The following is a 56504-nucleotide window of genomic DNA, read 5'->3' on the forward strand; positions in this document are numbered from 1 at the left end:
AAAGCAGCGAGACTTTCCCACATTTCCCACAGGCCCTACTGGTCTTTCTTTTTCTGATGTCAAGACAAAAACACCCGGTAGCGAAAGCACCTTAAGAAGATCGATTTTCTGTCTAGACAATGGGGTACACCTTAGCTCGCGGACTCCGTGGATCCTTCGGTTCGGGGTAAGGCATTCGGATTTCACCGTTTTGGAGACACGCTTGGCGCAATAGTCGGCCCGCTGCTCGGAGTCTGGCTCCTTGAGATCTGGCAGCCGCATGCGCTGCTCGATCCGTCCGCGCCGTTCCGCAACATCTTTCTGATTACTCTCATCCCCGGCATTCTCTCCGCATTAGTGTTTGCCGTGATGACGGTTGAGAAGCGCCGCGCTGCCAACCATCAATTAGAGTTCTGGGGAACCGTCCGATCCCTGCCGAGCAATTTCAGACGTTTCCTTCTCGGTGTGGGGATGTTTGGTCTTGGCGACTTCGCACCGACACTCCTCATCCTTGCCGCAACGCAGTTGCTGAAGCCTGAGTTTGGAATTGCGCGCGCCGCACAGCTTGCCGGTCTGATGTACGTGGCGCGAAACCTTACCTACGCGCTGGCTTCGTTCCCCATTGGAGCCATGAGCGATCGGATGAGCCGGATCGTGTTGCTTGCTCTGGGATACTTTCTTGCCGTGCTGACGATCGGCGGGTTTGCGCTTGCATTTCTGCTAGGTTGGACAAGCTTGCCCTACCTCTTCTTGCTTTTCGCTCTCGCCGGCGTCTTCATCGCGGCAGAAGATACGCTCGAAAGCGCAATCACCGCGGATTTCATTCCGACGGAAACCCGTGGCATCGGCATGGGGGTGTTGGGGACGGTCAACGGCATAGGTGATTTCGGCGCCAGCGTCATCGTGGGGTTGTTGTGGACTGCCATGTCACCGGCTGCCGCATTTGGATTTGCGGCTGTGGTGATGCTTGTTGGCTCGGTGGTCCTTGTCGGTGTGCATAGGGAAAACTGAGAATATTGGCGAACAAATAGATCTTCCGATATTTCTCACGACCTCACGCCGACCTTGGTGCGCCACCGTTTGACATACCGGCTGGGCTCAGCATACCTTTGTTTCATGCGTTACTTAATCTTAACCGACATTCACGCGAATATTGATGCCATCGAAGCAATTGACGAATCCTACGACCGGTTGCTCGTGCTCGGCGATCTCGTCGATTACGGCACCGCGCCTGAAGAGGTTGTTCGTTGGGTGAAGGACCGGGATCCACGTGCCGTCAGCGGCAATCATGATTTTGCGATGGCAACCGGCGCGGATTGCCGCAGTTCGCCGATCTCCTACGAACTCTCCGTGGCCACCCGCGCTCACTTCCGCCCCTTGCTCAGCCAGGATTCCATAGATTTCCTGCGCAATCTGGAGATGTATCTCACTCTCGACGTGGAAGGAAGCCGCATTCATCTCGTACACGCCACGCCGCGCAATCCTCTTTATGCATACCTCAGCGGCGACGCTGCCGAATCAGAGTGGCGCGCGGCCGTCGGGGATTTAGCCGACAAGGAAGAGTGGCTTTTCCTCGGGCACACGCATAAGCCATTCCGTCGCCGCATCGGTCGCCTCACGATTGTCAATCCTGGAAGCTTGGGAATGCCCGTGGACGGTGACCCGCGCGGGTGTTATGCGGTTTGGCAGGATGGCGACGTGCAGCTCAAGCGCATGCCTTATGATGTCGAGCGCGCTGTCGAGCGTCTGCGCCTGAGCGGCCTTCCCGAGGACGTCGCAACAAAGATGTCCGCGGTGCTGCGCTTCGCCGGCCGTGTGGGTTGATGGTTGCGAATCTCGCGGAGGGAAAGCTGCGATCCGCGCGGGCTACTTGACCACGAGGACGCTGCATGGAGCCAGCCGGGTAAGATTCTGGGAGGTGCCGCCCCAGATATGGTCGTAGATCTTCGAGTGTCCTGTATAGCCGACCACAAGAAGGTCGTAACCACCCTGACGGACGAATTCGACGATGGCCTTCACCCCGTGACCTGCAATGATATTGGTGTGCAGCGTCTTGCCCTTGAGAGCGGCACGACCCTTACAGTGCTCTGCAAGGGGCTTGAAATATTCGTCCGCTCTTTCTTTTTCACCCCTGACCTCTTCCACATCCTCGGCGAATCGCGGCAGGTTTTCTTCAACACTAACCATGTGGAGATCGACTTCGAATTGCACCGCAATCTGCAGAGCGGCATCAAACGCATTCTGCGCCCCTTCCGAACCATCGTGGGCGATGAGTATCTTGTCAAACATCGCTTCCTCCTTTGGCCTTTTGGATTCGGATGACCTCGACATCGGACATGGCGATGAGCCCGGTGTCCACGATCCCTTCCAGAGCCGAGAGAAGGCGCCGGGTGTTTTCCTCCGAATCCACGATCGTCACAACCACCGGAAGGTTTTTCGCGATCAGATGCGCCCGATGGATTTCGGCCGATTCCCCGAAACCCTCCAAACCGCGGAACACCGTGGCGCCCGCGATTCCGAGTGCCCGGCACTTCTCCACGATCACCTCATAGAGTGCCTTGCGCTGGTATTGGTCCTGTTCACAAAGGTGAAACCGCAGGAGCTTAGCTGGCCGGCCGGCTTGCATCGGGCACCTCCGCCAGGGACTGGCTATGGACAAAGCGGATGACATCCACATCGGAGACAACGATCAGTCCGTCCTCGATCATGGCCCCAAGCACCTCAACAGCTTGATTCAGTTTTTCTTCCGTGTCGACAATGGCGATCATGATGGGAAGATCGCGTGAAAGATGCCAGAAACTCTGCTTGTGGGCATGGCCCTTGGCGCCGTAACCCAGGATGCCACGATGGACCGTGGCGCCGGAGATCTCCAGCATGCGTAATTGCTTGACGATGGCCTGGTAGAGGGGCTCACCCTTCCACTGATCGGCCTCTCCCAGATAAATGCGCATCAATTTGGCTTTGCCTTGCTGCTTCGCATGCGGATGTTTCGGCTCCGTTCTCCTCTCCTTCATGGCGGCTTTCACCACAATGGTGTCGTGCACCTCAATCAGGCCGTCGCTGACCATGTCATAGAGCGTGGGGAGGATCTCGTCGACTTTGGCAGCAGCCTCGACAAACTCGATGCGAATCGGAAGGTGCTGTGTGAGCTCCTCGATTTCGGCCGTGTGAACGAGCTGCTGGGCGCCAAAGCCCGCAATCGCTCGCGTGGCGGTGGCGCCTGCTACCCCTTTGTGCAGCAAAAGGGTCAGAATGGCTTCGTAGAGCGGGCCGGTCTGATATCGAGTTTCTTCGTTGACGTAGATCGTTACCTTCTTCGCGGGACCTTTAGCAAGCATTACACCACCTCCTCCGAGGTCTGCTCATCCATGCGCGCACTGGAATCCGCCGCTTTATTTGCCTGCGGCAGCAGATGTGTGGGCATGAAATAGGCATTGGCAATTGCTGTTGGGATGACGGCGCTCCCGATGACCGCAGCGACCAGATGAGAGTATTGGCCCTGGTTGATGATGCCGTGGTTCAGGCCAAACAAAGCGGAAATGGTTCCAAACGTCAGGCCAGTTGACATCATAAGAGAATAATACAGACCTTCGTGCCCGAGATAGTTGAACGCGCGCACGGTTGGCACCAGGGCAGCCATCTTGGAAATCATCTTCGCCAGAAGCAAGACGAAAAATACCATGGGCGCCGCAATCAGGGCGGGGATCGAAACCAGGGAGCCTGCCCTGATGAAGTAAAACGGAGTCAGCAGCCCGAACGTCATCGTGCGCAGGCGACGGACCAGCATATGGTCTTTTCCAATGGTACTGGCAAGCACAATTCCGAGGATATAGGCAGGGAGCACGGCCTCGCTTCCTGCCCAAGCGGCAAGGCCGCCAAGCCCGAACAGGAGAAGCAAGATCCACTTTGCCTCCAGTTCCGAAACCCTCCCGCCAAAGCGGTCAAACAACCAGGGGGTCACGAATGGCAACAGGATGAAAACGACCAGGCTCATCCCGATAAAAATCAACGTGCGCATCGTGAAGGGTGAGAAAATCAATCCCAGCCCGATCACCGTTCCCAGGTCGTTGATAAAGCAGGCGGCCAGAATGCCCTTGCCAAGACTGGTCTGGTTGAAACCGAGCTCGAGCATCACGGCATAGACAACCGCCACGGACGTTGTCGACAAGGCGATGCCACCGAGCCAGCTCGATCGTACAGACCATCCCAGCACGAAGTGAGCAACGGCTGTCGCCCCTAGAAACGGCGCAAAAAAGCCGACCAAACCAACGGCAGAGGCTTCTTTCCACTTGGTGCGAAAAATCGAAGGGTCAAGTTCCGCTCCCGCAAGGAACGTCAATACGATCGCGCCGGCGCCGGCCAAGAAGGCGATCCAGGGGGCGTTGGCGCCGAGTACTGCGGCTCCTATGAAGGTGCCCAGGATCAACTGCGCGGCCGTCCCGATAACGATCTCGGTAAGAGCGGTGGAGATACGGAATCGGATTGAAAAAAATGTCGCTACCAAAGCCAGGCTAAGCCAGAGCGCCGCGAGAAACCACACATCTCCCATCGCAAAGTCTCCCAAAAATCCGCAATCTTCAGGAAATCACCGAGGAGAAGCCAAATGTGAGAAACCCCTACAGTGATCCTACTGTAGGAGTTATTGGCCGCGTAGCGACGTTAAGCGAACTCCACCGCTCGGAAAAATTTACATGGTGCCATTCGATTTATCAAGGGGGAAGCGCCGGTAGGGGTGCATCCGTGATTATCCCAATTCCATAGGGTGGACAACATGTCCTGTTTTCGATAACATCGGCGTCCATGTTGATGCCCATCCTCAAATACGGAGCCCCGGAGTTGAAAGCCCTCAACAAGCCGGTGGACAGTTTTAACGGCGAACTGGAGAAAATCGCTATAAGCATGATTGAGACGATGTACGCCGCGTCAGGCGTTGGTCTTGCCGCGCCACAGGTGGGCATCAATATCTGCCTTACCACGGTGGACACTTCCGTTGGAGAGGAAGCCGGCCGGTTGATCGTGATTTGCAATCCGGAAATCGTATCGGCCGAAGGCGAACAAAAAAACGAGGAAGGTTGCCTCAGCATTCCCGATTTCACCAGTTACATCGTGCGTCCCAGCAAGATTACTCTGCGGGGGCAGGATACCCACGGTGCCGAAATCAGGATTGAGGCGGTTGGCCTGATGGCGCGGTGCTTAAGTCATGAGATTGATCACTTACATGGGGTTCTTTTCATCGATCATTTGAGCGCACTGAAAAGAAGCCTGATCAAAAACAAAATCAAGAAGCTGGCAAAGTCGGGCGAGTGGTAATACCTACGCATGAGCGCTCATAGCCCCATGGAAATTGCACGTCTACTCCCTCGCCGCTAATCTCCAGTCATTCCAAATCCTCAGGTATGGCCATTGATTGCGTCTCGGCTGAGTGAGTGCCTGCCGAAGTAGTTGTCAAAACGGTCGGGAAAACCCCGTAGAAGGCTGTTCTTTCGAGGTGCCGAGGCCGGTGTACCCAGGCAAGAAATCCGAGGGGTCGCCGGCATCCGGTTTGGATGGGTGCCAGACAGCCAGCTTATGTGCGCCACGGCGAGACTTTGCCCTCCTTAGGCATAGATCCGCTGGGAGGCAAGAAACTAGACTAAACTTCGCCGGATTTTGCGAGGGTCTTGGTCCGAATCCGGAAGACCTTGTGCACCGGCAATACCGCTACAAGTCCGTCGCCGACTGAGCCGGTGTGCGCCGCGTCCATGATCACGCCGGCGATCTGTTCCGCGCGATTTTCTTCGGTGAAGATTTCTATCTTGCAATGTGTGGATGGTCCGGCAAAGAAGGAGAATTTCTTTTCCCACTCCCCCACGCCTTTCACGTTGGTAACTGTGAACCCGCTGACACCCGCCTTCTCCAGTGCCACTTCTACATTCTCGACCATTTCATTGCGTATAATTGCAGTCACTTTCGCGAACTCCATGCGACCTCCTCGATTAATGTAGCGGATCTTTCGGAATCCTTTCAGAGTGTGCTAAAGCTCGGACAGAGAACTCTCTGATGGAATCTGTTGCGGGCCGAAGCCAGCAGTCACCGCTTTGGTCGCTGACCAAAGCACAATCTCACCTGGAGCGGTATACTAATTATTGATGATGCTAAGATGGTTCGTCAAGATCCCGGATTGCATGTTGACCGGGCGGGTGCCTGCCGGAACCCCAAACGCCTATGCCATGATGATCGAGATCAACGTCCCCCCCAAGACTACCCAGAGGATATCGACATCCAAGAGTAAAGCAATGAAGGCAGCGGCACTGAGGAGAATGTGAATGAGACTCCAGTGAACGTTCAAGGCAAAGCGGAAAGTGACCGTTAGCAGAAGTCCCACGAAAGAACATAGGACGCCGCCGAATGCCCTGCTGAGATAGAACGAAGCGAAAATTCTGCTGCTGTAAGGCGCGATCCCAACAACCAGCAGGAAAGAAGGCAGAAATACACCGATCGTGGCCAGCAGTCCTCCCCAAAAACCGTATAAAGCATAGCCCACGAAGGTTGCAGTGATCACGATTGGACCCGGGGTAATCTGTCCCAGCACAATTCCATTCAGAAATGTCGGACCGTCCAGCCAGCCCCGCACATGGACGATCTGATGGAACATAAGGGGAACAGATGCAAAACCACCCCCGAAGGCGAACAGGTCGATGGTAGACATCAGCGCAGCGAGGTCGAAAAACTTCCGTTGAAATAGAAACAGCAGGGTGAATCCCGTGGCGCCGGCGGTGAGGAGGACCAAAAATGCAAAGGGCAAGCGCAACCTGTCGGCCGAACAGTCAGTCGGGGGCGGTGGTGGCGGATTCACATTGCGTGCGAGTCCCAGGATTGCAGCGATCGGGAGTATAATAATTGGATTGACTCCAAGCCCAAATATGAGCGCAGCCACCACGGCAATGATGACGTCTCGCCCGTTCTTCAGCGAATTCCTGCCAAACATCAAAGTAGCATTTGCGACAATGGCAACGATTATCGCCCGAAGCCCCTGGAACGTTGACACCACGACAGGCAGGTTGTGTGCGTGCACATAAACAGCAGAAAACGCCATCATGAGCAGAAAAGCCGGGAAACCGAATCCAACGAAGCTCGCGGCTGCACCCATCACTCCATGTGCTTTCAAACCCACATAGGCCGATGTTTGCATTGCAGTCGCGCCGGGTATCAGTTGGCAGAGAGCTACGCCATCCATAAAAGCGCGCCTGCTCATCCAGCATTTTTTCTCCACCGCCATCTTGCCAATATAGGCAACCATGGACGGGCCGCCGAACGCGCTGGCGCCCAACCGCAGGAACGCCAGCAAAAGGCAAATCAGTGACGGTTTTGTTAAGACCTCAACCGTCTCACTTTGTCCTGGCACCGATTCGACTTGTCGAGGTTTTAGAGTGTGCGAAAGCACGCAGTAGCCCCCTGGTTTGCGCGGCTATTATGCAGTAGCCGACGGTGGAGAGCAATCGTCAGGGTAGCCAGGGAGATCCGCCTTTCCGTGCGATGCTTTGCCGTAGAGTGGCGCACGCCGACCGGGAAGCGGATCCCGGAATGTTGATCGAATGCCGTCTCTGAGACGCCGAGAGAATCGTCAGGAAGAGTACAGATGAGATCGCTCCTCTTCATGCTGCGCGAACCAAGCTACAACCTGGAGCCCACGCTCCCGCGACGTCCTAGAGTTGCATCCGGAGCGCACCAATAGGACAAAATTGCATACTGGGCCAAGCCGCGAGGCCGCGGAGAATCTCCTCACTTGTATGGAATCAGATCGCGGGTCATGTATTTCCGCAAGTCAGGATGGATCCACGCAACTCCGAGGTCCAGTCTCCGCGATCTTGGAGTGTGCTGAGCCACAAACGGTGCCATGTGGCAGATGCACAATAGGTCTTTGCATCCGCTTCCACAAAAAAAGCGGACTGCGACCGACTCTGTCGTAATGTCAGACAGTGATGTGACCATTGGGCGCAGGTGCCGCAAACGTGAAGTTTGTCATACAACCTCCCTTGGAATGCTCACCTGCCTCAGCGCCCCCAACCGAGGCACACCTCCGGTCACCATTGAAGAAGATGCTCGTCAAGGAGCGGTCTTGAGCTATGGTTTTCCATAAAACCGTTGCACAACCATTACACTCCTTCTGATTGGAGTCCGCATGGCATCTTCAAACCCTCTCTTGACAAGAGTTTATGCCCAATCCGCAATGGCCGCCAATTTCGAACGTTTGGGATTTTCAACCCCAATGGCAGTCCCTCCGCTCCAGACTTTTGGCCTCTCGGATTGCGCGTGTCCAGAAGTGTAATAATTGCCATTGGTTAGGCAAGGAATCTCGAAGGAACGAATCTCGATCGCCCTTTCTCGACCGTGGGATTTTGGCTGCAAAAGTGGTCGAAAAACAGCGGGGACCTGTCGCCGGATTGCTTTCCAATTATCGCTTGATATTATTGATAAATAAATGTTTGCAGGTTTTGGTAGCGACGGGTGGAATCGAACCACCGACCTTGGGGTTATGAATGGGTTCCCTGGGTTATTCAATGATTGAACAATCACACGAAACCCAATAAACATGCGGGTCCCAGCGATATTCCGTCCGGTTGAGACAGCGCGTTTTTCGGTAGCTTTTAGCACAGTTTTAGCACAGTTGTAGCACAGGCCTGAGACTCTGCTCCCCCTTTGTTTTCGCTGAATTTTTCTCCGCATGTGGTCTACCTTTTTCGATTCTTTAGCACACTCTGCTCAGTCAGAATCTTCCTCTGCTGTTTCATCTGGAGCAGGTGAACTTCCTTCGAACAATGCAAGGTAAGGCGAAAATTTGTATCTTCGGTTTCGCTGCCAGCCGGTGGTTTCCTTTAGCAGTCCATAGGCTTCAACCTGAACTACAAGCTGATTCGCCTTTGCAAAGGAACATTCCAAATGCTTCTCCACCATCCGGACGTTGAACATCGGTTGTTCAAATAGAAAATCAAAGAAGCGCTGAGCCAGCGTGGAATTCCGGAAATGCTTTAAGAAGATCTTACGGCCATCTTCGCGAAGACCGAGAATCTTGCGCGCCGTGTCGGCGGCCGACACGCTGACTTCCGCAACGCCGCGAAGGAAGAATTTCAGCCAGCCTTCCCAATCTCCATCGGCGCGCACTGCCATGAGCCGGTCGTAGTACTGCGCGCGATGCTGCTTCAAGTACAGGCTCAGGTACAGCAGCGGACGAGACAGAATTCGTCGTTGGCAAAGCAAAAACGTAATTAAGAGGCGCCCCACTCTGCCGTTGCCATCGAGAAATGGGTGAATGGTTTCAAACTGGGCATGAGCAAGTCCACAGTGAATCAATGCCGGCATCTCGCCTTCAAGATGCAGAAACTTCTCTAAATCGCCGAGCGCTTCCTTCATCTCCGGGACCGGAGGCGGGACAAAGGAGGCGGTCGTCAGATTGCAGCCCGCTGGCCCAATCCAATTTTGGGTTTTGCGAAATTCACCAGGCTGCCGGGTGCTCCCCCGAGCGCCACGAAGCAATTCGGCATGGATCTCCCGGATCAGACGGAGACTGAGCGGCAACTTGTCGAGCCGATCCAATCCGTGATTCATGGCTCGAACGTAGTTGACCACATCCGAGACATCCTTCGGCACAGCCTCGCCACTTGCGTCGATCTCAAACTGAAGAACATCCTCCAGCGTGCTCTGAGTCCCCTCGATCTGCGAGCTGAGCACGGCCTCCTGTCGAACGTACATGCCAACAAAGAGATCCGGATTTGGGAGCGTGGAGGTGATCCCATCCAAACGTCCCATGGCCAGGTCAGCTTCAGAGAGGAGGTGCACCATCTCCGAGTCCACCTGAACGGGTGGATCCGGGGGCAACGGCTTCGGAATGAAGGCGCGGTAGCCGCTAGCTTGTTTTACAAAAACGCCAGATCTCATAATAAGAACCCATCATTGAAGCGCTTATTTCATTCTCGGTTAGTATGGAAGCAATTCACTTTATTTTACAATTCTCAACAATTGTAAAATAAGAATCGACAACAATCCATCTTATTTAACAATCGGAGAATAAGATCCGGAGCCGCACCCTGGAATCTTGCCGCCTCGTCCCGCCGCTTCGCATCCTTTTCAGCCAGTTTCGAGACATGCGCGCTGACCTTCTCGACGGCGTCGATCAGGTCATCGTCGGATGTAATGTTGTATCGATCGAAAACCGAGCGCGACCGATGCCCAGTGATCAGCATCGCTACCTTCTCACTGACGCCGGCACGCACGAGGTTCCGCGCTGCCGTTCGCCTGAAATCATGGAAGATCTTGTCGGGAACTTTTGCATCCTGGCAGGCACGCTTCCATGCTTTTCTGAACTCGCCAATCTTAAACCACGCCCCCGGAATGCCGCGGCCATGTTTCCGATAAAAAACATATGGGACAAGGAATGTTTCTCCGCTCGGCATCTGAAGCTTGCGCTGCTGCCACCGCCTCTTGATGATTTCCCACAGCTCACCCCGCAACGGAATCTTCCTCGGCTTGCCGTTCTTGGAAAAGCATCCCGGCAGTTTCAATAACCTCGCGTCGTAATCGATCATCGTCCACTGCAGATTGCTGACCTCGCCTTTGCGCCAGCCGCACAGGTAATCGAAGTGCGTGTAATCTCTGAGCTCTTCCGGCAGGAACCGAAGCACGTCGAGAAACTCGCCATATTCAAAGAAACCCTGTCGTGCGTTGTCCACTTTCAGCTTGGTGATCTTTGGCACTTCTCCGATCTTTCTGCGGCCGTGAGTCAGTGCCTGCCCGAGTAGCTGCGTGTATTGGTTGATCGTGGCCGGCGCGAGTCTCTTGCATTTTTCATTGCAGTGATGGAGCGGCCTTCTCTCTTCCGGGATGTGATGGAGCCGGTTGCAGGTATTTTTCAACCGTTCAATCCACCTGTCGATATCCCGTTCCGTAAGGCTCTTCGCCTGGAGCTCTCCTATGTCGCCGCGCATAAATTTGAAACGAGACTTAACCTGTGGCCGGAACTTATCCCGGATCTTAAAATTTGCCTCCAGGTCGTCGAGCAACTCGTTTACCGTCACCTTCTCGGCAGAGGGCCCGACAAACTTCCGGGCGCCGATCTCGTCGGCGTGCACCTGCTTGAGGCGATCGCGCAGATACTTTTTCGCCTTGTTTTCCTCCGCTTCATTCGTCGTTTCGCGCTCCTGCACACCATGCAGCATATAGGCGCACCACCAAAACCGGCTTCCAGGACGCTGGTATATGAATCCGTCGCCTCGTTCACCGACTTTGATGACTTTCACGATCACTTGTCATTGCCAAAATCCCGTCCGCGTTGAAACGCTTGACTTTCCAAGCCTCCAAGACCGACGCTTCCGTCCATGATTTTGATAATTCTTCGCCTGCTTTCTCTGGTTTGTGCTGCCTTTCGGCTCCGCTCCAATCTGGCTCTCGAAAACCTCGCCCTTCGCCAGCAACTCGCGATCATGAAGCGACGGCATCCACGACCGAGGCTTCGAAGGTCAGATCGAGTCTTCTGGCTGCTCTTGTCGCGCACCTGGTCTCGCTGGAGGGAGACGTTGGTCATCGTGAAGCCCGAAACCGTCGTCCGCTGGCATCGAAAGAGATTCGCGTCGTACTGGACCCGCTTGTCGCGGAGCAGCCGTCCCGGTCGGCCAGGGAAGGATCGTGAGATCCGGGAACTGATTCGGAGGATCGCGAATGCCAACATCCTGTGGGGTGCGCCGCGGGTGCACGGCGAACTCCTGAAACTCGGAATCGACATCTCAGAGCGAACGGTCTCGCGGTGGATGCCGAGACGGAGAAAACCGCCCTCGCAGACCTGGAGAACATTCCTGGACAACCATATCGGTGAACTGGTCTCGATCGATTTCTTAACCGTCCCTACGGCCACGTTCCGCGTACTGTTCGTCCTCGTCGTACTCGCGCATGATCGACGCAGGATCGTCCACTTCAACGTGACCGAGCACCCGACGGCCGAGTGGACATCGCAGCAGATGGTGGAAGCGTTCGGCGACGGAAAGGTGCCGCGCTTCATGATTCGTGACCGGGATGCGGTCTACGGCTTGACGTTCCGGGAACGAGTGAAGTCTCTCGGTATTGAGGAGGTGGTCATTGCGCCGCACAGTCCCTGGCAGAGTCCGTACGTGGAGCGCGTAATCGAAACCCTGCGCAGGGAGTGCCTCGATCATGTCGTCGTGCTCGGAGAAGCGCATCTGCGACGAATTGTGCGATCCTACGTGGGCTACTACCACGGGGTGAGAACGCATTTGGCCCTGAAAAAGGATGCACCCGAGCCGCGGACGGCACAGCCGCCGGAGAAAGGGAAGGTGGTCGAATTTCCGGAAGTCGGCGGTCTCCATCACCGTTACGAGAGAAGCGCGGCATAGTCCCGCCCGGCCCGCGCTGGGCTCTCAACATCCTCACCTGACCCAACACCTCTGCGCCTCTGCGCCTTTGCGCCTTCCACTCCCACAGAGAACCTGCCTGGCAGGCGCCGCCCGCAGACGCCGCTTTTAAGAACTCGTCGATCTGGGTGCCCCGCCGTGTCGCCAGAAACCTCGGGATCCCGACACGCACCAGATCCGCTGACACGGCCGGACTTTTGGCGGGGGGCAGAGCCTTGGGAGCTCGTCCAGAGACGGTGGAAGGTCCGGCCTTACAAGGGTGAGAATCGTGAGACAATTCTTTCACCGCTGGTCTTCTTCCGCCTGAAAGGTCGCGGAGAACCGAAGCCGGGTGGCCCGGTGAAGCAATTCCGGAAGGCCTGAAAGGCGGCCTGTGAAGCTGCCGGGAAGCCTGAAGCTCTGTTCCATGACTTTCGCAGGACGGCGGTCCGGAACATGATCCGGGCCGGTGTGGACCGCATGGTTGCGATGATGATCTCCGGGCATAAGACGGAATCCGTCTTCAACCGCTATAACATCACCGATGACCGGGATCTGGAAGAGGCGATCCGCAAGACGGACGCCTACGTTTCCCAACTCCCAAAGGAACGCCAGAATCCTTTCGGGAGCGCCGTTCAGGACAAGCGGCGAAAGCAACCAAAATGACAAATTTTTTGAGAACAGCCCCACAAAAGCCCCACTCGGCATTTTGGGGGCAGTTTTTGCGTGATTTCGAGGCGTTCAGGCTGTACAATCTAAGTGGATTAACCTTAGTGGAATCTGCTATTTATTGGCGTGGGAGGTTTGGTAGCGACGGGTGGAATCGAACCACCGACCTTGGGGTTATGAAGTATGAAACCAGGTTTCTTAACCAACGCTCAAACCAAAGAAAGCCAATAAAACTACAGTTTTCATCCTCTGAAGCGCGGCGACGCCCACGCGAATTGACACTGGCCGTGTCATACCCGTGTCATACTGTTCCGCCATCCTTCTGTTCTCCGAATTTGGCCTTTTCCTCGCGCTTCGTCGCATCCTTCTCTGCCAGCGCCGCAATGTATTTTGCTTCCTTCTCGATGGCATCGATAAGGTCGTCGTCAGAGGTGATGTTGTACCGCTGAAACATCGATGTCGACAGATGGCCTGTGATCATCATGGCCACTTTCTCACTGACGCCGGCACGCACAAGGTTCCTCGCTGCCGTGCGCCTGAAATCATGGAAGATCTTGTCCGGAACGCCGGCGAGTTTGCAGGCCCGCTTCCAGGTTTTGCGGAACTCTCCGATTTTTCGCCATGCCCACGGAAGTCCTCGGCCCTTCCGCCGGAAGAAAACGTATGGACAGAGGAACACGGATCCATCAGGCATTTGAATACTACGCTCCTTCCTCCGGCGCTGGATGATCTCCCAGAGTTCCCCTTGAAGCGGCACCTTCTTCGGCCGCCGATTCTTCGAGAAATGGGCCGGCAGCCTGAGCGTCCGTCCTTCGTAGTCGATCATCGTCCACTGGAGGTTGCTGACTTCGCCTTTGCGCCAACCACACAGGAAGTCGAAGTGCGTGTAGTCTCTGAGGTCCTCAGGCAAAAACTGCAGCACGTCGAGGAACTCTCCGTACTCAAAGAAACCCTGCCGCACGTTGTTTTCTTCGAGCTTCGTTATCCGTGGCGGGTTACCTATCTTGTCAGCCATCCTCCTTAGGGCCTGACCGAGGATCTGGGAGTATTTGTTGATCGTGGACGGCGAAAGCTTCCTGCACTGCTCGTCGCATTCATGCACCTGGCTCTGCTCTTCCGGCATGCGCGACAAGCGATTGCAGGTCACTTTCAGCTTCGCGATCCACCTGTCTATGTCGTCCTCTGAAAGCATTTTCAACCTGACGAGGCCGATGCTCGTCTTTATTGCCTTGAAGCGCGATTTGACTTGCGGCGAGAACTTCTCTCGGATTTTGTAGTTGGCTTCGAGACTGTCCAGAGCATCCTTGACCGTCAGCTTCTCGGCCGACGGCCCAACAAACTTCCGGGCGCCGATCTCGTCCGCATGGACCTCCTTCAGTTTGTCCCGAAGAAATTTGATTGCCTGCTTTTCATCTTTCTTCTCGGTCGATTGCCGGATGCGCTCCCGCCTTCCTGGCAGATTATAGGAACACCACCAGTATGGGCTTTTCGGCTGCCGATAGATGAATCCATCACCCCTCGGTCCGACCCTGACGCTCCTCTTTCCGTTATCCTCTTTGGAGTTCTTTGACATATTTTTCAATCCCACGAAGAGAGAACCGGACTTTTCGGCCAAGTCTCACAACAAACGGCAGAGTACTCGTTCGAGTATAAAGCCAGTCCTTGGAGACTCCAAGTTTCTCAGCGGCCTGGGCAGCATCGAGCAACTCATCGTTGAGTTCCGCCTTATTCTCTGCGCTCAGAAGCCTGGCTGCCAGCGTGGACTGCGCGGCTGCCATCTGGGCCATGAGCGCCGGAACTGTTTCCAGCGGTAGTTTGAGCAATCGTTCAACATCCAATGCATTTGCAGCCATATGTCTCCCTTGTGTTAGGTTCGGTGTTCTCTCCATGTACGCGGTTGTGCGCTGTACGGCAGGTACAGCGGATGACAGGGTTGGCCGGTTTTGGCCAGCCTCAAAACGTGCAGGGGCTTGCCGAGGCGCCGGAGCATCCCTCCCACGAAAGTTGACCTGCCGGCTTGAGTGCCATGATTGCCCCAGGCACAGATGATCAGGTCTGCATCAGACGCGCAGCTGACCAGAAACGCATCATTCTGCGGACCGACAGGATCGCCTACGGTTTTGAGGGCGCGCGGATCGGTTGCTCTCAGAGCAAATAGATTCGTGACGATCAGGCGATCAAAATCCCAGGCAGCCGCTCGCCTCTGGCATCGCTCAACGGTCGGATCGTTTGCATATTCATCTGCGGTGCTTGGATTCAACATCACAAAATTCACGGTCCGGCCGGTCTCGCCCCACTGCCGAATCAGCGTGTATCGGTAGATCCTGTCCTTACTGAAATCCGCCGTAGACCGGCAAAACAGGGTTGAGGGTTTCATTTGCCGCTCTTTCTCGGAAAAGGGATCACCTCTGCCGGGGTCGAGATCTTGCGCCGGTGCTGCTCCATCATTTCGCAGGTGAGTTCAAAGATGTACTCGGCGAGCGAAGACGCACTGAACAGGTTTGCACCACCGCCGCCGTTCATGGCGAGCACGGCGGCATTCCGCGCTTCTGCAAAATACTTGTCCCAGCGCTCGGGATTTTCCGCTATGTACCGCTTCAACTCTTCGTCCACGTGCGTTCCTCTTGGGCAAAGCCCGTCCGGGGCTTGCGGAGCTGGTCAGTATGAGCCGTCATGTTCGGATGAGCCCGTTCTCGGCGAATCGCCGTTGCGTCTGGGCATCATTAGTGGAGCCTCCTGTGGCACATCATGCAATTCGAAATCGTCTTCGTCCGTCACGGGATCGCCACCACCAAATTCGGCCTCCATGGCGGCTGCAATCACTGGCGGCGGCTCGACGTCTTCTGCCTGAGGATCAGTGACGTCCATTGCCGGCGGCAGTTCTTTTGGCGCTGGTCTGACGGGCACCTCCCCACGAAAGTTCCGGACATGCTCCAACAAATTCTTGCGGAGTGTAGCGGCGTCCTTATCCGGAAACTCCAGGTGGACACCGTACTGTGTCGCCGGCTTGCCATTGTGCGACGTTCTGTAAGGTCTGACGATCATTTTGAGCGGGATCCCGGCTATATGACCGTCTGTCAATCCTCGGAACATCTCGAGGTTCGAATGAAGCTGGGAAACCGACCTGAACCCTGTCGTATCGAAATACGCGCTGCCTCCGAAGCTAACCCTGGAAAGAAGTTGGAATAGCAGACGGCCATGCGGTTTGCACGGCGGCGCATCGTCCCCGCTCGTCTGTGCATACGGACAGCCCATCACGCGGCACTGGTTAATGACAGGGAAGTGTCTCTCGCCTGCCCTCTTCGCCTCCTCGGCCAGCCGTTTCTCTTCCTCCGTCCGCGCCATCGACAGAACGCGCATTCCGTTCATGCCGTCCCCGAAGCACTTGCGCTCGGCCGCCGTCCACATTTCGTAGGCGTATTCAAACGGCTCTTCCCGGAAGAAGACAATGTCGATTTCCGTGGGCGTCGGACCGTGCGCTTCGATGGCGTCAAAGTCGGGCTCGAACATCCCCTGAGGGCTGACCTTGGTAAAGATGAAATATGGAAGCTTTTGTGGATACCGGCGCTCGGGAGCCTTGTCCCTGGCGGTCTTGTAGAACGCCCTGGCTTCTTCCTTGGAAGCAAAGCGTGCGATCTTGTCCTTCTCGTGCTGGACGCACCAGTTGCCCTTGGCGTCGATCCAGACTAGAACGCTCCGCCCTTTCGGGACTCCGATGCCGACTTTGATGACACGTGGCTCGCGAATGATGGGCGTGCCGTCGAGCTCGTGGGTGAGCCCATACATCCGGTTTTTGGCGGGTCTTGCTGAGAGATTGGTTGCCATCGTACTCCTCGCTGATCAATGGTTGTAAGCGGGATTACTGAGCCTTCTTAAACCCGATACTGGTTTCCCTAATGGCCTTCACTCCAGGTATGTTGAATGCTGATTTAGATCGCGTGGCCAGCGTGTTCAGAAGCGTCATATTCGGCTGGACCAGTTCTGCCATGACTTTACCGTCCGCCACCGCGCGGCACAGAGCGCGGATGTCAGTCACCTCCGCCTTCCAACGGCCGGATGACGTAACACCCTCAACTTTGGGTACGGCCGGAAGGACGGGCGCCGGCAGGTTCAGTTCCATGTTGAGGGTCGCCTCGACCTCCTCCACGGAGGCTCCGGCTCTTTCTGCTTGGATGGCCAGCTGGAGCTTGGCTTCCTCGGATGCCTTTTTAGCAGCCTCCTCGGCCTGGCGCTGACGCTCGGCCACGATCCGATCCTGCTCGTCCTTCCATGTGCGGGCCGCCTTGCGCAGATAGTCGAGACCGCGCTGCACTGGCTCAAGGAAGCTCTTTTCCATGTCGCACAGTTTCTTGTGCAACGCATATGCATCGGACTTCAGGGGGCCGAAGGTCTTTTTGATCCGGTCCTCAATCGTTACTCCCGCCTGCCCGAGTTCGACGGCTCTCTGGTAGCTCTCGTGATCGATGATCACAAGGGCGGTTGCGCGTCCGGACCAATCCGTCGCCTCCCGTTTCACCAACTCCTTCACGTCTTCCTTCTTGACCGTTTCCTGCACGCCCTCTGTGCCAGGCGCAGGGAACTGAACGATGTTGCTCATGCTGCCCTCCCGTGTTTAGCCTTCCAACGCAACACGTTCATCAAGCTGACGAACGTGCTCCAGTCTTCCGCCGCCTCGCTGTGCGGCAACTCCCGAAGGTCGTACTTGCCGTCTCTCTTCAACCGCAGAACTGCCCTGCGATAGCACTCGGGCTGGTCCAGGAGATGCGCGTAAGCTGCCAGCTGTATGCCCCAGCATGCTTCCGGCACGCCGCTTTTCAGATCGAGCACCACCGGGACTAGGTCCCCGCCCAAATGCATCAGGCCCCATCGGTCGATCGTCCCTGCGTACCGGAAGGTCCGATGCCAGCGCCTGTCTTCCACTCCCTCCCAGGCAAATTCGATTTCAGCCTTGAAGCGCCTGTAGGCGTCCACGTAGGGCAGGATGCGCGAATCGATGCTCGATTCATCCAGGCAGCCCTGATCGTCATACTCGCAAGCCATGTGAACCGCCTGCCCTCGCAACCGGTGAAACTCGGTGAAGTGAGAGGTGTCCACCAGCCCGGACCGATCGATCACCTGGGTGACCGAGACGAGCACTTCTCCGGTTGGCAGCGAGTACTCGTGTTTTTCCGGGTTGAAGTTGAGCACTTATACCTCCTGATCTGGGCACATTCTATATCTAAAGACAATGCATTGTCAATCAATAAAGCACACAACTCCAACTAGTTACGCACGCAACGCGAGCGCACGTACGATTCATTTATTGTTGATGCCGCACATAATAAATATTTAAATATTAAAGTCAAGAACATTCACGAAAAAATCACGCAAAACTTAAAGAATTCTTCCCATCCATCCGATCTTAGGTTAAATTGTGACATATGAAGACATTAGCGGAATTTCTAGACGAACAAGTTCAAGCTGGCGGGTGGGGCGCCCAGGTAGCCCTGGCAGAAAAACTCAACCTTTCGTCCTCGGCGATCAGCGGCTGGAAACGAGGCAAGAAACCCGGATTTGGCGATTGCCTTCGCATTGCCCGCGCCTTCGAGAATGATCCCTTGATCAAGGGCGATCCTCTCGTTGTGTTTGAGATGACCGACCAGCCGGAATCTGCAGAACTCTACCGCAGTTTCTTTCCTTCAGCCGGGCACACGAAGACCGATCGGGATACAGAATGCGTTTGCAGCAAGAACAGCCAGCGCCACACCCTGCATACCAAGTTGGAAGCGATTCTGGACGGCCGGCTTGGCTACGCCATTGCGTCCAATGTTGAGGCCCTCCACAGACTACATTCCATGCCACCCGCGAATGATGAGCCCGCGGGTCACGGTCCCTATTACCCGGGAACTAGAGTCCGAAAACGAAAAAAGCAGCACTAAGTTGAAGCAGCACTGTTTTTCGGGGAATGCTCGATTGTGCGGGTCCTGCGCAAGCCTGGCCGTTTTTCCTCTCGAAGCCGTATGACGGCGCCGCACCAGCAGCAGACGTAAAGGTGCGGTGCCAGTTTATGAGGACAGTGTTTCGTGCAACCATCAACAGGAGGAAGGCGATCCATGATATAAAAATCCTTTCGATTCCTTTCTTGTTAATAAAGTCTTGGCCTTACATATATCAAGAACGCAAAATAGAGCCGATCGCCCACCGGAAATCTTCACAACCCAACACCTGGTTATTGAAAAGCTGCGCGAGGCCACGTAGCAACAGCCCTATATAATTGGCATTTTGGCAGTTAGGCTTGTGGACCATCCTGCCTGGAATGCAGATGATTCCAGAATCTTTGGCCAATTATTCGATGCAATCGTACAATTTCTTCTATGTGGATCTTGAGGTACGTGGAAGAGCATCTGCGCCGGTCGGCACGAACACGCCCGGTCCTGGTTCTCACCGGCGCACGCCAGACCGGAAAGACCTCGACCCTTCGGCGGCTTTTCCCGGATTACGGCTTTATCTCGCTCGAATTGCCGACTGAGGCTGAGCAAGCCGAAAAGGAACCGGAGGCGTTCTTAGCCAGACATCCCGCGCCCGGGATCATTGACGAGGTACAGTATGCCCCGGCTTTATTCCGTCACCTCAAAATAGCCGTGGCGCAGAACCGGAACCGTCACGGACAATTCCTTCTTGCGAGTTCGCAAAAGTTCACGCTTATGAAAGGCGTGTCTGAATCACTTGCCGGGCGCGCGGACGTGGTCGAGATGGAGACACTGTCTCTGGCTGAAATCCTGCGGGCACAACCGGGAATCGGGCAGGAAACCGCCCTTGCCGTACGCGGCGGCTTCCCGGAATTGCACGCCAACTCGGAAATCGACCCGGTCGCCTTTTACAATTCCTATTTGGCCACGTACCTGGAGCGCGATGTGCGATCGCTCTCGAACGTAACCAGTCTCCGCGACTTCGAACGCTTTTTGCGCGCTTGCGCCTTGCGTTCCGCCAATCTGCTCAACAAGGCCGATCTGGCGCGTGACGTTGGAATTGCGCCCTCCACTGCCAATCTGTGGCTGTCCGCGCTCGAGGCATCTGGACAGGTGGTACTGCTGGAACCGTGGTTTTCAAGCCACGCCAAGTCGCTTGTAAAGCGCCCGAAGCTCTACCTAGCAGACACGGGTCTCCTCTGCGCACTGCTAAACATCCGCTCGGCGAAAGCCCTGGCACAGTCACCGTGGGCCGGCCTGGTATGGGAGACGTTTGTTTTTGCGCAGTTGCGGCATCGAGAACGCCGCGCCGGGCGTTTCGGCAGCCTGTTCTTCTGGCGCGATCGCACGCGCGAGGTAGACTTCGTCATCGAAACCAACGGCCGCCTGGAACTTTTCGAGGCAAAATGGACCGAGCTGCCTGCTCAATCCGACACCGTGAACCTTGTTTTCATGCGTGATGCCATAGGCAAGGCGCATGTAGCGGAGGCATCCATTGTCTGTCGCGCGCCGAATAGCTATCCCGTCTCCCATGGATTCAAGGCACTACCCATTATGGAACTCAACTAGCCGATTCGCGCGCGCATCCTGCAGCCAACAGGTCGGGTTAGGACACGGAGAAGAGCATTCCTGAGCTCATTAAGACATTCTTCTGAACGGCACTATTCCTGGAAAATAGCCAATCGACGAGCCCCAACAATTCGAATTCTCTTCCTTTTTCCTTCAGGTAGATAATCTTTTGGAGTATGCTATTTTCACCATGCCAAAGAAGGGAACACCCCCGATACAGGGGGAAATGCTGCAAGGCACTCTGGATCTCTTAGTGCTGCAAACGCTCGTGATGGGTCCGGCTCACGGCCACACCATTGCCTATGCAATCGAGCATCGATCGGAGAACGTGCTTCAGGTCGAGCACGGATCACTTTATCCAGCACTGCACCGCCTGGAGGACCGGGGATGGATCGCCTCTTTCTGGGGTACGTCAGAAAACAACCGCAAGGCTAGGTACTACCGGCTAACGCCTGCGGGCCATAAACAACTGGCGGAACAAACCAGTCGCTGGGATCAGTTGGTGCAGGCCATCAATCGGATTCTCCGGCCGGCCACGGAGTAGAGCCATGGGTTGGAGTCGCTTTTTCCGACGTAGTTTTTGGGACGACGAACGCGCGAGAGAGATCCAATCGTACATTGAAATCGAAACCGACGAGAACATCGCCAGGGGTATGCATCCGCACGAGGCTCGGTGCGCTGCATGCCGAAAATTCGGAAACCCGGTTTTTATCCGTGAGGAGATCTTTCGCATGAACACAATCGGGTTCATCGAAATGCTTTGGCAGGACATGCGTCATGCCTTCCGCTCCTTGTGCCGAAACCGCGGTTTTGCCACGACCGCAGTCCTGACGCTGGCTCTCGGCATCGGCGCCAACACTACCGTGTTCAGCGTCGTGGATGCGGCATGGTTCCGGCCCTTGCCCTACGGGGATCCGAACCGGCTGGTCACAATAGCCTGGGTGGCGGCACGCGGTTCGGCAGAGCAGGTGACCTTCGTCGGGGGCGAGTCGCTGCAGGAAATGGAAGACTGGCGCGCGCAGAAGCAAATCTTCGCTGCCGTCGAGCCATATTCCATGCCCCGGGTGTCTGTGGGGCCTTCGGGACTGCCGGATCCGATTGCGGTGGTATGGATCTCGACCGGCATGCTGGATCTCCTGGGGGCGAAGCCGAAGCTGGGACGCGGTTTCCTACCGGAAGAAGGGCAGGCGGGCAGAGATCAGGTCGCACTGCTCAGTTACGGTTACTGGACACGTGAGTTCGGAGCCGACCCTGCAGTTTTGGGAAAGACGATTGTGCTCGACAATCATCACTGCACGGTGATCGGCATTATGCCTGAGGCATTCCAGTTCGGCTCGAAGCCGAATGCGTGGGTGCCCTGGACGCCGAAGTCCGGCGGCGACCTGTCCTTCATCGGGCGTCTTCGTCCCGGACTCGGCATTGAACAGGCCGAGCGCGAAGCTGCGCTGGTTTCGGATCGGATTGGCTACGACGGGCGAGTGTCTTGGGCAAGAATGACGCCCGAATTCCGATCGTTTGGCGAGCGCATGAGCGCGCGGTACAACAAGGAGACCCGGACGGCACTGCTCATCATGATGGGCTCCGTCGGCTTCGTGCTGTTGATCGCCTGCGCCAATGTCGCCAACTTGATGCTGTCCCGCGGCGCCACGCTCCGGCACGAAATTGCGATACGCGCTGCCATTGGTGCAACCCGGGGCCGCCTCGTGTGCCATTTCCTGATCGAGAGCATGGTCATTTCGGCAGTCGGCGCGCTGGCGGCCCTTCTCCTGGCCTGGTGGATGACCCACCTCATTCCCGCGCTTCTGCCCGCGGGCTTGCGCCGCTTTTTCCAGGTGTACGAGGTGGCGTTGAGCGCGCGCGTGTTTGCATTCACGGCCGCTGTGACGGTGCTGGTGTGTATCCTGAGCGGCCTTACTCCTGCCTTACGGGCCGCTCACGGCGGCGTTATCGCAGGACTGACAGGAACGAATCGCGTTGCGGGTGTTACCCGCGCCACCCGGAGGCTCCATGCTGCATTCCAGATCCTACAGGTGAGCCTTGCACTGGTTCTGCTTTGCGGTGGAGGCCTCCTAGCCAACAGCTTCGTGCGCATTGTGTCCGCGGGAAACGGCTTCGACACAAACAACCTGTGCCTGGTAAGGATTTCTCTGCCTTCGGATTATCTCAAGGGGGCTGATCTACAGGCGTTCTACGATCAACTCCCAGCGCTCGTAAAAAAAATCCAGGGAGTGTTGGCTGCCACTATCTCAGGCGGCACCCCCGCCACAACGCCAGGATTCGGCAGCGGCAGGCTGTTTCCTGAGGAATCTGGGGGCGCCGGACCCGAACCTCGGGGCGGTGATCTCTTTTATGTCAGGCCGGATTTCTTTTCCACCCTCCGGCTCCCTCTGATCGCCGGCCGCAGCATTGGCCCTGTGGACGGCCCCTCATCTCCGCCGGTGGCAATCATAGATCAACGTACCGCCGAATATCTTTGGCCGGGGCAAAGCGCGGTGGGCCGACGCTACCGTACCAGCTCGCGAGCGCCATGGGTAACCGTCGTCGGCGTTGCCGCACCGGTGAAGACGTCCTCATTTACCGATCCAAAGGCCGGCCAGATCTATAAGCCGCTCTCCCAGAGCGGATCCGCGCTCGGCAATTGCCTAGTCATCCGCACGGCAGGAAACCCGGGACCGGTGATGTCCCAGGTGCGTGCGATGGCTGCCGCACTTGATCCAAAGGCCACGATTAGGACTGCGGCCACTTTTGAGGAGCTCTACGCGGCCATGGATGCAAGAAACGCTGCCACCCCGCGCTTTTACCTGATCCTCATGATGATCTTCGCAGGAGTGGCATTGGCAACCGCAGCCGTAGGCATCTACGGCGTACTCTCCTATTCGGTGGCCCAGCGCACCGCTGAGATCGGCGTTCGCATGGCCCTTGGGGCGACGACGCGCGACATCCGCCGCCTGGTGACACGCACGATGCTGGCGCCCGTATGTATAGGCGCGGGCACAGGAGTCATCGCATCCTTCTGGCTCACCCGATTCCTTCAGTCATTGCTTTACCAAATCTCACCCCATGATCCAGTCACGATCATCTCGGTGGTTGGTTTCCTGCTGTTTGTGGCTCTGGTGGCCGGCTGGCTGCCAACGCGGCGCGCCAGCCGCGTCGATCCCATGACCGCGTTGCGGGTCGAGTGATCATGGAGAATTCTGAGGACTGACTGGACGCACTATCGCTGATGCCCGAGCGGTACTGCGGTTCGGAATCTCAGTCACGAATTGAGTAGCCGACCTGTCATGCCAACTAAGTCTTTTTGATAACGATTCGATAGCGCTCCAGGCGGATGGCGATTTCTCGACGAGGTAACCGGCATCGTGGATGCGCGGCAAGGATCGTCAGTCCATCATGGAGGAGTTGGATGCCGGGAATGTCGCACTTCTCCATGATATCCAGCAGCCAAAGCACGCCATGGCATTGCACCTTCTCGCTGGCGGCCAATTCTCGCAGGTGGGCATCTCCGGTTAACAGCAGCCATTCTCGCTCCTTCGCCAGTGCCAGGGCAAAACAGTCAGGTACGGAAAGTGCCGAACGTTGCTGGCGATAGCGGAGGGCGTTGCCAACGCCCTCGGCCGATACCTCGACGACTCGAATCCCGAGGTGCACCAAATGTTCGCCCCATTCGCCTTGCATCTCTCGATCATAAAGAACGTCGGGGATCGCGAACTCGTGCGGGAGAGAAAAGACGGCCTCCAGGAGCGCTCCTCGCTCCATGTCGATCAGAACGGAGGTATCGGAGACGAGAATCATTGGCGACCAGCCGCTGCAGGTTCCTCCATGCGGCGATTAAGTTCACGCACCGTAATATTCAGCAACTCAGCCGTCTTTGGTTCAGAGATAGCGCCTTCGGCGAGCGCCCGATAGCAAAGGCGATCAAAACGCCCCGGTTCCTCCTCGGGTAGTTGGTTCGGCTCGTACCTCGGGGCGGTACGATATCCCAGACGAGAAAAATCACGGAACAACTTTCGGGACAATGGTTGAGGAAATATCCCCAGATCGGCGCAGCGGTACGTGATCGCCTGAACGCTCGCACCGAATAACCGTTTCAAAGCGAACAGTTCACTCCAGCCGATCGAACTCCGATGTCTGCCTACGTTGGACCACACCGCCTCGGCCGGCATCAATAAGGCGCCAGCGAAGCGATGGGCGGCCTTCTCGCGGAATTTTTCGTCTGCTTGTACCTCCATGAGCATATGTCCCAGTTCATGGGCAAGGTTGAAACGCTGCCGTTCGCCATGGACACCGTGGCGAATCAGGATGATGGGGACCGGTTCGCCGCGTGAACGGCGGACCCGCGCGGCCAGCCCATCAATATTCTCTTCTGACTGAACGATCAGAACCTTGATGCCGTGCTCTTCAAGAAGCTCCACGAGATTGGGAATCGGATCTATTCCGAGATTCCAGTGCTCGCGCAAATACTGTGCAGCGCTGTCGGCCTCTGCGATCTGGCGCACGGGGAACGGCGCCCCCCTGGGCTTGTCCCATTCGGCACTCGGTAGCCCTAGGATTTCCTCCACCGCCAGGTAGCGTTCCATCAGATGGAGTGCCTGAGCCTGGATTTGGGCCTGTTCCTTCTTGCTCGTAATTTGTTTCTTGCGGAACTCCACGCTCTCCAGAACCATCTCCTGGTCACCGACTAGGTAGTCGAGGGACACACCCAGGGCATGGCTCAGAGCCACGAGTACCCCGGAGCTGGGTACATCCTCGTCCCTTTCATACTTGCCGATCTGCTGGGCCGAGACACGGTTTTCAATTTTGACCGCGAGCTGTCGTAGGGAGAGACCGGCAGCGGCCCGAGCGAGCTTAAGTCGTTTACCGATCATTGGCATCCTCCTCCTGCGTCTGGTTTACAATTATATTGTAATCTCATTGATTTGTAAACCACAAACAGGAGTCCTGCAGCAACAATCAGGTTGAATCGGCCAAACGCCTCCTGCATAAATCCCCAGAAATGATGCTCTGGGAGATTGCAGCGCCAGGATGGCCGTGTAACGCTATCCGTTGATTTAACCTGCCTGAAAGAGCGCCGGTAATGAGATCTGGTCGGAAACGCCTTCGAATACCTCAAGCGCCAGCGGCAGGGCAAGCGGCAGTTTGTGGATTATCCCACCTCCCCACAATTGGCAGGAGAAAGTGCGGACAAATGAAGGTCGCGTTTTTTGACCACGAACTCGCATGCATGTCCACGAGGACGGATTTTTTTCCTGCGGCGGACAAGTGAGCACGGCGATGTGAACATTATAGGTTACGCTTTTGCGTCAATTCGAACCTAGTGCATCATCGATGTCCCGCACAAGCTCACTGCTCAGCGCATTCTGTGCAACAGCGTCTTCGAACCGCTCTTTGAAGACGGTAAGCACACGAGCATCGTTGCTGCCACCCTGAAAACGCAGGTGGTACATGCCTGACTGAGGAATAAACGTGATGTCCAGCAAGCGATACGGGTATTTGGGCCCTGCATAATTCTGTACAAGGTTGAAGAATCTTACTTCCTCTGGTGTCATGTTCATCGTCCCTTGAAAAATCGTGCTTATGCCAACCGTAGGAAATCAAAGCTACCCAACGCGTCGCGGCTGATGATTTTGTCAATGATTTCAGGCACCCTCGTCGGTGGAGTGACATACAGGCGTGCCTTGCTCTCAAGTGGCCGTCGCGGGGAGTGCTTGCACCCAGGAAGACTCTCGACAAAGCTGAAATGCTGCTGCTTTAGAAAATCCTTAAATCCCTCCTTTGCATACGGCCGGGAGCGCTGGCCAAAGACAAAGGCACTATACAGCTGGCTTTTGAGATGGGCGAGAGGCAGTGATACGCCGGGAAAACAACGACGGCACAGAGCATCCAATTCTTGTCCTACCGCATCCTCGAGAGGATCATCCGATGCGGGGAAAGCCTGGTCGATGAGCGAGCAAAAAGAGCGCCGATGCGAAACCCCTCTTTTGAGGCCAAACAGTTGCCATGCCCGCGCCATCACTTCCACGATCGGTGCCTTACGTTCAAAAGGCACCGTCGCCATGATCGTGAAAACTTTTGGCTCCAGTTTCTGCCATGCTGCCTGGCAGGACTGCCGTTCTGCTTTGCTCACCTGCTTGAACAAAAACTCCTCGTTTTCCGCCACCGAATATCGTTCCGCCCCTTCGCTGACAAACTCCTCAACAAGCGGCAAGAGCTCTTCCCGCAGCCGCTTGATTTGCAATAGCGGTGTCTTAAACGGGTAGTACGTCGTCAGCTCTCCAAGGGTCTGCAGCTTGCGCCGATCCCTGATGACCTTCTCATCAAGCAAGTCCAAGGCTCGGTTAAAGCTGGCATAAAAGGGCTTGGCCATGTCCTTGCCGTCGTTACCAGCAGTCCAGAGGCGCCAGCGCAGGGCGTTCGCCTGTACAGGTCCCTCGCCGAGATTCTCAAGGATCGAACGCTGCAGCTTACCGAGACCACGCGACATGATATGTGTTGTATCCTCTTGACAGCAAAGAAAAATACTTTGGGGCTTTTTTTAAAATGAACCATCGCCACAAATCGCGAAGGGACCTGCAAATCGAAATGATCTGAACAATGAGCGTAGCAGCATCAAGGCATATCATGACGCAATTATAATCCCGTTTGAAATCTCAACGCAACAATAATAAGTGTTGTTTTTACAAAGACTGCTCGCTGTTTCTGATTGCGTACAACAGCCGTGAGTTGCGGTCCCGCAAGAATCGGTGGTGAGAACGGAAGGAAACTTGATCCGGCTACATGGCGGCAACGGGCTATTCGGAGAAGTGAATCCTGGCACGCCGCTGAAATCTAAGTCGGTGAGGTAAGTTTGAGGGCCGCCAGCTTTGGGCTGGCGGCCCTTTCTCTACTAACGGCTGATCATAATCTTGATCTGCCCAGGAGGACTCAGGGTCCTGATTGTTACCGGCACCGGCAAGCCATCCAGGCCTGCACCCACCACATTAAACACGCCACTCACCCGGGAGTCCACCGTCGCAAATTTGCCCTGGAAGGAGACTTGGTTCAAGCCGTAGATGATGACCCGAACCTTGCCGTTGACTGGCGCCTGCGCGATCTGTTTTTGGACGGTGTCAACCAACGCGACGGTTCCTGTCGTGTCCAGATCGAACTGCAGGCTGGCCACCGGCTTGTCGACATACAGGAATACCATCATGAGGAACACCGCCTTCATTGGGCTACCGAAACGTTCACCACGATCGAGATGGACAGGCCACCCACCTTCGAACACGGCGCCGGCGTCTTCACCGGATCCGATTGCGGGCCTTCGCCCCACACGTTCACGGCCGAAACCGCAAATGTATGAGCCTCGGGCGTGATGTCCACCTCGAATTTGGGTTCCTGCGTGTTTCCCACCTGCGCCCCATCCATGTACACATTGTACCCAGTGACTTGCTCTTCTGCCGCGTTCGCCGGCCAACTCAGTTGCGCCCTTGTTGCCATCAATCACTCTCCTTTGCCGTTGTTATTTACACCCCGTGATCCCGAGGATCACAGAAACCAAGACCTGCACGTCGAGCACGTTGGTTTCGCCATCTCCGTTCATGTCGCCGCTCACCCCTACGGGAAGCGGCTTCGCGCCCAGGATCGCATTGATGAGTGCCTGCAGGTCCATTATGTCCACTGCACCATCAAGGTTCAGATCGCACCTCGAGGGCGCCGTGACAGTCGTAGAAACCTCATTCGAAAAGCCGCTCTCCAGGCCGGATGTGTTGTAGGCCGTCACCGCGAAATAGTAGGTGCCCGGTGAAAGGCCGTTCACGGTGAAGGTGGTCCGCTTTCCCATGGAGATCGGCGCGCCGTATGTCCCCGGCGACGTGCCGTAATAAACCTTGTAGCCGGCCAAATCGGTTTCGCTATTTGGATCCCACGCCAGGGTCACATCCGCTGCCACGAGCTGCCTTGGGGCCAGGCACATCAAAAGAATCAACACTGTTTTCCAGCACACTTTCCACCTTCAATTGACATAGAAAGTCCCATTGAAGAACGCCTTCAATGTGGTTCGGTTGCCGTTGACGATTTCGATCGCGGCATCACGTTGACGGAGGCCCGACGATAAGATGCTCTGACCTGCCGTGAGACTTCTGCGCTTTCCGGAAGTCCCCAGAGATTTCCGCATGACGCCAACCAGAAGCGTTGTAATGATTTACCGATCTTGTAATAGGGATTATTCAGTCAGCGGAGCCGTTTTTATGATGTTGGTGAATACTTTTGTCCGCCACGCGGGCCAGCCGGAGGGGGTTATCCACGAAAACGCCGTAATCTGCCCAGAATGGAAACTGATTGTGCTCAATGCGAAAGAGCGCTAGAACGAACTTGACACCGGTATGTTTCCGTAAGCAAGGGAACACGGTGGCCGGCGCAAATAATGGAGAAATGACATGCGGACACCAACCGTTTTCTCTCTTGGGCGGTGGACGATCTTTGCATCCATGGTGCTCGGTGGCCTAGCGATGCTGCTGTATCCAGGTGGCACCCGGCGCGATCCGTCAACGATCGGCTACCGCTTCTTCCAGAACTTCCTGAGCGATCTCGGAAACACGGTTGCCTTTTCCGGCCAGTCGAACCGTGTAAGCTCAATCCTTGCCCTGACAGTCTGCGCGCTAATGGTCCCAACGGTTCTTGCATGTATTTTGGCATTCGTCAGGCTGTATTCGTTGTCCCGAAGTCGACGCCGGATCGCGATCGCGGCTGCCGTGCTCACCGCAATATCGTGTGTCGGCATGATGGGCGTCGCGATGTCTCCTGGAAATCTCGCCCTAACTCGTCACGTCCGGTTTTCGCTGCTCACACTGGCGCCATGGCCGGTAGCTTCACTTCTTTTCGCAGTTGTAACCGTGCGCGATGATCGTTTTCGATGGGGGGTGCCAGCCGCGTGGCTGGCGCTTACCTTTGTCTCTGCTGGGTTGCTGTCAGTGCGGTTGTGGGGACCATCCATCACCACAGACATTGGACTGACAATGGCAGTGACAGCTCAAAAGATCGCCATGTTGACCGCGCTCGGAGTTTTTGTATATCAAACCTGTGAGGCAGATCGCCTAGCGGCCCGAGCCAGGAAAGCGGCGGCTGAGCCGCCGATCGGGGAATCGATTCACGGCTGAGTGGCCATATCATACATTGCCGACCGCGCTAGGTCATTATACGAGATCGCCGTATTGCGGCCATAATCCCAGTCCGTCCTTACCGGAGTGAGCTATAGTCGCAGCCCAGTAGAAGAGTTGGAGGCATGACGAACCATTATGACGGAAACATCCAAGCTATCATTCGAGATGCTTCCAAAAGATCTGAAATTCATTTCGGCTCGGCTCATACCGCGCCAATACGAGGTTCGAGTTGTCAAGTCCAACCGGCACGTCATCAGCGATGCGATACCTCACCATGCCTTTTTTGCTGAGAATGTATAATCCCCCTTCGACGTTCACGGCTCTCGAAGTAACCCAAAATACAAAGCGATCACCAGGAATCCGAACCCAGTCGAATGCAGTGGCTAGAGTCCCGTTGTAATGAACGAAGCCAGGCTGGGCTCCCTTCGGCTTGGGCAGGTTCATCGGAATTCGGGTGAGGTTTCCTCCGTCACGATCCAATGAGAAGACATCATAACCGGGCAGCCAAAACCACACGCCGTCTTGGGTTATGCCGAATCCCGGAGCACCTTCAGCTTTGGGTCCCTCCTCAATCCCATCAGCATGATGAGGGAAATAGGTCCAGTTCAGGAATGAGTTGACAATCCGGTCGCCCTTAAATACAGCAATGACGGGACTCTTCGCCGGACCAGCATCTCCATCGCCGTTAAGCAACGCCCATACATTACCGTCCTCATCCACCTCCAGGCGTTCAATCGATGGATTCACACTCACGGCTTGCGTCAGTTTGCCATGCCAATCGTAATATAGGAGAGTCGATTTCACCTGGAGAGCCTTCTCCTGTTGGCGGTTTTGGACGACAGCCGCCACAACTATGGCACGGTCTGGTTGCACGGAAGCATCATAAATACCTACCGCATTAAATCCCGGAAAGCTCCCCAATACATCAATTCTTGCAACCGAGGATCCATTCCTATCGAACACCTCTATTTTCCGAGAATTATGCCCCCAGGTTACAAAAAAGCCATTAGTCAGTTTGATGTGAGATGATTCTGGAACAGCAGGTCGAACCGTTATCTGTTGACCGAAAACAAGCAGAGCTGAAAGCTCAAAACACACACCCAGTACCAAAGTGATTGACACGATACGTCGGAGAGGTCGTCTAAAGGGCCCAACTGCCGAAGGGATATAACTCATGTCGGTCTCCTCTTTTCGGGTCTCAAGAGGCGTGCACTTGCTAATTTACGGCGTGGTTGATTCACCGGTTTCTTTTTTTTCGTGTCGCCGAAAGATGAGACCTAAAATCCCAACTGAAACGTCTAGCTGCCTTCAACTGCCCGTAATTGCCGTTCTGGGAGGACATTAAACCATTGTGATCGGGGACACGGGCGAGTAGGTTACTCGTACATAACCCCTTGGCGATGAATTGCCAAACGGAATGAAGCCGAATCGCGCACTTTCTGCCCTCAGTTGACGTGGAATGTGCCGTTGAAAAATGCCTTCAAGGTTATCCGGTCGCCGTTGACGATCTCGACAATCGGGTGCTGCTCGACCGAGAAGCAGTCACTCTTCTTGTCTTTGTAGACAATCGAGAACCCAAGCTGCCAATTCGGGTGATCGACGTAAGCCGGGTTTCGGTCGCAGAGACAGAAGTTTTCGTATGCCACCACATCCCGGTCCCACAGCCGTTTGAAGGACGATCCGCCGCGGTGGGTGTGGTTTTGAATCAGCGAAATTCCCTTACTGTCGAGGAGGTTCTTCGCCGTGTACCCGCTGTGCTTTGACACGGCGTCAAAATGTCCCATCAGTAGCTTGCCCCACTGCCAGCTTGTCTCTCTGTTGCCGGAGTAAATCCACTCAATCCTGTGCTCCATGAGCTCCAGTTGTTCCTGCAGCGTCATGCCCTTCAATCCGTGCAGCTCGCGGGCATTGCTGGCAATAAAGACGGCCCATCTGTGCTCGTGATTCCCGAATATGTAGACGATGCGCGCCTTCTGAAACCGCTTGCGCAGGCGCACCAGGAAGTCCCGCGTGCCTTTTAACTCCGAGGAGAGTTTGCCTTTCTCGTGGAGCGCCGGACTCTTGTCAAACTTTGAGATTTCCCAGCAATCCGTGGCGTCGCCGTTGATCACGATCAGATCCGGAGCCAGCTCGTCGGCAATGCCCAGGGCGACCTCAATGGCCCGGTCGTTCTGCCAAGGGAAGTGAAGATCACCGAGGACGAAGGATGTCTCGTAGTCTGCTGACGTATGACGTTTGATGCAGCACCCCCTTTGAAGTGTTCGAAAGCCTGGCGAGGGCAGCGGGGAGGTGCCCTCGCCGTGTGCAACTGCGCCGCTGGCTTTATCGCCTGAGCTGGACTGAAAATGCCAGGGCCGGCGTCCCATTTGAAACCGGAGCTACGACTGCAGCAGGTGAGCCATGGTTGAACGTGTTCGCGTAGGCGCGACCGGCGAAATAAGCCGTTGCCACGGCCAATGCGATGTTGATGGGCTTCACGGTTCGAGGGAAGTAATGCCGGATGGTATAGGCAACGAAAATGCTGCCGCCGGCAATCCCGAGCCTCTGTGCTGGGGTGATCGCGTACTCCCGACCAACGAGCGAGAATCGCCAGTCGGTTTTGGCATCAGCCACATTGGAAAGCAGGAAAGCCGCCGGTGCGATGTTGCTCGGGTCGCTGATCACGTCCCAGACGCCCCCGGTGTTCGTTTGCGCCGCCGTCGGTTGATTCTGGCCTTGGGCCATCAAGGGCAGGGCGCACAGAATGCACGCAATGATCAGCACGAAGATACTTCTTTTCATTCATGACCTCCTTCGGTCTTGGTTTTGATGACGGGCCCGTGGGCGCCGTCGTTGTGGTTATTGGTTACCAGGGCGATCAGCGCCCCGAGAATTCCTGAGAAGGCGTCCTCGATGCGAATGACGATCTCCTGGGAAACGTTCCAATGGGCGAGAATCACGATGGTCGCGCCGGCAGCGACGAAGAGCGCTGCGAGCATTACCTTGTCGAAATTCGAGCGGAGGAGCCCGCGCCAGGTGAAATCCTGCATTTCGACCTCATTTCAAAATAGAAAAACCCGGTTAAACGTCCTACAAAGGCCGGATTTCAGGGCAATAAATGGGATTGGTTTTCGTTTAGAAGGCGCGCGCGATCGTTGCCAGAAGCTGGGCAAGCAGCAATAGCTTCTGGTATTTCGAGGAGGTCGCAGCTATCTTATCGAGACTCGCGGCAATAGCCGGCATCAAGCGGGAGGCCTCCTCGAAGTGGCCCGCCACGGTGTCAGCGTGCGCGCTTGTAGCCGCTACGTTTGTCAGAATCTGCAGCCAGTGAGGGTCGGCTAGGAGGGCGTTGATTTCATCAATAGACAGTGCGCCCTTAGTTGCCATGGTCCGAACTGAAGCCGTCACGGCCTCCATAGAGACCCCCAGCGTTCGAGCAGTCTCTGCCAGGTTTGGCAATACGCTTTCGTTGATGCTGCGGTCAGTATTTCGAACCAAAGCCGTCAGTGCCTGGGCGCTCTGGTCGAAGCTGCCGATGGCGGCGTTGAGGCCGTCCATCGTGTTCATGGCCCTCGGCACCACCAGGCGATTAATATCCCTGGCTGTCCCGTTCAAAACAGCCGCCATTTGCCAGCCGGCTTCCAGCGCCTTTTGATTCCGTGGGCTCTCAAGGACAGCCTTTTGTTTTTGGACGTAATCAGTGACCAGCTTGGACGTCCGTTGCAGCTCGGCCGCCGTGCCGTCGATCTTTGCCAGCGCGCCGTCCAGGCTGAGCAGTGCATAGTGAGCGTCCCTTGCAAGGAGGACAACGCAGATCGCCAGTGTAATCATCAGGCTGGCGATGGCCCAGTTCTTGACGGTGTTAGACATTGAGGAGCTCCCGGTACATAACGGCGTATCTGAGAACTTCGCGGCTGTAATCCCTGCCGGCCGTGTAGTGGTCGATGAAGTCCGGGCCGCATGCCAGCGGATCCGCTTTCATTTGAGCCAGAGCCTTCAGAACATTGCCCTCGCCGCAGTTGTAAGCCGCGATGGCCGCCCGCTCCAGATCATGTATTTCCAGGCCCTTTTTCGGTGCGAGGATTCGTAACACCTGGCGTTTCTTTGCCAGCACCTCCCCGGCGCATAAGGCATTCAGACGGGGAACTTTCCATTTCTCGCCAGCACAGAATTCAGGGAACGAGCGGTCGTCAATTTGAAACAGGCCATGCCCATGGCCACCGTCACCCAAATCATCCGCTGGGTCGTTCGGCGTCCCAAACACGTCTTTCAATAGCGGGGACTTTCCGCCCAGGGTTTCCCGCATCAGAATCCCGGCCATCACCTCTTCGCGATGTTTGTACAGCTCGGCCGCCTCAACCAGAAGCTGACGATACGTCGCCAGGATGTGTTTGAGCAGTTCGATTTCTCTCTCTTTCGTCATACTCCACCCCTCAAAAGTGCTTTGATGTCCTGCTTCACCTCGTCCAGGTCGCGTTTGATCTGTTCGAGTTGCGGCTGGAGAACGTCCTTGCGGACAAAAAGGTCCGGGCATTGTTCCTGGCCTCTCTCCAGGTCCTCAATCCTCCGGCTGAGCCGCCCGTAGCCCATGGCGAGGACAACCGCGTTGAGCAAAATCGCCCCGAAAAAGGTCAACGCTGCTTCAATGTGATCGGTGATCCAACTGAACATAGCCGACCCCCACACACATGGCGAAACTAGGGTCAGAAGGCTCTCCCTTCCGGCATTCGTTACGCCGCTTGTGCTCGAATCAGTGCTTGGACGCGTCCCTGGTGAAACTGCGTGCGGCGAACCTGAGCTGCTTTCTATTTTCGGCCCACCGGCTCAATCGAGCCTGCGGCTGGTCTGGCGGAGTTCCTTGACACATGTTGTCAGATATGACAACATAAGATGTCCTTGTCGCGAGGATTGGCGAACTGGCAAAACTAACGGCGGATCTGGATGACACGAGCAACGCGGCCCGTCTCCTGGATAAGAGCGGCACTAAAGGAATTCGAGACATTCCCAGAGAGAGCCCGGTCCGTATGTCTTACAGCCCTAACGATTGCCGCCGAGGGTGGAAAGGCCGACATCGCGAAGCCCATGCGCGGGCTGGGATCGGGCGTGTTCGAGATTGCGCTGCCATTCAAGGGCGACGCATTCCGCGTTGTCTACGCAGTGCAGCTCGCCGAGGAAATCTGGGTAGTGCATGCATTCCAGAAGAAATCGACGCTGGGTATCAAGACGCCTAAGCGCGACATCGACCTCATTAAGGACCGTTTGAAGCGACTCAAGGAGGTGCTGCCATGAAAGACCCACTGGAGGTGGTGCGAGGCAGCGGCAATGTATTCCGCGATCTCGGGCATGAAAACGCTGACGCTGAACAGTTCAAGGCCATCCTTGCCGCCGAAATAATCAAGTCGCTCGAACGGGAGCGACTGACCGTTCGAGCCGCGCATGACCGAACCGGCATCGCAGCGGCCGACTTCTCGCGCATCCGCAATGCAGACCTCGCCCGATTCACCGTTGATCGGCTCATGTCGATCCTCAACCGCCTCGGATCACGCATCGAAGTGAAAGTCAGGGTGCGACGCACGGAAGCCGTTGGCCAGAGAGTGCCAGCATAAAGATAACTGCGCGATGGCGCCCACTTACAGCATCAAAAATCCGCCCGATCCGCCCTTATTGAAGTCCCCGGGATCCGGCAATCCGTCGTCGGGCGGCGCAGAATCAACCGGCACACCAAGTCCAGAGCCTCCTCCCGGCGGCGGGCCTGTCGGCGCCTGATCCCGGGGCTTGGAAGTAACTGTCGGGTCCGGCGTTGCCAAGGTCTTCCTCTGCTCGCTGGTAGTCGTAACCGACCTCCTGACCCACCTGTCGGCCAGATAGCGCATGATGATCGGCATGAAGATTCCGTTGCGGGCACCTTCGGGCGCGTAATTGATCGGACGCGGCAACAGGGCTGACTGCTGCATGCTTGTCGCAATGAAGCCCATCAGTGCCACGTTCGGCTCTTTGATCGCCACGAAGTCGTGCCACGTATCCGGCGGCACAGGAGGCGGCCCCGGACTGTCACCGCCGATGTCGCGCCCGTCCCAGACTCCGGGCACTAGGTCCAACTTGCCGGTGTCGGGATTAAAGCCGTGCGTCAGTGTGCTGAACGTGCCTTGACCGGAAGCGTCCGACCTCGAGCTGTAACGCAAGGTCACTGGATTGCCGCCAGAACTGTCAGTTACGTTCAACAGCACGGCGCCGCCTGCCGGTGTGACCCTATAGGCCGAGACATTGATGGCTGATGAGATCACCTGCAGCGATGTCGCCGGAGGACACGTGGCGGTGCGCAGGTCCGTCCTACCCACGCAGCAAAAGGTCGTCCACGCGCTGTTTACGATCCGGAGATCCTCTTTGAGAACTGGCGCGGGCCAATCGTTGGGATCATGGAGTGGTCCCAGGTGCTCGGCCTCTTCGTTCAGCACGCGAACGATGGAATGCCAGATGTCCTCCGCGTTTTGCAGCTTGTGGCTCGACTGCAAGGAGTACGCAGTGCTGTTTTTGGAGTGCGTCTGAAAGGCGAACGATGACGCCGCGGCCGGTGACGTGATCTTGTGGCTCCAATAAGACGGGCTGAGCACCTCGAACACGCTGCCGACCCACCTTGTGAACTGCAGCCTTGGCATCGCGTCACCCTATCCTGATCGCTATTTTTGCACCGGCATACGAGGCGATGCCGCTCACCAGGAACAAGCCTGACTGCCCCACGTCAATAGGCAGCGTGACCTTCGCTCCGTAGCTTATGTCGGCTGGCACCATCACGCATTGGTATGCGCGCCCGTGAAACTTCGCGTTGCTGACCTCACCGAGCGCCCTCGCCCACATGCCCCACGGACGGACGATTCGGTTGCCCCCCGCCGTCCAGTTGATGGTGTAGCTCTGGTTGCTGGCATACTGCGTGGCACGGTTTGCGAGAGACGCTGTGGCATTGTCTATCATGCCCGCATACGTCCAAGGATTGGAGCTGTCGAACGTGTCCGTGTTGCTCCGCGATCCGTTGCCGAACACGTATCGCGTGTTCGTCGCCTGTGGCTCCGGCGTTTGATCCAGAACGCCAGCGTGCACGTATTCCCAGCCGACGCCGCTGTCGGCGCTGATGTGAGCGTGGTACTCGCCCAGCAGGATGTGCGCAATGCAAGATCCAGCGATCTGCATGCGCCGCGTGCAAAGGGTAGTTCCATACTGATCGCGCACGCGCCATTCCAGCTTCGTCGCCGCGATCCTCGTGAGCAAGACGTCAAACCAACGCCCGTCCGAATCCACGGGTGACTTGTATAGCGTGGTACTGGGATTCGACCAGTGCGCCGCTGCCGTTTCTGTGGCGAAGTCGTCCATGATGGTCTGAACATCGCTCACGCCGCGTCGGAAGAAATACCGATAGCTCGAGTTGAGGAAGGCCGGCACGCTCATCGTCAGCCCTTTCTGAAGGCAATCTTTCCCTGATATCCCAACGGGATGCCCACAACCTTGAACACCCCTGTGGACGCGCCGTCGCCCAACGGCACCGTGATTTCCGCCGCCCACGCGAACTGGTCTGACACTAGAATCGCCTGGAACACGCGCCCCAGCAAAACGTCGTAGTCGGGGTTATAGCCTGTCATTTCCCACGGCTCTATCAGCCACGTACCATTCACGTGCTGTCTCCTGTGCGTCGTGTAGTATCCGATCAGGTTGCCGCGCGTAACCCCGGTGTATGAAGTCGCCCCTCTTTCTCGGGCGAACGTGCTCACCCAACTATTTGAATCCCAGGTGCCAGCGTTGAGGCGTGGTCCGCGCGTGCACCAGTACATCGCAAGCACCGATGAAAACGAGTCCGGCGTCTGGTCAAGCATGCCCACCGCCCAGCACTCCGGCGTTGTGCGCTCCGTGTTCACGCAAACGTGAAACTCGCCGGTGTAGTAGTGCACGGTCGTGCCGGTTCCGTCGATGTCCTGGCGCGTGTCCGTTTGGTTGTTGATGAGCAGCCCCATGTGGTCTTTGGCCATGTACGCCATGCGTGTAGCCGAGATGCGCGAGCAGTTCAGGGTGATGAAAACGCCATCGCTGCGCGTCGGCGACTTGAACTCAGTCGGCGTCTCTCCGACGCCACCTACTGGGCAGGTCCAGCCGCCGTTGGTCACCAGCTCCGTATACAGGTCGTTGATGATCGTCTGAACGTCCACGACCGCCAGGGCCTCCTTGTATCGAAAAGTCGAGTTCCAGTGCGCCGGTATGCCCATTATCCACTCCTCATGCAGGTCATGAACGACGACGCGCCGTTGTCTCCGATGACGCCGCCGATTACGCGAAACTCGCCCAGCACGCCCGTGTCGATCGGCACGTAAACCAGCGCGCCAAACGCCAGGGATGCAGGACAGAGCAACGCCTGGTGCCGCTTGCCTGCAAAGTGAACGTAGCCATACATGCCGCCGGCGCCCGTCTGCTTGCACCACATCTCGACCGGCCGATACACGCGCGCGCCACTCAGCGTTTTGCGCCCCACCGCTGCACCCGACTGCCAGTGCCTGTATAAGCCGCCCCTGCCAGTCGACAAAACTGCCGTCGTGTCATCGACCATGGCTACCTGATCCCAACAGTTGTTGGACTTCGTGTCTGCCGCGTCGCGCGAGCCGCCGCCGTACACGTAGTGCTGATGAGCGCCTTGAGGGTCCGGACTCTGATCGAGGATTCCTCCGTACAAGGCCTCGGCCGCTGCCGAACCCATGAACACGTCGATCAGCGCATGAAACGGACCGGTGAAAATGCGCACCGTCCAGCCGTTCGTTGATGGACAGTTGATGCGCCTGGTGCAAATCGACACGAGGTTCTGGTCTCTTATCTCCATCGAGAGTTTCTGCTGCGTCACGCGCGTCAACACCACCTTGAAGAAACGGCCAATGCTGTCCACGGGCGACTTGTAGACGCCGCCGCCTTCACTCGTCCACGCCGCCCATTGCACACCAGGCGCGCCCATGCTCGGCGCGATCGTCGACAGCACCTCGTCCTCGAAGTCGTCGATGATGGTCTGCACATCGGTCACGCCTTTGCGTTCAAAGTATCGAAACCCCGAACTGAGGAAGTACGGAACGGCCATCAGCTTTTCCTCACCGCAAATTTGCACGAGTAGCCCGCCGCCAGGCCGAGGATCTTAAATACGCCCGTGGTGTTTCCGTCTAGCGGCACCGTGTATTCCGCCTGGTTGACCAGACCCCAATCGGTCATCAGCCAGTTGAACATGCGCCCCAGCAAGTACTCCGTGTCGATCACCTCCATGGGCAAAAAACACAGCGTCCCTGCCACCGTGTAGCGGTCGATATACTGATTCGTGTAGGGACTCCTGGTGTCGATGATGGCGTATGAGTCGATAGCGTAGGAAGTCGCGCCCACCTTCAGCGTGAACCATGGCCTGCCGGTGTTGTTCTGAAGCGCGCCGTCGCTGTTGCGTCTTGGGCCCGCGGATGCGTAGTAGCAGGCGCGCGGCATGCCCAGCGGCTCCGGCGTTCTGTCCAAAACGCCCGCCGCCCAGCACTCCGGCGTCCCCGCTGCCGCGCCCTCCGAATCCACGACCACGTAAAACGGGCCCGTATACAGACGCACCCAGATGCTGCTCCCCGCCCTTATGTCCTGCCGCGTGTCCATGTCGTTGTTTACCAGCAGCCCCGCTGCATCTCTGACGACGTAGGCGATCCTCGTCTGGCTGAAGCGCGTGCAGTTGATGGTGAAGAAGACTCCGTCGCTCCGGGCTGGCGACTTGAACGCGGTAGGCGATTGGGTCTTCCCTCCAAGGGTGCAGGTCCACTTGTTTGCTGATGCCGGATTCGTGACCAGCTCCTCGTACAGATTGTCAATGATGCTCTGCACGTCCGAGATCTGCGACTCTTGGAACCGAAACGGCGCATCGAGAAATGCGGGGACTGCCATTTCAATACCCCCTCACGAACGCCACGACGTCGATCTCGTCGTAGTCGGCGTTGTACATGAATCCGAAATAATCCCGGCTCTCGCTCTCGCCCGACAGCGACACGTCGTCGATATCGATGCCTGTGTTGTACTTCTCGTCGAGGACGAGCTTGTGCCCTCCCGCGGCATCCTGCTGCACCACGAGGATAGTCGGCCTGCAGTGCTTCGCGTTCTTGAGCGGATCGAGGATCGCATCCGCCGTCAGGAGCAGGTAGAAGATGCTCCCGAGATTACAGTCGATCACGATGTGCGTTTCGGTCTTGATGATGATGACGCCCGGGTCGTTTCCGCCCGGCGGCGGATCCGTCGGGCACTTTGATACGGTGTCATCGTCCGAGAAGCTGTAGGCGTTCGCAAACCACACCCGCCCCTGCAGCTTGTTGAAATCGACGGCGGAATCGAACGGAATGTCGATCGACTCGAAAGTTTGGGTCGCCTTGTCGCCGCCGTTGCGCCAGTACTCGCCCATGTACATCCCGAGGCCGGTCTGCGCGCCCTGGTAGCCCTCGGCAGTCCATTCCCAAGGCGGCTTCACGATCATGAGGCGCACGTCATGGTATTTGCCGTCTTCGTCCGGATCGGCCGCCAGCCTGATTCCGAACCTGTCGGGTATCTTGTTGCCGCTGATCTGCGAGGAGCCAATGCCGTTCCACAGGCAGTACTTCTCATTGAACTGCCCTGCTCGGACGTCCATCAGCAAGAGACCGCCGGCCAGGCCGTCGCCATAGTCGGCAGGACCTCCCTCGTCAATCGTAAGCTCGCCAGTGACGGGATCGAGGGTATGGCTCACGCCGCTGCCGTCATACAGGACCTTGGCCGAACCCTCGATGCCGGAGTCCGCGCTGACATCGCGCCAAGCGCCGGTGGTCGAGTCCTTGATCTGGAAGAACGCAAACAGGATCTTGTGACTGTTCTTATTCGGCCTGGAGGCTCGCACCCGGCAGGTGCCTTCGGCAATCCCCTTGATGACCTCGACCGCCCAGTCGGCAGGCGGTCCATCGTCAGCAACCGCCTCGTCCTCCGTATCGAGGAAATCGGTCACAACCGAAGGTGTGTCGTTCCCGTCGCTCCATACGCTCCAGCCCTTGGAGTTGTGCAGGCGGAAGGTGAAATAGAGCCGTCCCTGCTGCGCGGCTTTGATAAAGAATCTCGCGCCATACATGTTGGCCTTGAGGCCGGTCACAACCCACTTGTCGGTACCGTTGTGTTCGAGCGCGCCGCCTTCCGCCGGCGTTCGAAGATCAACCGATTTGTCCGAAAAGCCCACTCCGAAGAGCTGTGCCCTGAACTCTGCGCCATCGATGTCAACGTTCCACTTGTCGGCGGCACAGCCCATGTCGAGGCCGAGACCGTTCGATATCGCATTGACCCAAAGGTCGTCCGGCACGTGTGGAGATCCCGGTCCGGTTGTGGGCGGCGGAATCACCTTCGGTTCGTATGGATAAGAGCTGTTCGGCCATTCGTGGAGCGATTCTTCGGAGCACTCCACGGTCATCAGGTGCGTGCCGGCCACTACGTCTACATCGTGCGAGATACTCTCGACGAAGAACTCGCCATCCAGGTACAGTCCGACCTTTTCATCGGCCAGCACATGAATCAGGTCGCTCACGTCGCGCGTCTGCGCTTCGACCAGGTTGGTCTCGCTGGCATGCGCCCGGAGTACGATCGTGACGATTGGGCGAGGCTCCTTGTAGATCGCGAGCAAATGGTCGCAGAAATCCTGCGCCTCTTGCACATTCGTCAGGTATTTCCCCGGGAAGGGATAGGTCCGGTCGATTTTCGCTTCGGCTGCAGCCTTCACAGTAGCGCCGTCGCTTTCAACAACCATCGTGCCATGCGCGCGAAGCAGAGTCACATAGGCCCGAACCGCGTTATTATTCGTGATCTCCAGGTCCATCGTCATGCCGGTTTTATCCGGCGGAACGATGTCAACGTGCTCCGTGAGTTCGGCGCCACTGCCATCGGCGTTCGCGTACGCCTGGTAATCGATCATCCCCCATTCGTTGACCGCGATGTTGTTGCCCGAAGGCGTGAACTTGGCCGTAATCTTCTTGGTTTCACTGGGTTCCAGGGCAATCGGGTCGCCGCCGTTATTGGCGGCGAGGTCTACGTAGCACCAGACAACCTGCTCCTCGGAGATGTTGAAGGTGTGGATGGTCGCCTCAATGATGTTGTAGACATCACGGGTGCAATCCTGCGGAGAAATGCCGGAGTACCGAATGTTGCCAGTGCTGATCCTGTTGTCCCAGCTGGCAACTACGGAATGTCCAGCCCGGTGCGCACGGTCTTCAAAGCAGATCTTTCCGTCTTTCGTCTCTCGAATGAAGCCGCACTCGTTTTCTTCCAGGTCGCGCAAGGCCTGGAAAGCAGCGATCTTCTCCTGGGTCCAGTAGCGCGAAAGGGTAGAGCAACCCGTGTCCAGTAGCCGGTCGCCTGCCGGGAAGTTGGCCGCGTCAAGAACATGCGTTATCGCATCTCCGGTGGTAATTCCCTCGTGCATCGGGATCGTCACCTGGACCTCAGAGGTGCGCGACAGCACGCCGACGCCGCGGATTGTGGCCGTGGCGCCATTGATGTGGTCGCCAGGTTCAGGCGTGATGGAATCCAGGTCGCCTTGCCACACGATCACAAACTGACCGCCATTCACGCTCATCTGGATGCGCATGAGCATGCCGGGAAGAGTCTTCCCATGGAGCGGGCTTGCCGGATTGTACTTGCTGAAATAAGAAGTTCGATTGCGGACGCTCAAAGTGCATGTGCCGGCGGAGGAACGGCCCGTGAGCTGAGAGCTGAAATCGCGGCCGAAGCGCCATTGAGCGCGGTAGACGTATTGGGTAATGTCAACCAGGTTCCCGTCGCCGTTAATGTCGAGGAGGTACTTGTAGGTCGCCAAACCCATTGGAAGAACTCTCCCAGAGATGGGAAAGGCCCGGATTTCTCCGGGCCTCCATTGAAAAATAACCGCCGATTCGCCAGGCCGGCTCAGCGGAAAAGCCTCTGCAGGTTCTGCTGCCTGAGGCAGAGAACTACGCGCGCATGTAGGCAAAACCTCCATTGCGCCAAGCAGCGGTTACGGCCTGTGCAACCTTGGCATTGAAGTCGTCCGCACCGTACACATCGCCGTTGATATTGACCACGATCGGCGGAATGTCACCCTTGTTGTCGCCTGGATTCTCAGGCACCGTGTCGCCATTGCCGGGTACCGTGTCGCCGTTGCCGTTTGGGTTGACCACGGGCGTAACGCCATACTTCAGGTTGTGAAGCATGGTGTCGATCTCGGTGCAGACTTGCGTCGCAGCTGCCGAAATCGCATTCGTAATCTTTTGGCCCACGGTGTCAAACTGGCTCGTCACCGTGTCGGTCAACCGTTGAATCTCGGATTTCACCTGCGTCTCTGCGTTATTGAGGTCGCCAAGCAGATTCTTCACCTGGTCCTGATACGCCTTGTCCATCGCGGCTTTCGTTTCCGCGAGCAGCGAATCCGAGATCGTGTTGAATCCCTGGCCGTACCGTTCCACTGCTGTCTTGCCGGCGCTCCCACCGTACTGGAGCAGAGCCTGCTCGATGACGCCGCCCGGAATGAGCTTGCCGGTGCTTTGGAACTTGCTCACTGCATCATCCCAGCCCGACAGGTTGCCGATGCCAGAAATGGCCTTAAACTTCTCCGGATCCAACCCGGCTTTGGTGAGGGCGTCTACAACGTCCTGGTCCCATTGGCCGCTGAGCAGCTTTTGGACCGGGTCCATTGTCGGCGCCAACTTTCCCAGCTCGTCCTTCAGCTCGGTGATGAAATCAAGTGAGTTGTGAAGCCCGGGAAGGGACGCCGCCTCGTCGAGCTTCGACATCTCCCCGCCCCATTTCTGATACATCGAGATGAGGTCGGGAAGAATTTCGCCCGTGTCCTTGAAGTGCTGCACGAGGTCATCCCAGGTCCTGTCCTCCTTCGTTAGGTCGGACATAGCCCTGAACTTGTCGATGTTGCCGCCCAGCTTCTGAATCTGGTCGGCCAACTCGTCGGTGACGTTCCCCGTGGTAATGAAATCGTCGTACAGGTGCTTGGTCGTGGGAATCAGACCCTGCACGGTTTGCTTCAGGTTTTCGAGGTCCGTGACTGCTTGGCTCGTAGCCAGTAGCAGATCGCCCCAGTTCGGCAACGCCTCCTTAAGCGCTGCCGAGTTTTTGAACGCGTCCTGGAACTGTTTGTTCAGCTCGGTCCAATCCCCAGTTGCCTGTCCCAACTCGAAGGCCGCACGAAAGTTAAACGTGCCCCACGAAGTCTTTACCGTTTCCAGCGACTTCAGGAATTCGTTCACCTTTCCCTGCGCTTGAGCCATCGGGTACAGCGTCTCGACCAGAAACTTGGGAGCCGAGGAGATGTCCTTTCGGACGTTCCACGCTGCACCCTCGGACAGTCCAAGGCTCTCGTAGTACGACTTGAACTCGTCCTCCGTCATGTTGATGCCGCCAAAGTCGCGAGCAATCTCCATGGCGCCGGCCTGGCCGGTGGTTTTGCCTTTGATGGCCGTTACCAGCGATTGAATGCCCCTGCTGATCGCGCCCACGGCCGCACCGATAGCAGCCCCGATTGCCGTGCCGATCACCGGGACCATTGACCCGATGGCCGCGCCCATCGCGGCGCCGCCACCGATGGCCTCGCCCCAGCCCAGCGCGCCCTTACGATTGAACGAATCCATGAACGCCATGGAGCCGCCTGCCATAAGCGCACTCTGTGTTACTGTCGCGCTTTTGCCAGACAATCCGAAGATCCCGGCCGGACTTGCGCTACCAGTGCCGCCGGTAGCTTTCCCAGTGATCTTTCCTTTGATCCAGTCAGAAATCTCCTTGCCCAGGTCCTTAAAGGCATCCTGGAGAGGGCTGAGCAGCTCAGACAAAAACGTGCGCAGAAGACTCTTGGCGGAATCTTTCGCGATTTGCGATACGGTGCTCCAGAATCCCTTCCAGTCCACGAGGGCATCGGCAATGCCTTTGATCCAGTCGTTGAAGATGGTCGAGAACTCCTGCGTGATGCCGTCCTTGGCGTCAGCGGCGCCGCCAACCATGATCCGATTGAACTCTTTCCATTGCTTCTCCAGTTCCGCATTCGTCGGCAAATTGAAAAGCCCTTTGAGCGGATCCCTGGGCTTCAATTTGATCAACTCCTCCTGAGATTTGTTGATCTCCTTCATGATCTCGGAAACGGTGTCGGCCGGCTTCTCTTCCTTGATGTTCTTCAGCTCGTCGTGCCATGCCTTCATGGCATCGTCGGCCTTCTTCCACACGAGCGCGGACTTGTAAAGCTCCTCGTCCGTCTTGGTAAGCGGCTGCTGGAAATCCTTCTGCGCTTCAGTAGCCTTGACGATCTCCTGCCAGTGCGCCTGCGCATACTGGTCGACAGTTGCGCCCACGGCCGCGTACTTCTGATACTCTTCCGTGATCGCCGACATCGGCCTGATCTGCTTGAGCCACTGCTCCTGGAGTTTCTTTTCCTCCTCGGTGAGCTGGTGAACGGTCGCGGCTTCCGTCGCCTGAGTCGCCGCCTTCTTCTGCGCGAGTTTATTGATTTTGTCGTAACCGTCGAGCATCGGCTTGACGCGGTCGATGTATTTCTGGGGGTCTTCCCAACCAGACCGCTTCAAGATGTCGATGCCGTATTGCGCCTCGTACTGGCCAAGATTTAGACTGCGCGCGCGTTTCTCCAGTGCCTCCGCCTCTTTGCGGAGTGCGTCTTGGGTCATCTGCTCTGCTTCTTTGACGCGGCCCTGGAACAGGCCCATCTTGTTCCAGAGCTTCGTGAGCGCTTCATCGGCCCCGGTGAGATCCGCGATCCAGCGGCCGATATTCCAGCCGAGGATTGCCACGCCGGCAGCCGAAGCTGCCTTGCCAAACAGCCCCATGCTGGTTACGGACCTGCCGAGCGCGGCCGTGAAGTTCTCCCAGTCGGAGACGATGGCCGCGATCTTGATGACCGCGATCGTGCTGGCAAACGCCGCGAGCGCGACGGTGTACTTGTTGATCGGGACGGCGCCACCTTCCAGGAAGCCGTTTAACTCCCGAATGGATCTGGTGAAGTCGCCCGTAGCCGGCAACAGGCTCTTGAAGGTCTTGCCCAAGTTCGTCCACAGCGCTTCGAGCTGATCCTTCAACGTCGCGGTTTGCTTCTTAAAGGCTTCATCGGTCAGTCCCGCGGCTTCTCCCATGTCTTTGAGATACTGGGTGTAGGTGCCCGATTGCTCTCCGGTGAGAGCGAGAGCGGCGCGCAACGCCCGGACGCTGCCGAAAAAGGTAGCGATCGCCTCGTCGTTGCCTTTCGAGGCTTTTGCCAGGTCTCCCAACGCGCCAGCCAGTCCTTTTGACTTCAGAGCCGCAGCGTCGATCTCGACGTGTAGCTCTTTGGCGAGCTTCTTCGCCTGTGCGGACGGATTCAGAAACGCAAGCAACGCCTGGTTCAAGCTGGTCGTCGTGATCTGCGCGCTCAAACCCATCTGGGTCATCGTGGCAAATGCCGCGCCCAGCTGTCCCAGGTCGACCTTCAGCGCCGCCGCAGTCGGGATCACCATGCCCAGCGAATGGGCCAGCTCGTCGCCTGTGGTCTTCCCTTTGCGGACCATCTGGAAAAGGATGTCGCTTACGCGTGTCGTCTCTTCGACCTTCAAGCCGTACGCGTTGATGACTGTCGTCAAGAGATCTACCGACGTGTAGGTGTCGGTAACGGCAGCCTTGGCAAACTTGGCTGCATCCTCGACAAACTTCACCGATTTCGAAGGATCGATGTTGGCAGACAATGCCAGGTACATGCCCTTGGCAAGCTCTGCGGTTGTCCCGAATTCAGCCGAGACGTTTTTCAGCTGATCGTACAGCGCGCCGGCATTGACCTTTGTTTCGTCGAGCAAGGTTCGGACATTGGCCCAGACCTTCTCGCCCTCCATGGCGGATTGCGTCCACTCCCGAATTTGGTTACCGACGGCCAGGGCGCCAAACGTCAGGCCAAGTCCACCCACGATGCCCTTGACTGTGTTCAACACGGACCCGAACTCGCCGGCTGCCTCCGCCGCCCGCTTCTGCGATTTTGCGGCTTCATCGCCCACGTCGCCGAGAGCCAGACGCATCTTCTCAAGCGCCGCCACTCCCTGGGCCGTGTCTGCCCGAAGCGTGAATTGGATGGTGGAACCCGGCATGGATCACCTGATAAAGACCGCTGCGAGCCGCGCGGCGATTATGTTGGCTTGAAGTTCGGCCACATGGACTTGCCGCTTGAATGCAAATCCAAGGCGTCGCGCACGAGTTCGACATTCTTGGTCGCCTCAAACACCGCTTCAACGTCCCTCTTCGGATACGGGTTCTCTTTCAGACCACACTGTAGGCAGCACCGAGGGTCTTTTTTAAGCAGACCGCAATGACGGAGGTGCAGAGTTTCGTGCCGGATTTCGTCCTGCGCCTTTTGGTCGCCAAGCAGCGGGAAGAGGTCCGCAAAACACTCCTCCCGCCCGCACTTGGCATCATCGCGCAATAGCCGATAGCCGCGAAGGCTCTTGCCCAGAACCTTCGCGACTAGCCGTTTTTTACTGCCACGCGGCTGAAGACACGGTTGACGAAAAACAGCTTGTCGCTCAGTTGCAGCTTGGGAAGCCACGCGTTCTTGTTGGCTTCCGTGCAGGGCTGATCGTTGATCAGGTAGCCGCCGAGGCCCGTGAGAAGCGAATCCGCGAGCTGCTCGATCGCATCCCAGTTGATGCGCACGATTTGCCGGCGGCCCTTCGTGACTTGCTTGCCGGCACGCTTGTGGCGGATCCGATCTTCTTCCGTAACCCGGCGGTGCTTGAAACTCACCGGTATGGCCGTCACGGCGTCAAGTTCCGGCACATACAGCGGCCGCTTCGCCTTCACTTCCTGCTCTGCGCTTCCGAGCACCAGCTTCAGTTTGCCCGTGCCCTCCTCGCCAGCCACAATCAGGTTGCCGTAACCTTCCGTGTAGATGCGCGCTTTGATCTGTGGATTGGCATCAAGCCAGGCGAGCATTTCTTCCTTCGTGGCCTCACCCTCAATGCCCAGGATGCCCCGGAAATGCTTCGTGACAAATGCCCGCACGCCGGCATCGTCGCCGGCTTCAGTTTCGGTTTCATCGGGAAGGTCCGACGCTTTGGTTCTCGGCATCAACTCGTCAAGGAACGCCCTAACCTCATGCGCACCGGTCTGCGCGTCCATGGCGAAGTAGCCCATAACATCCTGGCCGCCTTGCTCAAATTGTAGTGGGAAAATGACCTCGTCTCCGGAAAGCTCGTAGACCACTCCATCCTGCTTCACGACTGCGACATTGCCCATCCAACTGTTCTCCCAAAAAGAAAAAAGGCGAGGTTCCTCTCGTCCATCCGGCAACCCCGACCCTGACCCGACCTAACTCGTGCTTCTGGTGATCGGCGTGTTGATGCCAATGTTGATCGTCAACTCCTCGGCAGTGCCCACTGCTCCGGAGATCAAGGGGATCTGCCCCATGAAGCCTGAGAAGGAAAACTCCGGATTATCTGCGCCTTTGACTGCACGTTTGCGTCGCATGATGAACGGCACCAGCTGCCCCCTGGTGTTCCACAGAAGTTCGTCCACGCTGCCGGCGCCATAGTTCTTAAACATCTTCGCGCTCGCCGTGGGCTTCTCCAGGCCGGGCACATAGACATGGCAACTGTCACCGCTTGCCGTCGATTCGATCTCATCGAGTGCGAAGTTGAGCTGAATTTCCGACACCTGATCGGAGATGTCATTCCCGTCCACACTGAGGAACGGATCTTTGATGACTTCAACCACAGCGGTCATTGAAACTTCCTCCAAAAATGAAAAAGGTCCGGATCTCTCCAGGCCTCGTTAAAGGTCCACTCCTCACAGTTCTATGCGATTCCGGCCACCACGAACACCGTGGTCGGACCGACGGCCGTTATGACTGCACGCCATTGAGCGCCGGCAATAGGACCGTCTACTACTTTGTAAAGCGACCCCGGCCCTGCCGTCTGCTCAAAGGTGATCTTGTCTGCGCCGTCTATCTGAATGGAGCCGCTCGCACTGCCTTCAAAGACATGCAGGGCTGCAAACATCCTCGATCCAGCAGGAACCGCCCCGAGGTTGTATGCCGTCCCTTGATGCGCGCCATCGGCGAGCGTTGCCTTCGCCATGAGAATCGTGCCGCGAATCACGGCGCCGCCCGCCTGGCTCATATTGAAGTCGAAGCTCGGCAGTTCTCCCACAGCCATGCGCGGTGCATAACTCAAACCCCATGCCTTCGTGAAGTAGGCAATCTCTCCTGCCAGGCCGCCCTTCTGTGTTACGGACACGGGAACCCCAGCCTTGCCCAGCCGCGCCACCAGCGTCTCATCCACAAGCCCCTCGCCGAAGCTGACGAATCCCTTCTGGTTCAACGTCACCTTGGATAACCCTGGAGCGTTGACATGTGAACTGTCCGAGAACGTGGTGCATTCCTTCATGTCAAACTCCAGAGTGAGGTTCACTTCATTTTCATCTCCGCTCAGGTCCACGCCGCCCAGGTACACCTTGCGGTCCTTGATAATGTTGACAATCGCTGTCATGCCGCCCTCCTAGAAAATGGATCCGCAAGACCTGCACGCCGTTCTGCCGTCCGACGTTGGAATGTGAAACTCAGGCTTTGATCCGCACTTGGGACATGTCTTTGGAAGCTCGATACCTGGATCTTCCTCCAGTTGATGCCTCAGCGCCGCCCGAAGGGAATGTATCTCGGCCAGCAAGGCTTGTGCCGAGGCAGCGGCCGCCTCCGCTGAGGCTTCGACTGCTCGTAAATGTGCTGCGGTCAGATTCATGCCACCTCTCGTCATAATGCGGTGCGTTCTTTCAGGACCTTGAAATTGCAAGCAAAGACCGTTCGGCCCTGCTCGTCTCTGCGCAGCAGAAACGGTTCGTCGAGCGCTGCAATCCACACGTACCGTGTGCCGTTTAGCGTTTGGTTTGCCAATCCGTCTAGGAGCTGCTTGATCCTTTCGATTTTCAACCGGCCGGACTCGTAATCAGTGTCGCGGACTTCGATTTGAAATCTCGGCTGCTCCGCTGCGATCCCTCCAGACGTTCTGATGGGTGCCTGGCCGCGATACTCGAATATCGCCACCGTGGAATCCGGCGTCTCTGGAAGGTCAGATTTGAACAGGTCCTCGCCCTCTGTGCCGTACTCGTTCTCGGCCAGATACCCACAGATGTCGTCAAGCAGCATTGGCGATCTCCCTTACCTCGGGAAGTTCGTCTCGACCTCAACCTCGATCTCTCCGGCTATCGCACTGTCGAGCTTAGGCCACGCCTCGTTGATCGGGTCTTCGAGAAACTTCGCCTTTCCGGACGGATGCTTGGCCGCAAGATTCTCATGGACATGTTCCGCATACCCGACATGCTCCGGCGGCTGCCTTCCCGAGTGAATCCCGACGTGAGTCCCGCTTCCCGCCGGGCCGCCATATCCGCCGACGATCGTGACAACGCTGCCCGCGATGACTGGCTTTTCTACATGTCCCGTTGATTTCAAGGCGCCTGTGTCGACGGGACATTCCCTTTTTGACTGGGTCATCACCTCTTCATACCAGCCGTAGGCACCGCGAGCTACCGCCTCGGTCTGCCCGCGTTTGAGCTTTTCCAGACCATTGATCGCCTGCGCCAAACCGACGAACTCGCCTTTGAACTCAATCACGCCTCTCTCCGAACCAAACCTCGACCGCGTAAGGTTGCCCCTCGCTGTCGAGCGTTGCCTGAACATCGACAATCGGAAGCCGTGAGCCGTCCGGCAAAGTGAAAACGTCCATTGGTTTGACCGTCACGTTTTCCGGGATGATGATCTGGGTACGGCTGACAAGCTCGGTTCCATCCGCCAGTCTGCGGCGCCGCTCACGGTTGACGATCAGCGCCTTCCTGGCTACGGGATCGTTGTATTCGGGCTTTCCGTAACCGGATCTTCCCTTGATGGTTTGATGCTGCACGGTGGCGAGCAATCCCTGAACGGTCCGCTGTGCCACAGCCACAAGGTCGTGGATGAGTTTCGAGTTCATCATCAGGCTCGCACCAAATTGATCATGCCGCTTGATCCATACTTGCGGTCTCCCCAAAGGGAGATCATCTCGAAGACGGCCTCAGGAATGACGCGGCGCTTTGGAGAATTGCCTTGGTTGAAACCAACCTTGACCGGCCCGACAGTGACATCACCCAAGCCCTCGGTCGATAGGTCTGCCGTCCGATCATTGGCGATCAGATACATTGCCAGCTCCGCCTGGGCGTCCTTCAGCGCCTGCGGAATCTCGCTGTCAGAGAGAAGGCGGCCAACTCCGTCATAAAGGCCGCTATCTATTGGATCGCCGTCGTACATGCCGATGCGAGGCCACTGGAGCGCCTGGTTCTCTGGGTCGGTCGGGTAACCTTCCCATGCAATTTGGCTGTCGAGCAGCCGGGCAGACCACAGTAACGCCTTGGCCCTGGTCTCGGGTGTCGCGGCGTCCCAGTCGCTCGTATGCAATCGGGTCTCGTGATAAGCATTTGCCTCATCGAGCGAACAGTACGAGTTTGAGTCCGATCCGCCGGGCGTTGCATTGATTTCCGGGACTGCCATGTCTCACCTCGCCTTTAGTAGGTGCTTATCACCTTGGCGCCACGCTTGATGCGCCGCGTGTCTTGCCTGGTCGGATTCGGTTCAACCTCGATGCCGCCGACCTTATAGGCCAGGCGAATTAACAGCCGAGCCAGCTGCATCCTGATTCTCGTCGTGCGGGACAACTTCACCGCCATGTTCATCCTCGGGTTTGATGTCGGTCTGATCGCTTTCACCCGGCCTTGCTCCTTTCTGTTTTTTCGCTGCCTTTGCCGCTGCTTTGGCCGTTTTTCTCGCTATAGATTCCACTGCCCCCTCAAGCCCTGGAATCGGCGGAGTCTCGGGCCGTTTGCCATCCTTTGCCGCTTCGCCTTCCCCCTCCGGCTCATTGGCAGTTTTGGATTCCTTGTCGCGGTCCTCCCAGCGCACATAGCGCGGATCTTTCCCGATATCCCTTTCATCCAGCCACAGAAATTCCTGGGGCTTCTTCCAGTTCACGATCTTGATTAGGGCCATTAACTACCTCCGAAACGACAGCGGGGCTACCCATAGCAGCCCCGCCATCAATAGGATTGACTACGCTGCGTCGCGCAACCGGACGCCCATGTTGCGATCAAGCACCTTCATCCCGTATAGGACGTCGAGCGCGACCTTGATCGTGCTGTCGTCGCCTTCGTACCAGATGCGGGAACGAAGCGCCAATCCGGTGATCGGATCGGTGATCGTGGAAATACGCGCGCCCAGGTTGTTGCCGGCCTCGGTCAACGGAGCCATCGCAAGTGCGATGGCATTGCGGTGGAAACCAATACTCTCGCTGAAGTTGCCCACGATGACCTTCACCACCTGTGCATTGGTAACGGCCAACTGCAAACCGGGCTCAATCTTCAGCGTAATCGCACCAGCAATGGCAGTCGCATCCTCGGTGATCACATACTTCTGGGTGTGACCCGTGATCTCCAGGACATCGCCAGCCTTGACCGTGCCAGCGGCGGTCAGACCGTCTACGTTGATGGTCTTCGTGCCCGCGACATATCCGGGGGCATTGGCAATCGCACCATCGGGATCGGCACAGGCGCCGCCGGTGTGGGTGTTGACGTTCTGATTCGCGAACACCTCGAACCCAAACTTCTGGCCCAGCGTGCCGCGCATCTGGGTCTGAACACCGGCATCTCCGGCGCCGGACGCCTGGGAAAATGCCGCCAGGTTCAGGAACTCGCCCTCGAGTGTCCCGTTCAGCATCATGTGCAGATCGTCCATCGGCACCTTGTTGTTGAACAGGACCGTCCGTGCGGCGGTGATATCGGCGACGGCAGCCGGCCCAGTCGCGACCACATAGAACGGGAACAGCCTGTAAAGCGCGGCCAGTTTCTGGTCGATGTCGTCCGCCAGGGCGTAGGCCGCCGGCCGGATGTGATCGTTGATGATCTTCTCGGTGGTGAAGGTCAACTCCTTGTCGGTCAGAGCGAACTTCACCTCGCGCCAGAAGTTTAAAGCGATCTGCACCTCGCCCGCCTTGATGTCCTGTGCCTGCGACGGAGCGTCCTGAGCGGCGAACGTGCTCGGAACGGAAATGGAAATGACCGAACCCTTCTGCTGAGGGCTCTTGTCATAGCCGCGATAAACGCGGCCGGCCATCCCCAGGGCCTTTTCCAGGGCAATCAAGCCTTCCTGGGCGTAAAACAGGGGATCGTATACGGAAAGAACGTTACCCATTGCTACTTGCTCCTCAACATGATGTGCTTCTCTTCACGGCACACCGATCCCCGGTGCCTCTTCACCCGGACCATCCCGGTCCCCGGCTACAGAAGCGCGTCCGTTTCTGTGAAGCGGTTGAAATGATGAAGGCCCGCAACTCGCGGGCCTTCGCTTTCAGTGGATTGTCACTCGTTTGCTCGAAAGACTAATCTGCGATCTCGAACGGCAGCCCGGCCTTTTCGGCCTGCGCCTTCGCATTGCGGTACTTCTGCGGGTCTTTCGCCTCCTCGCGGCTCAGCCGAACCACTTTGGCGTTGCTCGTGCCGCCCGAACTCGGCGGCGTCCCCGCTCCTGCGGACATCTTGAAGAGGTGCGGCGCGTCCTGCTGCAAGCCGCTCACCCACTCATCGATCGAGATCGGCTTGTTCGGGTCCTTGCCGTAAATCACCTGGTCGCCCTTCATCGCTGTCGGGGTCTTGTCCTTCAACGTCCAGGTCCTCTGACCGCGCAGCACCACATCCTCTACGGCATGCTCCAGAACGCCAGCTTTCATAGCCGCGGCGCGAATCGAGTTGTCGATCAGCACCTCAGCCATGGTCTGGTTGGCGGTTTTCAGATCCTTCTTCAGGTCGAGGATCGTTTTGTTGAAAGCGACGATCTGATTCTCATAATCGGCCTTCATACGCTCGGTTCGGAGCTTCAGCAGATCCTCCACCTTCCCGGCGTCGAGCAGCTGTTTATCCTCGAGCTCCTGGAGTTTCTTCTGGGCCTCCTTCGCCTTCTCAGGGTCGATGTCCTTGAACTTGTCGATGGTTTCCTGCAACTGCTTCTTGGCGGTCTTCAGTTCATCCCGAACTGCCGTCAAGGCATTCTTCAGGCCACTGACATCCTCAACCCCTTCCGCGTCGAGTATGAACTTCCCGTCCTTCTCGGCGTAATATTCACGCAAAGCCTCCGGCAGTGCGTCGTGTTCCTCTTTTGAGAGGATCGCCTTCAAAGCCATCCGCAACATTCTCCTAAAATGGAAGCGCCCGAAGTCTGGCACCCGGCCAAATCTCAGGCGTTTCTGTTCTTCATGGATCCCGACCGGAACCCGTCCGGAGGGGCGTTCGCCGTTTCAATCAGGAATCTGTGTCCATCAGCTACGCCACTTTCATGATGGGCAATCTGAGTCCGCGCACCTTCCTGACCAGACCTTCGCTGCACCGGCAGTTCGGGTGTAAGGTCGGACGGGCAATCCCGTTCGGATAAACCCCGTTGATGTCCCGCCGCATAGTCTCCATTCCCCGGCAGCGCGGACACAGCCGGTCGTCATGCGCGACGATCCAGCAGACTTCCCATTCCTCGGGCCGAAGTAGGCCGTCGCTCACCGCCTGGGTCCAGAGTGCCCCCTGGCCGGCATTCGAAGCGTCAATCGTGAGCGTCCTGGCAATGCCTTCGGCCCGCTCGCGAATCAGTCGGTCCGTGTAGTTCGCGACCAGCTTGTCGATTCGGTCCTTCGTCAAGCCCTGCCGCGCGATCACATTGGCCGACCGGGCCATCCCGCCACGGCCGATCTTGTAGAGCGCCGTCTTGCCCAGTTCGCCAGCTCCGCGTCCGGCAAGTTCCTCGAAATACAGCCGGTATCGATCAACGGTCTCCCACTGGTTTGCGGTCAGCCCGACGATCTCCCGGATCTGCCGTGCCATATCATACGGGTGCACGCCTTCGGTAAACGCCTTGAACAATGAGTCCCGGATCGCATTCTCGCTCTCAGCCCGTATCTTCAGGATTGGATTGAGCGTCGCCTCGCGGATGAAGTCGAAAACCTCCGGGTTCGTCACGTTGAGCGAGGCGGTGATTCCGCCGGGTAGTACTGCGACCTCGGCCCCCCCCTCTGCCACATCGCGAATCGTGCGGGCAATATCGGACTGAAACTGCTTCTCAAACTCCTGGAGCGGGATCGCATTCAGCACGCCAGCCATGTCCCGCCGGCGGATCGCTGCTTCTATTCTGGAGATCGCTGTCGCGTCCTTGATCTGCTGAATCGTCCGCAGGAACGCCCTTGCTATGTCGGGCTCCATTTGCTTCGCTATGCGCTGGATACCCTGGATGTTTTGGATTGGCATTTAGTACCTGTGCGGGGACTGCAAGCCCATAAAACTGAATGAGTTGAGGATGTGAAATTTTCTTGACTCTTACTCATAACATGGGGAGACTCATCCGAGTGGTTCACTCTATCTATCCATTGCAGGCAGTCAGATTCCTATGGCGGTCAAGTCCTATTTTGATGGAAGCGGGGACCCAGGCAACAGATCAGAGAGGTACCTGACGCTGGGATCCTATTCAGGATCAGCGAACGCTTGGCAGCATATTGCGCCAATTTGGTCAAAAGTTTTGGATAAGCACGATGCTGCATACCTTCATATGTTTGAGGCGGCTTCCCTTAAGGGCGAATTCAGAATCAGTAACGGATGGAATCGCGACCGAGTAACGCGGCTTCTTCTTGACTTGGCCGACGTTGTGAATTGCTGGCATGAACGAACACTTTTACCGGTCGTAGTGTCGGTAGAAATGAATTCGTACGCAGCAACCGCGTTGACAATGCAACACAATAGTCAAGTACTCCGTGCTGCAGCCGTATGTAGTGTTCAGTGCTGCCAAAGAATCCTGGGGTCATTAAATCAAAATCCAGCAGATTCAAATTCCACAATAGAAATCTATCGGGATGATCGAGACCCTTATCTGGGTGAGTTAGTCAATGATTGGAGGTCCATTCGGATTCGACGTGAGCAGCAGATACTCAACAAAATTGATAAAATTGAGGCAGTCGACATGAAAGAGACCCCAGGAATCCAAATGGCAGACATGATTGCTTGGACGGCGCACAGATGCCTGACGTACCCTGAGGACCAGAGAGCCCAGATGCTTTGGTTGGCATTGAGAGTCGTCGAAAACAAGATTCTCGGGGGATCGAATCCAGCCTAGGCAAGGAGGTCAGACTCGATGCGGAATGGTCCGAGCTCTAATCCCCTGTTCGGCATAGTTACAGCTCTGCCCATCGAATTTGCTGCGATAAAGGCTATGCTCGACCGGCCACGTGATCTTCAAGTCGATGGAGATCCAAATGATTATGTCGTTGGCACCATCTCGGCGCTTGGCGGTGGCAAGCACACGGTAGTTGGAACACTCTTAAAGAAACCCGGGAACAATAGCGCTGCGACCGCAGCAGCCGATCTGCTTCGCAGTTTTCCGACGGTAGAAGAAGTCCTCATGGTTGGGATAGCTGCCGGCACACCCAATCCCGAGAAAGTAGATCTTCATGTCCGTTTGGGTGATATCGTCGTGTCTGATGTCTCGGGCATTCTGCAGTACGATCTTGTCAAGCTCTCGAACGGCATTGTTGAGATTCGCAGCACCTCGGCGCCTCCGTCTGCACGTCTAATAGGCCGGCTTCACATTCTAGAGGCAGATCGTCTTGCTGGAAAATATCCTTGGGAGCACTTCATCGCACGGGCAAATCATCTTGAAGGTTGTGGGCGACCGGACGCAGGAACGGATCGATTATTTTCGTGCGCAATCCCACCGGCCGAGATCGCGCATCCAGAAGATCCGTATCGTACGCGAC

General features: G+C 56.9%; 60 protein-coding genes and 1 pseudogene (1 of these 61 running past the window's edge). 14 read left to right on the top strand and 47 right to left on the bottom strand.

Going from position 1 to position 56504, the window contains the following annotated elements; all coding sequences use genetic code 11:
• The first annotated feature begins 147 nt into the window (after positions 1-147).
• Both LAP85_14745 and LAP85_14750 read left to right on the top strand, forming a co-directional pair.
• Positions 148-990, top strand: coding sequence for an MFS transporter (locus LAP85_14745; protein MBZ5497658.1), 843 nt, complete (start codon positions 148-150; stop codon positions 988-990).
• Positions 991-1095: 105 nt separating this feature from the next.
• Positions 1096-1803 carry a metallophosphatase family protein gene (locus LAP85_14750; protein MBZ5497659.1) on the top strand — a complete coding sequence of 236 codons (708 nt, stop codon included), beginning with the start codon at positions 1096-1098 and terminating at the stop codon, positions 1801-1803.
• Between the two features lie 42 nt (positions 1804-1845).
• Here the strand turns inward: LAP85_14750 and LAP85_14755 are convergent, their stop codons facing one another.
• The 4 genes from LAP85_14755 to LAP85_14770 are packed head-to-tail and all read right to left on the bottom strand — an operon-like array spanning position 1846 to position 4528.
• A complete protein-coding gene (locus LAP85_14755; protein ID MBZ5497660.1) occupies positions 1846-2268 on the bottom strand; it encodes a universal stress protein in 423 nt (140 codons plus the stop codon).
• On the bottom strand, positions 2261-2605 hold the full coding sequence (locus tag LAP85_14760; protein ID MBZ5497661.1) for a DUF190 domain-containing protein: 345 nt from the start codon (positions 2603-2605) through the stop codon (positions 2261-2263). Before LAP85_14760 ends, LAP85_14755 begins: the two co-directional genes overlap by 8 nt.
• Complete coding sequence (locus LAP85_14765) at positions 2583-3317, bottom strand: DUF190 domain-containing protein (protein MBZ5497662.1); 735 nt, start codon at positions 3315-3317, stop codon at positions 2583-2585. Before LAP85_14765 ends, LAP85_14760 begins: the two co-directional genes overlap by 23 nt.
• Entirely contained in the window at positions 3317-4528 is a 1212-nt protein-coding gene (locus LAP85_14770) for a cation:proton antiporter (protein MBZ5497663.1), read from the bottom strand. Before LAP85_14770 ends, LAP85_14765 begins: the two co-directional genes overlap by 1 nt.
• Positions 4529-4779: 251 nt before the next feature.
• Here LAP85_14770 and def point away from each other — a divergent pair, with 251 nt between their 5' ends.
• The gene (gene def / locus LAP85_14775; protein ID MBZ5497664.1) at positions 4780-5289 is read left to right on the top strand and encodes a peptide deformylase; all 510 of its coding nucleotides are present in this window, start codon (positions 4780-4782) and stop codon (positions 5287-5289) included.
• A gap of 322 nt (positions 5290-5611) precedes the next feature.
• On the opposite strand, the gene LAP85_14780 is transcribed toward def, so the two are convergent.
• The 4 genes from LAP85_14780 to LAP85_14795 all read right to left on the bottom strand — a co-directional run bounded on the left by LAP85_14780 (position 5612) and on the right by LAP85_14795 (position 11252).
• Positions 5612-5941 (bottom strand): P-II family nitrogen regulator, encoded by a 330-nt coding sequence (locus tag LAP85_14780; protein ID MBZ5497665.1) that lies wholly within the window; start codon positions 5939-5941, stop codon positions 5612-5614.
• A gap of 240 nt (positions 5942-6181) precedes the next feature.
• Positions 6182-7258, bottom strand: coding sequence for a chromate efflux transporter (gene chrA / locus LAP85_14785; protein ID MBZ5497666.1), 1077 nt, complete (start codon positions 7256-7258; stop codon positions 6182-6184).
• A gap of 1463 nt (positions 7259-8721) precedes the next feature.
• The gene (locus LAP85_14790) at positions 8722-9894 is read right to left on the bottom strand and encodes a Fic family protein (protein ID MBZ5497667.1); all 1173 of its coding nucleotides are present in this window, start codon (positions 9892-9894) and stop codon (positions 8722-8724) included.
• Between the two features lie 74 nt (positions 9895-9968).
• Positions 9969-11252 (bottom strand): site-specific integrase, encoded by a 1284-nt coding sequence (locus LAP85_14795; GenBank protein MBZ5497668.1) that lies wholly within the window; start codon positions 11250-11252, stop codon positions 9969-9971.
• Between the two features lie 78 nt (positions 11253-11330).
• Here LAP85_14795 and LAP85_14800 point away from each other — a divergent pair, with 78 nt between their 5' ends.
• The gene (locus tag LAP85_14800) at positions 11331-12359 is read left to right on the top strand and encodes an integrase core domain-containing protein (protein MBZ5497669.1); all 1029 of its coding nucleotides are present in this window, start codon (positions 11331-11333) and stop codon (positions 12357-12359) included.
• A 51-nt stretch (positions 12360-12410) separates the two neighbouring features.
• Positions 12411-13022: pseudogene (locus tag LAP85_14805) on the top strand (tyrosine-type recombinase/integrase).
• A gap of 304 nt (positions 13023-13326) precedes the next feature.
• Here LAP85_14805 and LAP85_14810 read toward each other — a convergent pair.
• From LAP85_14810 to LAP85_14840, 7 genes are read right to left on the bottom strand one after another with little or no spacing between them, the layout of a single operon-like run.
• A complete protein-coding gene (locus LAP85_14810) occupies positions 13327-14598 on the bottom strand; it encodes a site-specific integrase (protein MBZ5497670.1) in 1272 nt (423 codons plus the stop codon).
• Positions 14573-14848 carry a helix-turn-helix domain-containing protein gene (locus LAP85_14815; GenBank protein MBZ5497671.1) on the bottom strand — a complete coding sequence of 92 codons (276 nt, stop codon included), beginning with the start codon at positions 14846-14848 and terminating at the stop codon, positions 14573-14575. Before LAP85_14815 ends, LAP85_14810 begins: the two co-directional genes overlap by 26 nt.
• Positions 14849-14892: 44 nt before the next feature.
• Positions 14893-15402, bottom strand: a complete 510-nt coding sequence (locus tag LAP85_14820; GenBank protein MBZ5497672.1) for a DUF1643 domain-containing protein — start codon at positions 15400-15402, stop codon at positions 14893-14895.
• Positions 15399-15638 (bottom strand): hypothetical protein, encoded by a 240-nt coding sequence (locus tag LAP85_14825; GenBank protein MBZ5497673.1) that lies wholly within the window; start codon positions 15636-15638, stop codon positions 15399-15401. The genes LAP85_14820 and LAP85_14825 overlap by 4 nt, the downstream gene beginning before the upstream one ends.
• Positions 15639-15683: 45 nt before the next feature.
• On the bottom strand, positions 15684-16850 hold the full coding sequence (locus tag LAP85_14830; GenBank protein ID MBZ5497674.1) for a hypothetical protein: 1167 nt from the start codon (positions 16848-16850) through the stop codon (positions 15684-15686).
• Between the two features lie 34 nt (positions 16851-16884).
• On the bottom strand, positions 16885-17622 hold the full coding sequence (locus tag LAP85_14835) for a hypothetical protein (GenBank protein ID MBZ5497675.1): 738 nt from the start codon (positions 17620-17622) through the stop codon (positions 16885-16887).
• A complete protein-coding gene (locus LAP85_14840) occupies positions 17619-18212 on the bottom strand; it encodes a hypothetical protein (GenBank protein ID MBZ5497676.1) in 594 nt (197 codons plus the stop codon). The genes LAP85_14835 and LAP85_14840 overlap by 4 nt, the downstream gene beginning before the upstream one ends.
• A gap of 233 nt (positions 18213-18445) precedes the next feature.
• Here LAP85_14840 and LAP85_14845 point away from each other — a divergent pair, with 233 nt between their 5' ends.
• From LAP85_14845 to LAP85_14860, 4 genes are all read left to right on the top strand, one after another.
• On the top strand, positions 18446-18943 hold the full coding sequence (locus LAP85_14845; GenBank protein ID MBZ5497677.1) for a helix-turn-helix domain-containing protein: 498 nt from the start codon (positions 18446-18448) through the stop codon (positions 18941-18943).
• 435 nt (positions 18944-19378) lie between these two features.
• A complete protein-coding gene (locus LAP85_14850) occupies positions 19379-20542 on the top strand; it encodes an ATP-binding protein (GenBank protein ID MBZ5497678.1) in 1164 nt (387 codons plus the stop codon).
• Positions 20543-20732: 190 nt separating this feature from the next.
• Complete coding sequence (locus LAP85_14855; protein MBZ5497679.1) at positions 20733-21086, top strand: PadR family transcriptional regulator; 354 nt, start codon at positions 20733-20735, stop codon at positions 21084-21086.
• 4 nt (positions 21087-21090) lie between these two features.
• On the top strand, positions 21091-23724 hold the full coding sequence (locus LAP85_14860) for an ABC transporter permease (GenBank protein MBZ5497680.1): 2634 nt from the start codon (positions 21091-21093) through the stop codon (positions 23722-23724).
• A gap of 106 nt (positions 23725-23830) precedes the next feature.
• Here LAP85_14860 and LAP85_14865 read toward each other — a convergent pair whose 3' ends face one another.
• The 7 genes from LAP85_14865 to LAP85_14895 all read right to left on the bottom strand — a co-directional run bounded on the left by LAP85_14865 (position 23831) and on the right by LAP85_14895 (position 28505).
• On the bottom strand, positions 23831-24334 hold the full coding sequence (locus LAP85_14865) for a hypothetical protein (GenBank protein ID MBZ5497681.1): 504 nt from the start codon (positions 24332-24334) through the stop codon (positions 23831-23833).
• A complete protein-coding gene (locus tag LAP85_14870) occupies positions 24331-25407 on the bottom strand; it encodes an XRE family transcriptional regulator (protein ID MBZ5497682.1) in 1077 nt (358 codons plus the stop codon). The genes LAP85_14865 and LAP85_14870 overlap by 4 nt, the downstream gene beginning before the upstream one ends.
• A 435-nt stretch (positions 25408-25842) precedes the next feature.
• Positions 25843-26088, bottom strand: coding sequence for a hypothetical protein (locus LAP85_14875; GenBank protein ID MBZ5497683.1), 246 nt, complete (start codon positions 26086-26088; stop codon positions 25843-25845).
• 26 nt (positions 26089-26114) lie between these two features.
• Positions 26115-27023 (bottom strand): hypothetical protein, encoded by a 909-nt coding sequence (locus tag LAP85_14880; protein MBZ5497684.1) that lies wholly within the window; start codon positions 27021-27023, stop codon positions 26115-26117.
• A gap of 402 nt (positions 27024-27425) precedes the next feature.
• Entirely contained in the window at positions 27426-27749 is a 324-nt protein-coding gene (locus LAP85_14885) for a hypothetical protein (protein ID MBZ5497685.1), read from the bottom strand.
• Positions 27746-28018 (bottom strand): hypothetical protein, encoded by a 273-nt coding sequence (locus tag LAP85_14890; protein ID MBZ5497686.1) that lies wholly within the window; start codon positions 28016-28018, stop codon positions 27746-27748. The genes LAP85_14885 and LAP85_14890 overlap by 4 nt, the downstream gene beginning before the upstream one ends.
• A 22-nt stretch (positions 28019-28040) precedes the next feature.
• Positions 28041-28505: a fibronectin type III domain-containing protein gene (locus LAP85_14895; GenBank protein MBZ5497687.1), complete on the bottom strand. Its 465-nt coding sequence runs from the start codon at positions 28503-28505 to the stop codon at positions 28041-28043.
• 451 nt (positions 28506-28956) lie between these two features.
• Here LAP85_14895 and LAP85_14900 point away from each other — a divergent pair, with 451 nt between their 5' ends.
• Positions 28957-29676, top strand: a complete 720-nt coding sequence (locus LAP85_14900) for a hypothetical protein (GenBank protein ID MBZ5497688.1) — start codon at positions 28957-28959, stop codon at positions 29674-29676.
• Positions 29677-29835: 159 nt separating this feature from the next.
• Here LAP85_14900 and LAP85_14905 read toward each other — a convergent pair whose 3' ends face one another.
• The 7 genes from LAP85_14905 to LAP85_14935 all read right to left on the bottom strand — a co-directional run bounded on the left by LAP85_14905 (position 29836) and on the right by LAP85_14935 (position 34329).
• Positions 29836-30855, bottom strand: coding sequence for a hypothetical protein (locus tag LAP85_14905; GenBank protein MBZ5497689.1), 1020 nt, complete (start codon positions 30853-30855; stop codon positions 29836-29838).
• A gap of 269 nt (positions 30856-31124) precedes the next feature.
• On the bottom strand, positions 31125-32045 hold the full coding sequence (locus LAP85_14910) for a metallophosphoesterase (protein MBZ5497690.1): 921 nt from the start codon (positions 32043-32045) through the stop codon (positions 31125-31127).
• Complete coding sequence (locus LAP85_14915) at positions 32002-32460, bottom strand: hypothetical protein (GenBank protein MBZ5497691.1); 459 nt, start codon at positions 32458-32460, stop codon at positions 32002-32004. The genes LAP85_14910 and LAP85_14915 overlap by 44 nt, the downstream gene beginning before the upstream one ends.
• Complete coding sequence (locus LAP85_14920; GenBank protein ID MBZ5497692.1) at positions 32457-32708, bottom strand: hypothetical protein; 252 nt, start codon at positions 32706-32708, stop codon at positions 32457-32459. The genes LAP85_14915 and LAP85_14920 overlap by 4 nt, the downstream gene beginning before the upstream one ends.
• An 85-nt stretch (positions 32709-32793) precedes the next feature.
• Positions 32794-33528, bottom strand: coding sequence for a hypothetical protein (locus tag LAP85_14925; protein MBZ5497693.1), 735 nt, complete (start codon positions 33526-33528; stop codon positions 32794-32796).
• Complete coding sequence (locus LAP85_14930) at positions 33521-34081, bottom strand: hypothetical protein (GenBank protein MBZ5497694.1); 561 nt, start codon at positions 34079-34081, stop codon at positions 33521-33523. Before LAP85_14930 ends, LAP85_14925 begins: the two co-directional genes overlap by 8 nt.
• Positions 34078-34329, bottom strand: a complete 252-nt coding sequence (locus tag LAP85_14935) for a hypothetical protein (protein MBZ5497695.1) — start codon at positions 34327-34329, stop codon at positions 34078-34080. Before LAP85_14935 ends, LAP85_14930 begins: the two co-directional genes overlap by 4 nt.
• Positions 34330-34599: 270 nt before the next feature.
• Here LAP85_14935 and LAP85_14940 point away from each other — a divergent pair, with 270 nt between their 5' ends.
• Positions 34600-34947, top strand: coding sequence for a type II toxin-antitoxin system RelE/ParE family toxin (locus LAP85_14940; GenBank protein MBZ5497696.1), 348 nt, complete (start codon positions 34600-34602; stop codon positions 34945-34947).
• Positions 34944-35264 (top strand): helix-turn-helix domain-containing protein, encoded by a 321-nt coding sequence (locus tag LAP85_14945; GenBank protein ID MBZ5497697.1) that lies wholly within the window; start codon positions 34944-34946, stop codon positions 35262-35264. Before LAP85_14940 ends, LAP85_14945 begins: the two co-directional genes overlap by 4 nt.
• A gap of 24 nt (positions 35265-35288) precedes the next feature.
• Here the strand turns inward: LAP85_14945 and LAP85_14950 are convergent, their stop codons facing one another.
• The 18 genes from LAP85_14950 to LAP85_15035 all read right to left on the bottom strand — a co-directional run bounded on the left by LAP85_14950 (position 35289) and on the right by LAP85_15035 (position 55005).
• Positions 35289-36314: a hypothetical protein gene (locus LAP85_14950; protein MBZ5497698.1), complete on the bottom strand. Its 1026-nt coding sequence runs from the start codon at positions 36312-36314 to the stop codon at positions 35289-35291.
• A gap of 4 nt (positions 36315-36318) precedes the next feature.
• Positions 36319-37098 (bottom strand): hypothetical protein, encoded by a 780-nt coding sequence (locus tag LAP85_14955; GenBank protein ID MBZ5497699.1) that lies wholly within the window; start codon positions 37096-37098, stop codon positions 36319-36321.
• Positions 37099-37100: 2 nt separating this feature from the next.
• Complete coding sequence (locus LAP85_14960) at positions 37101-37907, bottom strand: hypothetical protein (GenBank protein MBZ5497700.1); 807 nt, start codon at positions 37905-37907, stop codon at positions 37101-37103.
• Positions 37907-38761, bottom strand: coding sequence for a hypothetical protein (locus LAP85_14965; GenBank protein MBZ5497701.1), 855 nt, complete (start codon positions 38759-38761; stop codon positions 37907-37909). The genes LAP85_14960 and LAP85_14965 overlap by 1 nt, the downstream gene beginning before the upstream one ends.
• A complete protein-coding gene (locus LAP85_14970) occupies positions 38761-39588 on the bottom strand; it encodes a hypothetical protein (GenBank protein MBZ5497702.1) in 828 nt (275 codons plus the stop codon). The genes LAP85_14965 and LAP85_14970 overlap by 1 nt, the downstream gene beginning before the upstream one ends.
• Before the next feature lies 1 nt (position 39589).
• On the bottom strand, positions 39590-42526 hold the full coding sequence (locus tag LAP85_14975) for a hypothetical protein (protein ID MBZ5497703.1): 2937 nt from the start codon (positions 42524-42526) through the stop codon (positions 39590-39592).
• A 127-nt stretch (positions 42527-42653) separates the two neighbouring features.
• The gene (locus tag LAP85_14980; protein MBZ5497704.1) at positions 42654-46802 is read right to left on the bottom strand and encodes a phage tail tape measure protein; all 4149 of its coding nucleotides are present in this window, start codon (positions 46800-46802) and stop codon (positions 42654-42656) included.
• A gap of 373 nt (positions 46803-47175) precedes the next feature.
• A complete protein-coding gene (locus tag LAP85_14985) occupies positions 47176-47946 on the bottom strand; it encodes a hypothetical protein (protein ID MBZ5497705.1) in 771 nt (256 codons plus the stop codon).
• A gap of 72 nt (positions 47947-48018) precedes the next feature.
• Entirely contained in the window at positions 48019-48432 is a 414-nt protein-coding gene (locus tag LAP85_14990) for a hypothetical protein (protein ID MBZ5497706.1), read from the bottom strand.
• A 71-nt stretch (positions 48433-48503) separates the two neighbouring features.
• Positions 48504-49196 carry a hypothetical protein gene (locus LAP85_14995; GenBank protein ID MBZ5497707.1) on the bottom strand — a complete coding sequence of 231 codons (693 nt, stop codon included), beginning with the start codon at positions 49194-49196 and terminating at the stop codon, positions 48504-48506.
• 260 nt (positions 49197-49456) lie between these two features.
• On the bottom strand, positions 49457-49849 hold the full coding sequence (locus tag LAP85_15000; GenBank protein ID MBZ5497708.1) for a minor capsid protein: 393 nt from the start codon (positions 49847-49849) through the stop codon (positions 49457-49459).
• A 12-nt stretch (positions 49850-49861) separates the two neighbouring features.
• The gene (locus LAP85_15005) at positions 49862-50314 is read right to left on the bottom strand and encodes a hypothetical protein (protein ID MBZ5497709.1); all 453 of its coding nucleotides are present in this window, start codon (positions 50312-50314) and stop codon (positions 49862-49864) included.
• On the bottom strand, positions 50307-50672 hold the full coding sequence (locus tag LAP85_15010) for a hypothetical protein (GenBank protein MBZ5497710.1): 366 nt from the start codon (positions 50670-50672) through the stop codon (positions 50307-50309). The genes LAP85_15005 and LAP85_15010 overlap by 8 nt, the downstream gene beginning before the upstream one ends.
• Complete coding sequence (locus tag LAP85_15015) at positions 50672-51223, bottom strand: hypothetical protein (GenBank protein ID MBZ5497711.1); 552 nt, start codon at positions 51221-51223, stop codon at positions 50672-50674. The genes LAP85_15010 and LAP85_15015 overlap by 1 nt, the downstream gene beginning before the upstream one ends.
• Positions 51224-51325: 102 nt before the next feature.
• Positions 51326-51718, bottom strand: a complete 393-nt coding sequence (locus LAP85_15020) for a hypothetical protein (GenBank protein MBZ5497712.1) — start codon at positions 51716-51718, stop codon at positions 51326-51328.
• A 60-nt stretch (positions 51719-51778) separates the two neighbouring features.
• The gene (locus tag LAP85_15025) at positions 51779-52915 is read right to left on the bottom strand and encodes a hypothetical protein (GenBank protein MBZ5497713.1); all 1137 of its coding nucleotides are present in this window, start codon (positions 52913-52915) and stop codon (positions 51779-51781) included.
• Between the two features lie 187 nt (positions 52916-53102).
• Positions 53103-53900 carry a hypothetical protein gene (locus tag LAP85_15030; GenBank protein ID MBZ5497714.1) on the bottom strand — a complete coding sequence of 266 codons (798 nt, stop codon included), beginning with the start codon at positions 53898-53900 and terminating at the stop codon, positions 53103-53105.
• 139 nt (positions 53901-54039) lie between these two features.
• Positions 54040-55005: a hypothetical protein gene (locus LAP85_15035; GenBank protein MBZ5497715.1), complete on the bottom strand. Its 966-nt coding sequence runs from the start codon at positions 55003-55005 to the stop codon at positions 54040-54042.
• 139 nt (positions 55006-55144) lie between these two features.
• Between LAP85_15035 and LAP85_15040 the strand changes: the two genes are divergently transcribed.
• Positions 55145-55864: a DUF3800 domain-containing protein gene (locus LAP85_15040; protein ID MBZ5497716.1), complete on the top strand. Its 720-nt coding sequence runs from the start codon at positions 55145-55147 to the stop codon at positions 55862-55864.
• A gap of 18 nt (positions 55865-55882) precedes the next feature.
• A protein-coding gene (locus LAP85_15045) for a hypothetical protein (GenBank protein MBZ5497717.1) crosses the window boundary here: on the top strand, positions 55883-56504 show its start. 3728 nt of this gene lie beyond the right edge of the window; 622 of the gene's 4350 nt are visible here — the first part of the coding sequence; it begins with the start codon at positions 55883-55885; its stop codon lies beyond the right edge, outside the window.

Source organism: Terriglobia bacterium, assembly GCA_020072565.1.
In the GTDB taxonomy this organism is placed as follows: Bacteria; Acidobacteriota; UBA6911; order UBA6911; family UBA6911; genus JAFNAG01.

Excerpts from the sequence above, each read along its gene's own strand:
- LAP85_14750 (MBZ5497659.1), top strand. The coding sequence starts at position 1,096 with ATGCGTTACTTAATCTTAACCGACATTCACGCGAATATTGATGCCATC.
- LAP85_14755 (MBZ5497660.1), bottom strand. The coding sequence starts at position 2,268 with ATGTTTGACAAGATACTCATCGCCCACGATGGTTCGGAAGGGGCGCAG.
- LAP85_14760 (MBZ5497661.1), bottom strand. The coding sequence starts at position 2,605 with ATGCAAGCCGGCCGGCCAGCTAAGCTCCTGCGGTTTCACCTTTGTGAA.
- LAP85_14765 (MBZ5497662.1), bottom strand. The coding sequence starts at position 3,317 with ATGCTTGCTAAAGGTCCCGCGAAGAAGGTAACGATCTACGTCAACGAA.
- LAP85_14770 (MBZ5497663.1), bottom strand. The coding sequence starts at position 4,528 with ATGGGAGATGTGTGGTTTCTCGCGGCGCTCTGGCTTAGCCTGGCTTTG.
- def (MBZ5497664.1), top strand. The coding sequence starts at position 4,780 with ATGTTGATGCCCATCCTCAAATACGGAGCCCCGGAGTTGAAAGCCCTC.
- LAP85_14780 (MBZ5497665.1), bottom strand. The coding sequence starts at position 5,941 with ATGGAGTTCGCGAAAGTGACTGCAATTATACGCAATGAAATGGTCGAG.
- chrA (MBZ5497666.1), bottom strand. The coding sequence starts at position 7,258 with ATGGTTGCCTATATTGGCAAGATGGCGGTGGAGAAAAAATGCTGGATG.
- LAP85_14790 (MBZ5497667.1), bottom strand. The coding sequence starts at position 9,894 with ATGAGATCTGGCGTTTTTGTAAAACAAGCTAGCGGCTACCGCGCCTTC.
- LAP85_14800 (MBZ5497669.1), top strand. The coding sequence starts at position 11,331 with ATGATTTTGATAATTCTTCGCCTGCTTTCTCTGGTTTGTGCTGCCTTT.
- LAP85_14810 (MBZ5497670.1), bottom strand. The coding sequence starts at position 14,598 with ATGTCAAAGAACTCCAAAGAGGATAACGGAAAGAGGAGCGTCAGGGTC.
- LAP85_14820 (MBZ5497672.1), bottom strand. The coding sequence starts at position 15,402 with ATGAAACCCTCAACCCTGTTTTGCCGGTCTACGGCGGATTTCAGTAAG.
- LAP85_14830 (MBZ5497674.1), bottom strand. The coding sequence starts at position 16,850 with ATGGCAACCAATCTCTCAGCAAGACCCGCCAAAAACCGGATGTATGGG.
- LAP85_14835 (MBZ5497675.1), bottom strand. The coding sequence starts at position 17,622 with ATGAGCAACATCGTTCAGTTCCCTGCGCCTGGCACAGAGGGCGTGCAG.
- LAP85_14845 (MBZ5497677.1), top strand. The coding sequence starts at position 18,446 with ATGAAGACATTAGCGGAATTTCTAGACGAACAAGTTCAAGCTGGCGGG.
- LAP85_14850 (MBZ5497678.1), top strand. The coding sequence starts at position 19,379 with ATGTGGATCTTGAGGTACGTGGAAGAGCATCTGCGCCGGTCGGCACGA.
- LAP85_14855 (MBZ5497679.1), top strand. The coding sequence starts at position 20,733 with ATGCCAAAGAAGGGAACACCCCCGATACAGGGGGAAATGCTGCAAGGC.
- LAP85_14860 (MBZ5497680.1), top strand. The coding sequence starts at position 21,091 with ATGGGTTGGAGTCGCTTTTTCCGACGTAGTTTTTGGGACGACGAACGC.
- LAP85_14865 (MBZ5497681.1), bottom strand. The coding sequence starts at position 24,334 with ATGATTCTCGTCTCCGATACCTCCGTTCTGATCGACATGGAGCGAGGA.
- LAP85_14870 (MBZ5497682.1), bottom strand. The coding sequence starts at position 25,407 with ATGATCGGTAAACGACTTAAGCTCGCTCGGGCCGCTGCCGGTCTCTCC.
- LAP85_14875 (MBZ5497683.1), bottom strand. The coding sequence starts at position 26,088 with ATGACACCAGAGGAAGTAAGATTCTTCAACCTTGTACAGAATTATGCA.
- LAP85_14880 (MBZ5497684.1), bottom strand. The coding sequence starts at position 27,023 with ATGTCGCGTGGTCTCGGTAAGCTGCAGCGTTCGATCCTTGAGAATCTC.
- LAP85_14885 (MBZ5497685.1), bottom strand. The coding sequence starts at position 27,749 with ATGAAGGCGGTGTTCCTCATGATGGTATTCCTGTATGTCGACAAGCCG.
- LAP85_14890 (MBZ5497686.1), bottom strand. The coding sequence starts at position 28,018 with ATGGCAACAAGGGCGCAACTGAGTTGGCCGGCGAACGCGGCAGAAGAG.
- LAP85_14900 (MBZ5497688.1), top strand. The coding sequence starts at position 28,957 with ATGCGGACACCAACCGTTTTCTCTCTTGGGCGGTGGACGATCTTTGCA.
- LAP85_14905 (MBZ5497689.1), bottom strand. The coding sequence starts at position 30,855 with ATGAGTTATATCCCTTCGGCAGTTGGGCCCTTTAGACGACCTCTCCGA.
- LAP85_14910 (MBZ5497690.1), bottom strand. The coding sequence starts at position 32,045 with ATGGGACGCCGGCCCTGGCATTTTCAGTCCAGCTCAGGCGATAAAGCC.
- LAP85_14915 (MBZ5497691.1), bottom strand. The coding sequence starts at position 32,460 with ATGAAAAGAAGTATCTTCGTGCTGATCATTGCGTGCATTCTGTGCGCC.
- LAP85_14920 (MBZ5497692.1), bottom strand. The coding sequence starts at position 32,708 with ATGCAGGATTTCACCTGGCGCGGGCTCCTCCGCTCGAATTTCGACAAG.
- LAP85_14925 (MBZ5497693.1), bottom strand. The coding sequence starts at position 33,528 with ATGTCTAACACCGTCAAGAACTGGGCCATCGCCAGCCTGATGATTACA.
- LAP85_14930 (MBZ5497694.1), bottom strand. The coding sequence starts at position 34,081 with ATGACGAAAGAGAGAGAAATCGAACTGCTCAAACACATCCTGGCGACG.
- LAP85_14935 (MBZ5497695.1), bottom strand. The coding sequence starts at position 34,329 with ATGTTCAGTTGGATCACCGATCACATTGAAGCAGCGTTGACCTTTTTC.
- LAP85_14940 (MBZ5497696.1), top strand. The coding sequence starts at position 34,600 with ATGACACGAGCAACGCGGCCCGTCTCCTGGATAAGAGCGGCACTAAAG.
- LAP85_14945 (MBZ5497697.1), top strand. The coding sequence starts at position 34,944 with ATGAAAGACCCACTGGAGGTGGTGCGAGGCAGCGGCAATGTATTCCGC.
- LAP85_14950 (MBZ5497698.1), bottom strand. The coding sequence starts at position 36,314 with ATGCCAAGGCTGCAGTTCACAAGGTGGGTCGGCAGCGTGTTCGAGGTG.
- LAP85_14955 (MBZ5497699.1), bottom strand. The coding sequence starts at position 37,098 with ATGAGCGTGCCGGCCTTCCTCAACTCGAGCTATCGGTATTTCTTCCGA.
- LAP85_14960 (MBZ5497700.1), bottom strand. The coding sequence starts at position 37,907 with ATGGGCATACCGGCGCACTGGAACTCGACTTTTCGATACAAGGAGGCC.
- LAP85_14965 (MBZ5497701.1), bottom strand. The coding sequence starts at position 38,761 with ATGGCCGTTCCGTACTTCCTCAGTTCGGGGTTTCGATACTTTGAACGC.
- LAP85_14970 (MBZ5497702.1), bottom strand. The coding sequence starts at position 39,588 with ATGGCAGTCCCCGCATTTCTCGATGCGCCGTTTCGGTTCCAAGAGTCG.
- LAP85_14975 (MBZ5497703.1), bottom strand. The coding sequence starts at position 42,526 with ATGGGTTTGGCGACCTACAAGTACCTCCTCGACATTAACGGCGACGGG.
- LAP85_14980 (MBZ5497704.1), bottom strand. The coding sequence starts at position 46,802 with ATGCCGGGTTCCACCATCCAATTCACGCTTCGGGCAGACACGGCCCAG.
- LAP85_14985 (MBZ5497705.1), bottom strand. The coding sequence starts at position 47,946 with ATGGGCAATGTCGCAGTCGTGAAGCAGGATGGAGTGGTCTACGAGCTT.
- LAP85_14990 (MBZ5497706.1), bottom strand. The coding sequence starts at position 48,432 with ATGACCGCTGTGGTTGAAGTCATCAAAGATCCGTTCCTCAGTGTGGAC.
- LAP85_14995 (MBZ5497707.1), bottom strand. The coding sequence starts at position 49,196 with ATGACAGCGATTGTCAACATTATCAAGGACCGCAAGGTGTACCTGGGC.
- LAP85_15000 (MBZ5497708.1), bottom strand. The coding sequence starts at position 49,849 with ATGCTGCTTGACGACATCTGTGGGTATCTGGCCGAGAACGAGTACGGC.
- LAP85_15010 (MBZ5497710.1), bottom strand. The coding sequence starts at position 50,672 with ATGATGAACTCGAAACTCATCCACGACCTTGTGGCTGTGGCACAGCGG.
- LAP85_15015 (MBZ5497711.1), bottom strand. The coding sequence starts at position 51,223 with ATGGCAGTCCCGGAAATCAATGCAACGCCCGGCGGATCGGACTCAAAC.
- LAP85_15020 (MBZ5497712.1), bottom strand. The coding sequence starts at position 51,718 with ATGGCCCTAATCAAGATCGTGAACTGGAAGAAGCCCCAGGAATTTCTG.
- LAP85_15025 (MBZ5497713.1), bottom strand. The coding sequence starts at position 52,915 with ATGGGTAACGTTCTTTCCGTATACGATCCCCTGTTTTACGCCCAGGAA.
- LAP85_15030 (MBZ5497714.1), bottom strand. The coding sequence starts at position 53,900 with ATGGCTTTGAAGGCGATCCTCTCAAAAGAGGAACACGACGCACTGCCG.
- LAP85_15035 (MBZ5497715.1), bottom strand. The coding sequence starts at position 55,005 with ATGCCAATCCAAAACATCCAGGGTATCCAGCGCATAGCGAAGCAAATG.
- LAP85_15040 (MBZ5497716.1), top strand. The coding sequence starts at position 55,145 with ATGGCGGTCAAGTCCTATTTTGATGGAAGCGGGGACCCAGGCAACAGA.